This window comes from Bradyrhizobium sp. MI1.7, from assembly GCF_055811795.1.
Map to the genome: position 1 here is coordinate 57,672 of NZ_JBVVPO010000017.1, position 47,826 is coordinate 105,497.

Annotated in this window: 43 protein-coding genes (1 of these 43 cut by a window edge); 28 read left to right on the forward strand and 15 right to left on the reverse strand. The window is 64.2% G+C overall.

Annotated elements, in window-relative coordinates; genetic code table 11:
* Positions 1 to 761, forward strand: partial view of a helix-turn-helix transcriptional regulator gene (locus tag AC0L3X_RS17890; RefSeq protein WP_231144511.1) — the 3' portion only. Its footprint begins 133 nt before the window's first position; only the last 761 of its 894 coding nucleotides appear in the window; its start codon lies beyond the left edge, outside the window; its stop codon occupies positions 759 to 761.
* Between the two features lie 302 nt (positions 762 to 1,063).
* Here AC0L3X_RS17890 and AC0L3X_RS17895 read toward each other — a convergent pair whose 3' ends face one another.
* The 3 genes from AC0L3X_RS17895 to AC0L3X_RS17905 all read right to left on the reverse strand — a co-directional run bounded on the left by AC0L3X_RS17895 (position 1,064) and on the right by AC0L3X_RS17905 (position 3,321).
* Positions 1,064 to 1,297, reverse strand: a complete 234-nt coding sequence (locus AC0L3X_RS17895; protein ID WP_063984302.1) for a hypothetical protein — start codon at positions 1,295 to 1,297, stop codon at positions 1,064 to 1,066.
* 153 nt (positions 1,298 to 1,450) lie between these two features.
* A complete protein-coding gene (locus tag AC0L3X_RS17900; RefSeq protein WP_063984301.1) occupies positions 1,451 to 2,722 on the reverse strand; it encodes an ABC transporter substrate-binding protein in 1,272 nt (423 codons plus the stop codon).
* 356 nt (positions 2,723 to 3,078) lie between these two features.
* Positions 3,079 to 3,321, reverse strand: coding sequence for a hypothetical protein (locus AC0L3X_RS17905; RefSeq protein WP_063984300.1), 243 nt, complete (start codon positions 3,319 to 3,321; stop codon positions 3,079 to 3,081).
* A 313-nt stretch (positions 3,322 to 3,634) separates the two neighbouring features.
* Between AC0L3X_RS17905 and AC0L3X_RS17910 the strand changes: the two genes are divergently transcribed.
* Positions 3,635 to 3,916 (forward strand): hypothetical protein, encoded by a 282-nt coding sequence (locus AC0L3X_RS17910; RefSeq protein WP_028153535.1) that lies wholly within the window; start codon positions 3,635 to 3,637, stop codon positions 3,914 to 3,916.
* A gap of 124 nt (positions 3,917 to 4,040) precedes the next feature.
* On the forward strand, positions 4,041 to 6,896 hold the full coding sequence (locus AC0L3X_RS17915) for an ATP-binding protein (RefSeq protein WP_231144512.1): 2,856 nt from the start codon (positions 4,041 to 4,043) through the stop codon (positions 6,894 to 6,896).
* A 293-nt stretch (positions 6,897 to 7,189) separates the two neighbouring features.
* On the opposite strand, the gene AC0L3X_RS17920 is transcribed toward AC0L3X_RS17915, so the two are convergent.
* Complete coding sequence (locus AC0L3X_RS17920) at positions 7,190 to 10,093, reverse strand: ATP-binding protein (protein WP_084795223.1); 2,904 nt, start codon at positions 10,091 to 10,093, stop codon at positions 7,190 to 7,192.
* Positions 10,094 to 10,323: 230 nt separating this feature from the next.
* Complete coding sequence (locus tag AC0L3X_RS17925) at positions 10,324 to 11,217, reverse strand: SDR family NAD(P)-dependent oxidoreductase (protein WP_063984298.1); 894 nt, start codon at positions 11,215 to 11,217, stop codon at positions 10,324 to 10,326.
* A 357-nt stretch (positions 11,218 to 11,574) separates the two neighbouring features.
* On the opposite strand from AC0L3X_RS17925, the gene AC0L3X_RS17930 reads away from it, so the two are divergent.
* The 13 genes from AC0L3X_RS17930 (at position 11,575) to cydB (ending at position 23,174) form a co-directional block, all read left to right on the forward strand.
* Complete coding sequence (locus AC0L3X_RS17930; protein ID WP_063984297.1) at positions 11,575 to 12,627, forward strand: catalase family peroxidase; 1,053 nt, start codon at positions 11,575 to 11,577, stop codon at positions 12,625 to 12,627.
* Positions 12,624 to 13,187 (forward strand): cytochrome b, encoded by a 564-nt coding sequence (locus tag AC0L3X_RS17935; protein WP_063984296.1) that lies wholly within the window; start codon positions 12,624 to 12,626, stop codon positions 13,185 to 13,187. Before AC0L3X_RS17930 ends, AC0L3X_RS17935 begins: the two co-directional genes overlap by 4 nt.
* A gap of 124 nt (positions 13,188 to 13,311) precedes the next feature.
* Positions 13,312 to 13,812, forward strand: a complete 501-nt coding sequence (locus AC0L3X_RS17940) for a Dps family protein (protein ID WP_283018590.1) — start codon at positions 13,312 to 13,314, stop codon at positions 13,810 to 13,812.
* A gap of 38 nt (positions 13,813 to 13,850) precedes the next feature.
* Positions 13,851 to 14,474, forward strand: coding sequence for a histidine kinase dimerization/phosphoacceptor domain -containing protein (locus tag AC0L3X_RS17945; RefSeq protein WP_063984295.1), 624 nt, complete (start codon positions 13,851 to 13,853; stop codon positions 14,472 to 14,474).
* A 137-nt stretch (positions 14,475 to 14,611) separates the two neighbouring features.
* Positions 14,612 to 15,211, forward strand: a complete 600-nt coding sequence (locus AC0L3X_RS17950) for an HdeD family acid-resistance protein (protein WP_063984294.1) — start codon at positions 14,612 to 14,614, stop codon at positions 15,209 to 15,211.
* A gap of 3 nt (positions 15,212 to 15,214) precedes the next feature.
* A complete protein-coding gene (fdhD, locus tag AC0L3X_RS17955; protein WP_063984293.1) occupies positions 15,215 to 16,051 on the forward strand; it encodes a formate dehydrogenase accessory sulfurtransferase FdhD in 837 nt (278 codons plus the stop codon).
* An 18-nt stretch (positions 16,052 to 16,069) separates the two neighbouring features.
* The gene (locus AC0L3X_RS17960) at positions 16,070 to 16,735 is read left to right on the forward strand and encodes a YoaK family protein (protein ID WP_063984292.1); all 666 of its coding nucleotides are present in this window, start codon (positions 16,070 to 16,072) and stop codon (positions 16,733 to 16,735) included.
* Between the two features lie 164 nt (positions 16,736 to 16,899).
* Positions 16,900 to 18,336 carry a class II fumarate hydratase gene (gene fumC / locus AC0L3X_RS17965; RefSeq protein WP_231144513.1) on the forward strand — a complete coding sequence of 479 codons (1,437 nt, stop codon included), beginning with the start codon at positions 16,900 to 16,902 and terminating at the stop codon, positions 18,334 to 18,336.
* A 13-nt stretch (positions 18,337 to 18,349) separates the two neighbouring features.
* On the forward strand, positions 18,350 to 18,775 hold the full coding sequence (locus AC0L3X_RS17970) for a cupin domain-containing protein (RefSeq protein WP_063984290.1): 426 nt from the start codon (positions 18,350 to 18,352) through the stop codon (positions 18,773 to 18,775).
* Entirely contained in the window at positions 18,772 to 19,176 is a 405-nt protein-coding gene (locus AC0L3X_RS17975) for a cupin domain-containing protein (protein WP_063984289.1), read from the forward strand. The genes AC0L3X_RS17970 and AC0L3X_RS17975 overlap by 4 nt, the downstream gene beginning before the upstream one ends.
* Positions 19,177 to 19,218: 42 nt before the next feature.
* Positions 19,219 to 20,757, forward strand: coding sequence for a malate dehydrogenase (quinone) (gene mqo / locus AC0L3X_RS17980; protein WP_063984288.1), 1,539 nt, complete (start codon positions 19,219 to 19,221; stop codon positions 20,755 to 20,757).
* 18 nt (positions 20,758 to 20,775) lie between these two features.
* Positions 20,776 to 22,185 (forward strand): cytochrome ubiquinol oxidase subunit I, encoded by a 1,410-nt coding sequence (locus tag AC0L3X_RS17985; protein ID WP_063984287.1) that lies wholly within the window; start codon positions 20,776 to 20,778, stop codon positions 22,183 to 22,185.
* A 2-nt stretch (positions 22,186 to 22,187) separates the two neighbouring features.
* Positions 22,188 to 23,174, forward strand: a complete 987-nt coding sequence (gene cydB / locus AC0L3X_RS17990) for a cytochrome d ubiquinol oxidase subunit II (RefSeq protein ID WP_063984286.1) — start codon at positions 22,188 to 22,190, stop codon at positions 23,172 to 23,174.
* A 95-nt stretch (positions 23,175 to 23,269) separates the two neighbouring features.
* Here cydB and AC0L3X_RS17995 read toward each other — a convergent pair whose 3' ends face one another.
* Complete coding sequence (locus AC0L3X_RS17995; RefSeq protein ID WP_473316569.1) at positions 23,270 to 24,517, reverse strand: oxalate decarboxylase family bicupin; 1,248 nt, start codon at positions 24,515 to 24,517, stop codon at positions 23,270 to 23,272.
* Positions 24,518 to 24,757: 240 nt separating this feature from the next.
* Here AC0L3X_RS17995 and AC0L3X_RS18000 point away from each other — a divergent pair, with 240 nt between their 5' ends.
* A complete protein-coding gene (locus AC0L3X_RS18000) occupies positions 24,758 to 27,049 on the forward strand; it encodes an FdhF/YdeP family oxidoreductase (protein WP_063984284.1) in 2,292 nt (763 codons plus the stop codon).
* 11 nt (positions 27,050 to 27,060) lie between these two features.
* On the opposite strand, the gene AC0L3X_RS18005 is transcribed toward AC0L3X_RS18000, so the two are convergent.
* From AC0L3X_RS18005 to AC0L3X_RS18020, 4 genes are all read right to left on the reverse strand, one after another.
* Positions 27,061 to 28,833 (reverse strand): PAS domain-containing sensor histidine kinase, encoded by a 1,773-nt coding sequence (locus tag AC0L3X_RS18005; protein WP_245328457.1) that lies wholly within the window; start codon positions 28,831 to 28,833, stop codon positions 27,061 to 27,063.
* A 345-nt stretch (positions 28,834 to 29,178) separates the two neighbouring features.
* Positions 29,179 to 29,595, reverse strand: coding sequence for a thioesterase family protein (locus AC0L3X_RS18010; RefSeq protein ID WP_063984283.1), 417 nt, complete (start codon positions 29,593 to 29,595; stop codon positions 29,179 to 29,181).
* Positions 29,582 to 32,725 carry an efflux RND transporter permease subunit gene (locus tag AC0L3X_RS18015; RefSeq protein WP_354131508.1) on the reverse strand — a complete coding sequence of 1,048 codons (3,144 nt, stop codon included), beginning with the start codon at positions 32,723 to 32,725 and terminating at the stop codon, positions 29,582 to 29,584. The genes AC0L3X_RS18010 and AC0L3X_RS18015 overlap by 14 nt, the downstream gene beginning before the upstream one ends.
* Positions 32,722 to 33,894: an efflux RND transporter periplasmic adaptor subunit gene (locus AC0L3X_RS18020; RefSeq protein WP_063984281.1), complete on the reverse strand. Its 1,173-nt coding sequence runs from the start codon at positions 33,892 to 33,894 to the stop codon at positions 32,722 to 32,724. The genes AC0L3X_RS18015 and AC0L3X_RS18020 overlap by 4 nt, the downstream gene beginning before the upstream one ends.
* A gap of 23 nt (positions 33,895 to 33,917) precedes the next feature.
* Here AC0L3X_RS18020 and AC0L3X_RS18025 point away from each other — a divergent pair, with 23 nt between their 5' ends.
* On the forward strand, positions 33,918 to 34,322 hold the full coding sequence (locus AC0L3X_RS18025) for a hypothetical protein (RefSeq protein WP_063984280.1): 405 nt from the start codon (positions 33,918 to 33,920) through the stop codon (positions 34,320 to 34,322).
* Positions 34,323 to 34,655: 333 nt separating this feature from the next.
* Here AC0L3X_RS18025 and AC0L3X_RS18030 read toward each other — a convergent pair whose 3' ends face one another.
* On the reverse strand, positions 34,656 to 34,997 hold the full coding sequence (locus AC0L3X_RS18030; RefSeq protein WP_063984279.1) for a hypothetical protein: 342 nt from the start codon (positions 34,995 to 34,997) through the stop codon (positions 34,656 to 34,658).
* Between the two features lie 305 nt (positions 34,998 to 35,302).
* Here AC0L3X_RS18030 and AC0L3X_RS18035 point away from each other — a divergent pair, with 305 nt between their 5' ends.
* From AC0L3X_RS18035 to AC0L3X_RS18080, 10 genes are all read left to right on the forward strand, one after another.
* Positions 35,303 to 36,088: an alpha/beta hydrolase gene (locus tag AC0L3X_RS18035; protein ID WP_063984278.1), complete on the forward strand. Its 786-nt coding sequence runs from the start codon at positions 35,303 to 35,305 to the stop codon at positions 36,086 to 36,088.
* 94 nt (positions 36,089 to 36,182) lie between these two features.
* Positions 36,183 to 37,055 carry an MBL fold metallo-hydrolase gene (locus AC0L3X_RS18040; RefSeq protein ID WP_231144515.1) on the forward strand — a complete coding sequence of 291 codons (873 nt, stop codon included), beginning with the start codon at positions 36,183 to 36,185 and terminating at the stop codon, positions 37,053 to 37,055.
* A complete protein-coding gene (gene mdcA / locus AC0L3X_RS18045; protein WP_063984276.1) occupies positions 37,052 to 38,698 on the forward strand; it encodes a malonate decarboxylase subunit alpha in 1,647 nt (548 codons plus the stop codon). The genes AC0L3X_RS18040 and mdcA overlap by 4 nt, the downstream gene beginning before the upstream one ends.
* Positions 38,699 to 38,707: 9 nt before the next feature.
* Complete coding sequence (gene mdcC / locus AC0L3X_RS18050; protein WP_063984275.1) at positions 38,708 to 39,025, forward strand: malonate decarboxylase acyl carrier protein; 318 nt, start codon at positions 38,708 to 38,710, stop codon at positions 39,023 to 39,025.
* Entirely contained in the window at positions 39,022 to 39,960 is a 939-nt protein-coding gene (locus AC0L3X_RS18055) for a biotin-independent malonate decarboxylase subunit beta (RefSeq protein WP_063984274.1), read from the forward strand. Before mdcC ends, AC0L3X_RS18055 begins: the two co-directional genes overlap by 4 nt.
* Complete coding sequence (gene mdcE, locus AC0L3X_RS18060) at positions 39,947 to 40,669, forward strand: biotin-independent malonate decarboxylase subunit gamma (protein ID WP_063984273.1); 723 nt, start codon at positions 39,947 to 39,949, stop codon at positions 40,667 to 40,669. The genes AC0L3X_RS18055 and mdcE overlap by 14 nt, the downstream gene beginning before the upstream one ends.
* Positions 40,644 to 41,324 carry a malonate decarboxylase holo-[acyl-carrier-protein] synthase gene (mdcG, locus tag AC0L3X_RS18065; protein ID WP_063984272.1) on the forward strand — a complete coding sequence of 227 codons (681 nt, stop codon included), beginning with the start codon at positions 40,644 to 40,646 and terminating at the stop codon, positions 41,322 to 41,324. Before mdcE ends, mdcG begins: the two co-directional genes overlap by 26 nt.
* On the forward strand, positions 41,321 to 42,202 hold the full coding sequence (mdcB, locus tag AC0L3X_RS18070; RefSeq protein ID WP_063984271.1) for a triphosphoribosyl-dephospho-CoA synthase MdcB: 882 nt from the start codon (positions 41,321 to 41,323) through the stop codon (positions 42,200 to 42,202). The genes mdcG and mdcB overlap by 4 nt, the downstream gene beginning before the upstream one ends.
* On the forward strand, positions 42,199 to 43,149 hold the full coding sequence (locus AC0L3X_RS18075; RefSeq protein ID WP_208086004.1) for an AEC family transporter: 951 nt from the start codon (positions 42,199 to 42,201) through the stop codon (positions 43,147 to 43,149). Before mdcB ends, AC0L3X_RS18075 begins: the two co-directional genes overlap by 4 nt.
* Positions 43,150 to 43,158: 9 nt before the next feature.
* Positions 43,159 to 44,097 carry an ACP S-malonyltransferase gene (locus tag AC0L3X_RS18080; RefSeq protein ID WP_063984269.1) on the forward strand — a complete coding sequence of 313 codons (939 nt, stop codon included), beginning with the start codon at positions 43,159 to 43,161 and terminating at the stop codon, positions 44,095 to 44,097.
* A 195-nt stretch (positions 44,098 to 44,292) separates the two neighbouring features.
* Here AC0L3X_RS18080 and AC0L3X_RS18085 read toward each other — a convergent pair whose 3' ends face one another.
* The 4 genes from AC0L3X_RS18085 to AC0L3X_RS18100 form a co-directional block, all read right to left on the reverse strand.
* Positions 44,293 to 45,339 (reverse strand): helix-turn-helix domain-containing protein, encoded by a 1,047-nt coding sequence (locus tag AC0L3X_RS18085; RefSeq protein ID WP_063986513.1) that lies wholly within the window; start codon positions 45,337 to 45,339, stop codon positions 44,293 to 44,295.
* Positions 45,340 to 45,595: 256 nt separating this feature from the next.
* Positions 45,596 to 46,894, reverse strand: coding sequence for an HlyD family secretion protein (locus tag AC0L3X_RS18090; protein ID WP_063984268.1), 1,299 nt, complete (start codon positions 46,892 to 46,894; stop codon positions 45,596 to 45,598).
* 10 nt (positions 46,895 to 46,904) lie between these two features.
* Complete coding sequence (locus AC0L3X_RS18095; RefSeq protein ID WP_028155834.1) at positions 46,905 to 47,108, reverse strand: DUF1656 domain-containing protein; 204 nt, start codon at positions 47,106 to 47,108, stop codon at positions 46,905 to 46,907.
* Complete coding sequence (locus AC0L3X_RS18100) at positions 47,105 to 47,695, reverse strand: hypothetical protein (RefSeq protein ID WP_473316570.1); 591 nt, start codon at positions 47,693 to 47,695, stop codon at positions 47,105 to 47,107. The genes AC0L3X_RS18095 and AC0L3X_RS18100 overlap by 4 nt, the downstream gene beginning before the upstream one ends.
* Positions 47,696 to 47,826: the final 131 nt, after the last annotated feature.

Consider the following 47,826-nt stretch of genomic DNA (forward strand, 5'->3'; position numbering starts at 1 on the left):
CTACCACCGTTTCGCGCAGAGACGATCTGTCCCCCCTTGACGCAACGACGATTGCCTTCGAGCGGCTTGGTCTGGTCATTGCGATCGAAGGGCAGCCACGGCGCAGCTCCAGCATATCCCCGTGTAATCCGGCGCGCGACACCGGCTGGCTGCGCGTCGAAATCCCGTGGCAACGCGCGGCCATGACTGCACCTAGCTCTCTGACAACGGCGTCCATTTGTGACGACGATCCGGTAGTTCAGCGCCTGTCCGAAGCTCTCGTCGCGATGGAGCGATTGAAGGCCACCGATAGCGCCCTTTGCGTCGACGCCCTGCGATTTGCCGTCATTGCCCGGCTCCTCGCCTTGCGGTCCGAGGCGGAGCCGAGGTTCGACGAGCGAACCCGCGTCGGCCAATGCACTTCTGAAAGGCCGGTCCACGGATTGCAGAAGTGGCGGCTCAAGCGGGTGCTCGACTATATCGAGACTCACTTCCGCAAGAAAATCGTGCTGGCGGATCTTGCCGCGGCCGCGGGCCTGAGCCGGATGCATTTCGCCGCCCAGTTCCGCGCCGCGACGGGTTGCAGGCCTCACGAATATATCTTGCGGCACCGGATACAGCGTTCCAAGGATCTGCTGCGGGACTGCGAGATGCCGATTGTTGAGGTCGCGCTCACAGTGGGTTTTCAGAGCCAGGCCCACTTCACGACGACGTTCAGGCGCTTCGCGGGTGACACGCCGAGTCGATGGCGAGATGCCGCTGCGGCTGGATTCGATCTTTGATGCCCTTGCCTCGAGCGAGTAGGCCTCGCCCCCGCGGGGCCTGAGACTGCAGTGGCGAGGTTGGTGAATTCCGCGATGGAGCTGGTATCGCTCTCGGATCCGCTGCAGATGCCGGGCCGCGGCGTTGGTAGGGATCAATGCGTCTCAGACATGGCCGGTCGGAAGAACGGGGCTTCATAGGGCCGCCATTCTTCCTCCAGTCACGTCCGCGAGATGGAAGCCCCCGAAGCGCCGAGATGAACCTCTTCAAGTCCGCGCTGACGATTGCCTTGCGGCAAGGGGGCGCGCTCCGGTTGGCGTGCTCAATAGCCCGACTTGGGCTCGCACGGAGGCCGACGCCAGGGGTCGCTCGCATACGCACCGACGTCGGGAGCGCGAACACAGTTGCGCTTGGACGTCACCGGAACGCGCTGAACCGACGCATAGGCGTCGTCATTGGTCCGGCGCGCCTGGTTGTTGCCTTCGCGAGCCATCGCGGGGGAGGCGATCATGGCCGAAACCATCAGTCCGGCCGACAAGAGCTTCAGTGTAGTCATTGCACGTCTCCTTGACAAAGCGACGCCGGGAACGCCTCGGCTCGCCTGCCAGACATGTGTACGCATGTGTCGGATGAGCAGTATCAATTGAACGATCATTTTCGCCTTTGCACGAAGTCGGCGCCCGCGCTTCATCTCGAAAGCGATTGCTCGCTAGTCGGGCGAAAGCGTTATCTGGTCCGAATGGCCATTCATGAGCGGACCGAACCATTCCCACTTCTCGCCGGTGAAACGCATCATTTGGAGATGCTCGATCGGGCGAAAGTCCGTCGGCGATGTCTTGACCCGGACGCCGGGAATATAGGCCGCCCCCTCGATGTCGAGATTCGTCGCCACCTGCATGATCCTCTCGCGCGTAAGATCGTCGCCACAGCGCCTAAGCACCTCAACGAGCGCGCTCGACATATTGAATGCTACCAGCGGGCCGCTTTCGGATCGATCTGCGTCCGGATAGTATTTCGCCATGAACGCGCGAAAATGCTGCATGCCCGGGTATGAGTCCCACTGCGGGTCGGTCACGTCCATCTGGTACCCGGCACTCAGGACTCCCTTCGCGTTGTCCAGTCCTGCGAGCTTCAACACTGAGCCAACCGAAACCGAGACGTTCGTCATGATGTGGACGGGATGCCAGTCCAGCTCGGCGAGCTTCCTGATCGCCTGAGCCGCGAATTTTGGCGTGGCGACATTGATGAAAATGTCGGGGGCGGCCGCCTTGATCGCCACGATCTGCGAGTCGATTGTCGGCTCGCTGATTTCATATGGCAGGCTCGCAACCACCATTTGCGCGTACCTGTCTTGCAGCACCTCCTTCAGGCCAGCCAGATAATCGCGTCCGAAGTCGTCGTTCTGGTAGAGGATGCCGATCCTGGCGCCAGGGTAATGCGTCAGGACATAGTCCGCGTAGATGCGTGCCTCGGTTCGGTAGCTCGGTAGCCAGCCGATCGTCCACGGAAAGTGGACGGGATCAGCCCAGCGAGATGCTCCCGAAATGGCGAACAATTGCGGCACGTGGCGATTATTCATGTACCTTTGAATGGCGGCGTTGCTCGCGGTGCCGAAGGGGGCGAAGATCGCGAGCACTTCGTCGGCCTCGACGAGCCGCCGTGCCTGCTCGACCGCTCGGGACGGATTGTAGCCATCGTCGTAGGAGATGAACTCGACTGTCCGGCCGTTGATGCCGCCATTGTCGTTGACCATGCGAAAATACGCACTCATCGTCCTGCCGATGATGCCGTAAGCCGATGCCGGGCCGCTATAGGGCATGATGTTGCCGATCCTGATCTCGGTGTCGCTCGCACCGGGATCGTATCGCTGTTGCGCAGAGGCGCTGGCTGCGCCGGCCGCAAATATGACAGTGACGACCGCTAGTTTTCGCAGGCGCCTCGCAATGTCCGGACTCAAATGGCCACTTCCACCGGTGATCAAGCGATGCCTCCATAGCGCTGCTGGTCATCGTGCCTGCCGGGCGGCGGTATGGCGCCAATGGAGGGCCTGCTCGTCCAACAGTCGATAGCCGGAGTGTAGCGCGGGACCCGCCGCGAGCCGGATTACAGAAGCTGAAGAACTGTGAAGTTTTACAATGGTGTGCGTAGAATTGGCCCGTCACCGGCGCCCGATCTGGGGGAGCGTTCTACGCCGTCGTCGCGAACAAACGTCCGGAGCCGATGATATCGATCGAGGCTCCGGACCCGCGGGGTGCGCCGCATGGCGCGGTCGCACTCCGAGCGAGGTCACAGACAGGCATGGTGACGCGGCAATTTGCCTTTGCGTGTTGCCGCCGCTCACCGATGCCCGTGGCGGTTGTAGATGTGGCCCGCTCCGAACACCGGAGCCGCGCCACCGGACCGCTCGAGACCCATTCGCCCTGCCGGCGTCAATGCGCCGCCATTCAGCACGTCGCGATTGGGATACATTGATGCAAATGCGGCGGGCTCCTGATCGGCAAAGGACCAAGCCGCGGAGGCGGATGATATCGTTGCCGTTGAGAGCAGCACTGCGGCGATCAGGGTTTTGAATGCACTCATAGCGAATCTCCATTGTTCGTGACGTGCGGAGAGTCGCTTGGCGATGATCGCTGCTCGGCTGATGGCGTTTCCGGAATTGCTTTCTATACCGGGCTATATAGGCAGTCCGGCCAAAAAACCCCGATTGCTGTGCATCACTCTTGCGAGAAGATGACGGGAATATCAGGCAGAGCGCGCGGTTACGAAGGTCTGATGCGTCTTCGAAGCCGAACTCTGTCACAATTGTCATAGTTGCTCGCGCGATCGTGCATGGTCGAATCGTGTGCGACGCCCAGTTCAAGGTGCAGGTCATACAACATGAGGAGTGTGAGCCATGAGACTGCTCTGGTTTCTCTGCGTCGTTGCCAGCCTTGCGCTCTCGGGCGTTGCATCTGCCCGCGGCGGCATGGGATCTCACATGTCGATGGAGAGCGGCGGCGCGCTCGGTACCAGCGCTGCTGCGCCGGGAACGAACTCGCTCGGCACCGCGCTCCCGTCATCGGAGGGGGTTGGTCATCCGACGAAGGGACCGCTGCTCGGCTCGGATGCGACCATCGACAAGGAGGACGCACGGGTCGAGAAGATGCTGGAAGGATCCATCTGTCGCGGCTGCTGACGTGCGAGCATTGCGATATTTGCGGCGAGTGTCTGGCGGCCTTGGTCGCCGGACAGATTGTGTATTTTGAAAGCGTTGGTGATACGCTGGGCGCAAGATCAAACAACCGCCTGGGGCTATGCCGATGATGGCCGAGCCAAACCAGCGCCCCGTCTACGCTTGCGCTGAATGGGAGATCGATCTTGCCAGACGCGAACTGCGCTCGATGGGAGAGTCCGTTCCTCTGGGCGGTCGTGCCTTTGAGATTCTTGCGGAATTGGCTCAGGCCGAAGGCGGGCTGGTCACCAAGAATGACCTGACAGAGCGTGTCTGGCGCGGCGTCTTCGTCGAGGAGAGTGCACTTCGGGTCCATATCGCGGCGATCCGGAAGGCCTTTGGTTCGGATCGTGACATGCTGGCGACAACGGTCGGCCGGGGCTATCGCCTGCTGGGTTCATGGCGGACCCGGCAGATGGATGCCCCGCTACAATCTGCCGCACCCCAGCCACTGCCGTCGACCAACATTCCCAATGCATCATTCGTTCTCATCGGCCGCACCACCGCGGTCGCGCGTTTGTGGGAGCTTCTGTCGGCTTATCGCGTCGTGAGCCTCGTCGGGCCTGGCGGGATCGGCAAGACGGCCCTTGCACTACAAGCTGCCAGGACGCCGCCAGCCGGTTTTGCGGCCGACCGGTTGCTGGTCGAATTGGCCTCGCTGCCCGATCCCAAGCTCGTGTGCTCGGCCGTCGCCAGCACGCTCGGTATCAAGCTCGAAGGGGAGGAGATCACCCCGGGCTCCATAGCGCGCGCGATTGGCGCCAGGCAGTTGTTGCTCATTCTCGACAATTGCGAGCACGTCGTTGATACCGTGGCCCAACTGGCCGAGACGATCGTCAGCCAGTGTTCCGGAACGATCGTCCTGGCGACAAGTCGCGAAGCGCTGCGCATTGACGGCGAACATGTCTATCGCGTTCCGCCCCTGGGGGTGCCGCCCGAAGTCCGGCTCGGGTCTGACGCCGCATCGGCCTACACGGCGGTAGAATTGTTCACGACCAGAGCGAAAGCGCTGGGCTCCAGCTTCGCGCTCGACGAAGAGAACCTCGATGCCGTCGCAGCCATCTGCCGCCGGCTGGATGGCATTCCGCTCGCGATCGAGTTCGCGGCGGCACGCGCCGTGATGCTCAGTCCGCCGAAGATCGCGGCACTTCTCGACGATAGGTTCAAATTTCTGACGACCGGCCGGCGTACTGCGTTGCCCAGGCAGCAAACGCTTCGTGCGACGCTCGACTGGAGCTACGATCTACTGCCGGACGCCGAGGCGCGGGTCCTGCGGCGGCTCGGCGTGTTTGCCGGAGAGTTTCTGCTCGATGCCGTGATCGCGGTCGCGAGCGAAGGGATGGGCGACGTCACCGCGGAGCTTGCCAACCTGGTGGCAAAGTCGCTCGTCCTTGCGGATATTCGCGGCGAGCGCCCGTACTATCGCCTGCTGGACACCACGCGCGCCTATGCGCTGGAAAAGCTTCACGCCAGCGGCGAATTTCCCGGCGTCGCGCGCCGCCAGGCCGGATACTATGGCGGGTTCTTTGCGAATGCGGAAGCTGACAGCGAAGTGAAGCCGCAGGCGGAGTGGCTCGGCTTCTATGGCCAGCACATCGACAACGTAAGATCCAGCCTCGATTGGGCTTTCTCGCCCGACGGAGATGCGCAGATCGGAGTGGCGCTGACCGCAGGGGCCGTCCCGTTATGGGTACAATTGTCGCTCCTCGCCGAGTGCCGCGAGCGGACCGAACTGGCGTTGGCCAGCCTCGACGGCAGCGCCGCGGGCGCTTTGCGGCTCCGCATGCAATTATCGGCCGCGCTTGGCTGGTCACTGATGTACGGCGTTGGCAGGGCCCGAGAGGCCGGTCCGGCTTGGGCGGCGACCCTGCAGCTGGCCGAGCAGCTCGGCGACAGCGACTATCTCCTGCGCGCGCTTTGGGGGCTGTGCATCGATCAATTCAACAACGGCGAGTTCCGCAAGGCGTTGGAATTCGCGCACCGCTTCGCGGATATCGTGGCCGATTCCCAAAATTCGGTCGACCGGATGATGGGCGATCGGCTGCTTGCCACCACGCTGCACTACCTCGGTGACCAGCGGTTGGCGCATCATCACATTGGGCGGACCTTGTCTCGCCTTTCCGATCTGGCGGCGAAGCCGCAGGTGATCCGTTTCAGGTTCGACCTGCGTGCCTCGGCACGCTATTTCCAGGCGCGCATCCTGTGGCTTCTCGGGTTGGCGGATCAGGCACTGAGCGTCGTCGAGCGCAATGTCGAGGAGGGCCGAGCGAGTGGTCATGCTCTGACCTTCTGCAGCGTGCTTGGCCAGGGCGCCTGTCCGATTGCTTTCCTGGCCGGCGATCTCGATGCTGCGGAAGGCTATTGCACCATGCTGCTCGAGCACACCGAACGTCATCCGATCCGTCTATGGAACGTATGGGCGCGCGCCTTCAGGGGCATGGTCATGGCGCGGCGTGGCGATGTCGCCGCCGGACTGACGTTGCTGCGCAAGGCGCTCGAGCTTGCGGGCGAGGCGCGTTTCCTGCCGCGCTTCCTGCTTCCTCTCGGCGAACTGGCGGCATGTCTCGGAGAGGTCGGCGAAGTATCGCTGGGGCTTGCGACAGCGGATGAGGCGCTCGCGCGCTGCGAGGCGAGGGATGAGCGGTGGTACGCGGCCGAGCTCTGGCGCATCAAGGGCGAGTTGCTCCGGCATCCCGGCGAGCGTCGCTCGGCTATCGCTGCCGAGCAGTGCTTCGACAAGGCGTTCGAAGTGGCGCGCGGCCAAGGTGCGCTGTTCTGGGAGCTGAGGGCGGCCATCAGCCTGGCACGGTTGAGGACGAGTCAGGGCCGTCCCGCCGATGCGCACCAAATCCTGGCTTTTGTGTACGGCAAATTCACCGAAGGTTTCGAGACCGCGGATCTCAGGCTCGCGAGAGCGATGATGACGGAGTTTTCGACCTCATAGGGCTGACGCGCGGTACTACAGGATGCCCCGGGGGCGGCGTCCGATACATGTCATCGGACGCAGGTGCGGCCTCGGCGAGCGCCGCATCCCCCGTGCTCCAGAACGTTGGCTTCGAAGTCCTATTGCCGGACCAAGAATGCGCCGGCCCCTCGACGCGGTCTTTCCACGCCGCGCGCTTCTATCCGGATTGCACGGCATCGCCGCCAGCCGCACGACCTGACCCACAGGAGTTGCGATCACGCCTGATGTCGCTGCGGATTCGCGCACTCCCAGGCGCGCCCGTTGCGGAGCCATCAACTCGCGGCGAGCGAGCCCGAAGGCGGAGACGCCAATTCGGCCAGCAATTCGCTGGCCGCTTTCAGGACGGGCGTATTGAACCCCTCGGTGAATCGTCCATAGATGGGCGCGAGCACGTCTTGCGCTTCACTGCGGCGGCCCCGCCGCTGCAATAGCCCTGCAAGACCGATTGCCGTGCGCAACTCAAAACCGAGCGCCCCCTGATGTCGGGCAAGGTCAAGTGACTGCGCCAGGCTCCGCTCCGCCTCCAGGAAGTCGGGATTGTCCTTGCGGATCAGCACTTCTGCCCTTGCCCGCAACATGTCCGGCATCTCCACCATGAAGTTGCGACGCCGGCCCCGGGCAATCGCCTGATCGAGGATGTCGAGTGCTTCATCTCCACGACCTGTCGCCGCCAGAGCTTCCGCGAGCGGCACGCAAAGTCCGGCCGCCGCGCCGTAGCGCTGGCTCTGCAGCTTCTTGACGGAGGCGTTCAGCATGGCCAGCCCGATATCACTCTCGCCGCGCGCCAACAGCGCAATCCCTTTCATGGCGTCGCCGACCGTCTGGAGGGTGGCGAGATTATGCTTGCGGGTCTCCACGAGGAGCCTGTCAATGTGCTCTTCGCACACGCCCACATCCCCGTTCCAAAGGAAAACACCGAATGCCCAGGGCAGCGCTATGCACAATATGGTCGGATGGTTGATGGCGATCACATCGGAGATGGCTTGGCGCGCCGTCGCCGTGGCCTGATCGGGATGTCCCTCGAGCCACAAGATGCGGGCGAGGGTGATTTGAGGACGCTTCGGGTAATCGGACGTCAGGCCGCCACGGGAGTCGCCTTCCAGTCCCGGATGGGACAGCGCCGCTTCGACGTACGAGCGAGACGCGGCAACCTCGCCCAGATAGTGGCACGACGTTCCGAGCAACATGCGCATGCGCGCCACTCCGACGGAATCGTTGCTGGCGAGGGCAATCGCTTCGCCGCGCTTAGCGGTGGCCAGCGCATCGTCAAAATTGCCGACCAGCAATTGGAGCAGATGCAGTCGGCCAATCAGGCGGATTTGGCCGGCGACATCGCCAATTGTCTCCGCCAACCGGACCGCTCTGTCGAGATAGCCGACGCCCAATTCGTCGATTTGTCCCGTCAGCATCCGCGCCGACGCCAGCGCGGCATGAAGTGCGAGGTCGTGCCTGACACTTCCGCCCGTCTCACGAAGCGCTTCGATTGCGCGCGTGACCCAGAGCTGGCATTCGGTGAAGAGCGACAGCTTGAAGAACAGGGGGATCGCTGCGGCAGCGAGGCCGACGCCGGTTCTGCGGTCGCCTCGATCCGAGAAGCACCACGCCAGCGCGCTGCGTATGTCGCCGAATTGATCGGCCATCGACGACAGGCCTTCATTCGGCTCGTCGGCCGTCTCTTCAAGCAAATCTCGAAAGTAGGAGGCGTGGCGTAGCGGCACGATCTCGGCGTCGGTGCTGGCGGCGAGCTTCTCCTGCGCGTAGGCCCGCGTCGCGTCCGCGAGCCTGTAGCGAATCGATTGCGAGTCCTGGTTCGGGGCAAGCATCGACTTGGCCACGAGGTTGTCGAGCGCAGCCATGGTCGTGTCGTCGCTGGTCGCATCGCTGCCGGCGATCGCTCGGGCCGCATCGGCGGTGAAGCTGCCGACGAACACGGATAGCTGGCTGAGAACCACCCGTTCGGGCCCGGATAGAAGATCGTAGCTCCACTCGATGGTTGCGCGAAGCGTGCGGTGCCGGGGCAGCGCCGTGCGTCGTCCTTCCCACAGCAGATTGAAGTGCTTGTCGAGGAGTTGGACCATGGCCTTGACGCCGTAGGCGGTCACATGGCCGGCGGTGAGCTCGATCGCGAGCGGGATGCCATTGAGCCGACGGCAGACGTTGCCGACGTCCGACGCGTTCGCATCCGTCAATCCGAACCCACCTCCAGCTGCGGCCGCGCGTTCCACGAAGAGCTTTACGGAGGGGTAGGCAATCGCGCTCTCGGCCGTCAGAACGGCGTTTTCCGGCGGGCTTGTCAGAGGCGAGAGGCGATATGTGTGCTCGCCTTCGACCCGCAGCAGCTCCCGGCTCGTGGCCATGATGTGCAGCTGCGGTGCCTCCTGGTAGAGCCGTTCGGCCAGCGCCGCCGCGGCGTCGACGACATGCTCGCAGCAATCCAGAATGAGCAGCATCCGCCGGTCGCGCAGGAATGCAACAAGACTGTTTGAGGGATCGTCCGATCGCGCCCGCAGTCCGAGCGAAGATGCTGCAATGGCCGGCACCAGAGCGGCATCGCGGGTCTCGCCGAGACTGACGAAGTGAACCTGGCCGGCGAATTCCGCGAGAAGGGCGTGGCCCGCGGAAACAGCGACCGTCGTCTTGCCGATGCCGCCCGGGCCGACGACCGTGATGAAACGCTGGGCTTTGAGCCTTTCCGATATATCCTGGATGGTTTGCTCGCGGCCCACCATCTGCCAGGGATGTGCCGGCAGGTTGTGCGCGCGAACAGGCTTGGTCGGTGCAGGTTGATTCTGCTCCGGTGTCGCGGCCGAACCGACGAAACAATAACCCTGTCCCGAGACCGTGCTCAGATATTTGGCGCCGGCATTGCCGTCCCCGAGCGCCTTGCGGAGTGCTGCGATATGGACGCGCAGGCTGTTGTCATCGACGCTGGAGCCTGGCCATGTCCTGGCTATCAGATCGCCCTTGCTGACGACTTCGCCCGCATGCCGGATCAGTGTCAGCAGCAGGTCAAATGCGCGAGCCGACAGTTGGACCGGATTGCCATCCTTCTCGATCCGTCTCTGCGAAGCGTCCAGACGAAACGGCCCAAAGACGAAAATCTCTTGAGCGGAGCTCTCCTGGAGAGAGGGTCCGGTCGTGGCTGTTGTGGCGTTGCTCTGCCAGCGGTGGACCATTTGGAAATATCAAATCCGACGACCAACTCGTCGTACTCTATGACTTGAACTCGGGCCGAAACGTGTGACCGCGGTGGCAGCTTCAAACGTAACATCCAGCAGTATCGCGGTAAAGGATCACCGATGGATGTCGCTGATCACTTTCGTCCGGAGGGCAGGGAACTCCGGGGAGAGTCCTGATTTTTTGGGAAACGACCGTCGATTGGGGAAATCTCCGCCGATGGGCGATCTCATCGGATCAACACCGGCTTGAGAAGATCCTCCAGGCCGATCCGGCCGAACAGTTCCGTGCGTGCGCGGTCGGCGACGGCGTCGACAGCTGCCGCCCCATCGTCATCCGGGCCGAAATGAACTTTCAGCGGACGTTGTCCGAACGGCATGTTCACGACATTCGCAACTGTGCTTGCGACATCTTGTGGGGCCGTATCCTTCGGCGAAAGCTGCGCGAGTCCCGCAAGCGCGATTTCACTCACGTCGGCGGTCGGACCATCCGCGTATTCTTCCGCCCGAACAGTATCCTGCGGCCGGCCGGATCGGACATAGTGGCCGGGTCCGAGAGCACTGGGAACGATGATGGTCGTCTCGACGCCCCAACGTGCGAGCTCGCCGGCGTAACTGAGTGCCAGCGAATCCAGGGCGGCTTCCGTTGAAGCACAGGCGCCGAGGAACGGAACCGAGCTGCCCCGTGCGCTGCTTGACGTGATCCATATCAGCAAGCCCTGACCTTGCTTGCGCAATTGTGGCAACGCCGCGCGATTGAGGCGCTGTGCGATCAGGACGTTGGTATCGTAGAGCTCGGCGAGCTGCTCCGGCGTGAAGGCTTCTGCGGGTCCGTAAACGACTTGCCGGGCATTGTGCACGACCACGTCGAGGCGGCTGTTTTCGGCGATGATGGTCTCAACGGCCGAGGTCACTGAGGAGTCCGAAGAGACGTCGAACTCGATCGTGCGGAGATCGGCGCCGGGCTGGCCGGGATTTGATCCAGCCTCCTCGATCCCTTGCGCAATAGGGCCACTCATTTCCCGGCTTGAAACGTAGACCGTGTGGCCTGCCTGCATCAGTTGCCGGCAGGTGGTTCGTCCGATGCTGTTTGCAGCACCCGTGACGATGATCACTTTGCTCATTCGATTCCCAATCGCATTCCAGCCTCTGCGGCGCTGGCGGCCCCGTCGCGACACGGTCCATCGTTCGGGAGTCGACCGCCGCCATCGTGCGAAGCGCATCTGGAATAGGGCGGGGCGCAGGGTGGGTCTTTTCGGGCATCACGATCGATTGTCAAATTGCACGAAAAATTTCGAGAATGCCCGAAGCCGGATCCGGTCCGGCGAACGCCGAAGACAGTTCAGGCGTGCCTTCGCGAAATTGGCGGTGGGTTCGAAAAGATCGGGCCTTGGCCGCCGGCTACAAGGAGGCTGCTTCGCTCGAAAGAGCGCCGCGCGCACCCGATCGCCAGGCGGTCTGCGCATCGCAAAGGAGACCGGATGAATCAAGGCAAGCTACCACGTTCGGGGCTTGGGTCCCTCGTCCTGATTGCGGCCGTGGTCGGCGGCGGCGCGGCTGCCTTCGCATACACTGCGGGATGGTTCTCGCCGGGGCGTCTGACGCCGGAACGGATGATCGCGGCGCTGACGCCTCCGAGCGGCCCGCCGCTCGGGCACCGGCGAAATCATGCCAAGGGAATCTGCTTCACCGGGACATTCGAGGCGAATGGAAACGGTGCGGAGCTCTCCCGGGCCAGGGTCTTCGCGCAGGGGCACTATCCGGCCTTGGGCCGTTTCAATCTCGGCACGGCCGATCCGAACGCGGTTGATGCGACCGTGCGCGTCCGCGGCCTCGGATTGCTGATCACGACGGCAGACGGCGAAGAGTGGCGCATGGCGATGATCAACCCGCCGTTCTTTGCGGTTTCCACGCCGCAGGCATTTCACGACCTGCTGATCGCATCCGGCAAGAAGGATCCGGAGGCGATGAAGGCGTTCATTCAGGCCAACCCGGAATTCGGCCCCTTCGCGGCCTGGGCCAAGACGGCGCCCTGGACCGGCAGTTATGCGGAGGAGCCCTATAACGGCCTCAACAGCTTCGTCTTCACGGACGCCGGAGGCGGCGACCACACCGTGCGATGGTCGCTGTTGCCCTCGGCGCAACCCATTCCGATCTCGCAGGCCGACCTCGAAAAGCGCGGGCCGGATTATCTCGAGCAGGAGATCACCGAACGGGTCCGGACCGCCGGTCCACTGCGATGGACCATGGTCACGACCGTCGCCGATCCGGGCGACCCGACCGCGGATCCGAGCAAGGCCTGGCCGGAGAACCGTCGCAAAGTGGAGGTCGGAACGCTGATCGTGCAGCGGATCGAGCCGGAGCGCGATGGACCGTGCCGCGACATCAATTTCGATCCGGCGGTCCTGCCACAGGGAATCCGGGTGTCGGACGATCCGTTCCCGGCTGCACGCTCATCGGTCTACCGCAAATCCTACGATCTGCGCGCGGCCGAAGCCAGGGACTATCCGCGAACCGGGACCGCCAAGCCATGACCAGCGCTCCTCATCGTTTTGCCCTGATCCAGCGGGTTCTGCACTGGCTGATGGCGGTCTGCATCCTCGCCATGCTGTTCATTGGCGTCGGCATGGTCTCCACGGTCGCGCCGAAATATCTGCCGCTCATCCTGGTCCACAAGACGATCGGCGTCATCCTGCTGGTCCTCGTGCTGATCAGGCTGGCGTTGCGGCTGCATTACGGTGCGCCGCCATTGCCGGCCGATCTTTCGAGACCTATGAGGTTTGGAGCAAAATTGTCGCATCAGCTCCTGTATGGCCTCATGATCGTCATGCCGTTGCTCGGTCTCGGCATGCTCTGGGCCGCGGCCTATCCGGTCGTCCTGTATGGCGGGATCCAAATTCCCGCACTGCTGCCGCAGAGCGACCTGATGCACACGCTGCTCTGGAATGCCCACGTCTATCTGGGTTTCGCGTTCTTTGCCCTCGTGCTGCTGCATCTGGCGGCGGGGCTATTCCACGCATTGATCCGTCGCGATGGCGTATTCGAATCGATGTCGCTTCTGCCGCTGCGGGACAGGGTGACACAAGCGAAATGAACCCGCTGCGCGCCGGCGGGCGCCCCTCGCAGGCGTGCGATCCCAAAAGGATCTTTCGCGCCGGAAAGATTCCTCGCGCACCGCGCGGTTAGATGTTTCCAACCTCCAGCAAAGGATGCCGACCATGACCAAAGCTGACCTCCAAAGCCCGACGGATCTCGGAGCGAATGCGAACCGGGACGTTCCAGCCGCGCTGAGAGCGCTGCTCGCCGACGTTTTCGCTCTCTACCTGAAGACCAAGAACTTCCACTGGCACGTGTCGGGCAGCCACTTTCGCGACTACCACCTTATGCTCGACGAGCAGGCCGACCAAATCTTGGCCATGACTGACGACATCGCCGAACGCGCACGCAAGATCGGCGGCACGACGCTACGCTCGATCGGCCACATCGCGCGCGAGCAGCGCATTCTCGACAACGATGCCGACTATGTCGATCCGCAGGACATGCTCGCCGAGCTGCGCAGCGACAACCAGCAGCTAACGCGGGAAATGCGCCGGGTCCACGAGCTCTGCGACGAATACGGCGATGTCGCCACCGCGAGCGTCCTGGAAAACTGGATCGACGAAACGGAACGGCGCATCTGGTTCCTCTACGAGACCGGCCGAAGCGGCCAGAACCCGTAAGTGCAAAGCACGCCGTTGGGCCGGGAGGCGGGTGAAGGATGAGCAGCCTCTCGGAACTCCTGACGGATGGCGGCGTCAAGGCGGAGCGCCTGCTGCTGCGTGAGCTCGCGCACCGGATCGACGACGAGCTCGCCTCGGCGATTGATCTGGTGGCGCAGGCGGCCGATCGTTGCGACGGCATCGAAGCGAGGGCGACCCTCGCTTCCGTGCAGGACCGGCTGGAAGGTCATGCACAACTTCACCACGCGCTGCAAATGCCGCAGTTCACCACCACCGTCGATCTGGCGGCCTATCTTCAGCAATTGTGCCGGTCGATCAGCCGCTCGAGTCTCGAAGACAAGGGTATTGCGCTCTCGCTGCTGCTGCATCCGCTGCAGATGAGTTCTGAGCGCTGCTGGCTGCTGGGGATGATCGTCTTCGAACTGATCACCGGTGCGGTGCGCCACGTATCCCACTGCGGAGCAGGCGCCATTCGTCTCGAAGTATGGCTCACGGCGACGTCGGTTGCGTGCAGCGTCATGGACAACGGCTCGTCCGACGAAAGTCGGTACCGGGAAGAGGACCGCTCCATCGTCGAGACGCTTGCGGCGCGTCTGCACGGGACCGTCGACGTCCGCGGCGGCCCCGACGGATTCAGGACCGTCGTGACCATCCCGCGTTAGTCGCGACGCTCGCGCAACGATCCGTATCGTGCGGATCAAATAATATCGCTGCGTCCTCGAAAGATGACTTGGGACAGATCTCGATACGCTTGCCCTATTCATGATCTGCGGATCGTCGTGCGAACAAGGGTCAAGCCATGACGGACATGTCGAACTCGAAGGCCTCGCTCGGATGGGCGATCCACGCCATCACCGGAAAATGGGGCTGGTTCGTTGCGCTGGGTGTCGGCGAACTGATCCTCGGCGGTGTTGCATCTGCCAATCTTATGGCGGCGAACCTCGCGTCCGTACTGGTCATCGGCGCCACCATGGCGGTCGCCGGCATTTTCCAGATCGTGCAAGCGTTTTCAGTGCGCGGCTTGCGGGGATTCCTGCTTTGGCTACTGGCCGGGATCGTCTATGCGGCCGCCGGGGCCATCATACTCTACGATCCGATCCTCGCTTCGTTCACGCTGTCTCTCGCAGTGTGCGCCTTCCTGGTCGTAGCCGGGGTGATAAGGATCTGGGCCGGGTTCCATATCCGGCCGGCCGCGGGCTGGCGTTGGATCGTGGCTGCGGGCGTCCTGACCTTCTGCGTCGGTGTCATGCTGGTTGCGGCTTGGCCCGCCATCGGTTTGTGGCTGCTTGGTGTGATGCTGGTCGTCGACCTGATCTTCCAGGGATGGGGATTCATCGCATTCGGGGTCGCGCTCAAGAGCCGCGCGTCCCGCCATTCGTCCCAGCCGGCGACGGTATGAGTCATGGCGAAAGGCTCGACATTCACCCGGCATTGGGAGATTGCCTGGCGCGGCGGTCAGACGAGGTCGACCTCGCGGCTGGTTGCCGAGGAGACCGCGATTGCGCTCACCTATAACGGCTCGACCCAGGCGGTGATGATGGGCACGCCGGGAGATCTGGAGGATTTCGGTATCGGCTTCAGCCTCACCGAGGCCATCGTCGAACGTGCGAGCGAGATCAGCAGCATCGAGCTGATCCCGAACGATCTCGGCGTCGAGGTTCGGATGTGGCTCGATGGTGACCGCGCGGCATCCCTGGCTGCACGGCGCCGAACCATCAGCGGCCCCGTTGGCTGCGGGCTATGCGGCATCGAGAGCCTCGAACAGGCTCGCCGCGCGCCGGCGCGGGTGAAGGGCCGGGGCATCGTTTTTCACGCGCGCGACTTGCTGGGCGCCATGCAGGCCCTTTCTCCGCACCAAATCCTCAATCAGCAAACGCGGGCCGTCCACGCGGCGGCCTTCTGGCATCCGCGGGCCGGCATCGGCCTGGTCAGAGAGGACGTCGGCCGGCACAATGCGCTCGACAAGCTCGCCGGCGCGATCGTACGCGAGGGGAGATCGGCGTGCGATGGCGCGGTACTGCTGACCAGCCGCGTTTCGGTCGAGATGGTGCAGAAAGCGGCGATGCTCGGCGCACCGGTCATCGTGGCCGTATCCGCACCCACCGCACTCGCGATCAAGACCGCGGATGAAGCGGGGATCACGCTGCTCGCGATCGCTCGCGATGACGGATACGGCGTATTCACGCACCCGCGTCGCGTTCTGCTGCCGGATGAGGCCGCAACGCACGCCGGCTGCTGACCTCGCGGGCCGACGCACATGGCGATGCAAGCCGTATCTCCGGAACCGGTCGCCGAGACCGGAAGCGTCGTCCATGCTCCGGAGCGATCGGTTCTCGTGGCGTCTCTTCTGAGCATGACGGGCGGCTTTCTCGACGCCTTTACGTGGCTCTCGCTCGGCGGCGTGTTTGCAAGCTCGCAAACCGGCAATGTTATCTTCCTCGGCATCGACGCCATGTCCGGGCAATGGCGGCAGGCAACCCATCATCTTCTTCCGCTTGCCGCCTTTCTGCTCGGCGCATCGCTGGCAATCCGCCTCAAGTCGCCGCTGCTCTGCCTCGCCGGAGAGATCGTCTGCCTGGTAGCGGTGATGCTGTTGTATCATCGGATTCCGGACATGATCACGATCCTCGGAATCTCCTTCGGCGCCGCGCTGCAGTCGGCCAGCTTCAGGCAGGTCGAACGCTGGAAATATCTCACCGTCACCGTCACCGGCAATATGCTCCGTGCCATCGATCAATCAGTTGCGTCCGATCGCGATGCGGCGCGCGGCACCGCAGTCATGCTTCTGGTCTGCCTGATGTTCCTGTCGGGGGCCGCCATCGGGGCCTGCGTGACGAAATGGCTGCACGCCTGGAGCCTTGTCCTGCCGATCGCATCGTCGGTGTGCGTTCTTTGGCTCTGCCGGCCGCAACTGCGAAGCTGAACCGTCGATCCAAGTCTCGTGATTTCGCTCGTTGACGGTGCGGAGCGCGCACCATGCCATTCGGCAAAAGGACGTTCATTCAAGGAAGCGTGCGCGTCATGCGGTGCGTACACTTTCCAACAGCGCCGAGATGGCCTTTCGACGTCAACTGCCAAGAGGCACGGATGAACGACCTTCGCAAAGAGACGGACAGCCTGGGTGAAGTGGACGTTGCCGCGGACAAGCTCTGGGGGGCGCAGACGCAGCGTTCGCTCGAGCATTTCAGCATCGGCAAGGACCTGATGCCGCGCGAAATGATCCAGTCCTACGCGATCCTGAAGAAGGCGGCCGCGAACGCCAATTGCGCCGGCGGCCGTCTCGACGGCAAGGTCCACAAGCTGATCGCGCATGTCTGCGACGAGATCCTCTCCGGCCAACATCAGGACATGTTTCCGCTTCACGTCTGGATGACCGGCAGCGGAACGCAATTCAACATGAACGTGAACGAGGTGATCTCGAACCGATGCTGCCAGCTCGCGGGCACGCCGCTCGGGAGCAAGCATCCGGTTCACCCGAACGATCACGTCAATATGTCGCAATCCTCGAACGACAGCTTTCCCTCGGCCATGTACATCGCGGCCGCGATGAACGTGACCGAGCGGCTCGTTCCGGCGGTCGAGGCGTTGCACGACGCAATCGCGGCAAAATCGAGCCAGTGGGACGACGTCGTCAAGATCGGCAGAACCCACATGCAGGACGCGACCCCCCTGACGCTCGGGCAGGAATGGTCCGGCTATGCCGGCATGCTCGCCGACGATCTGGCCCGCATCGACGACGCGCTCAAGGGCGTCTTCCGGCTCGCCCTGGGCGGCACGGCCGTCGGCACCGGCATCAATGCCGCGCCGGGCTTCGCCGAGGCCGTCGCCGCGGAAATCGCGCGGCTGACGGGGCTGCCCTTCGTCAGCGCACCGAACAAGTTTGCCGTCCAGGGTGCGCATGACGCGCTGGTGCAGCTATCCGGCACGCTCCGCACGCTCGCGGGGTCGCTCTACAAGATCGCGAACGACATCCGTCTGATGTCCTGCGGCCCGCGCGCGGGCTTTGCCGAATTGCTGATCCCCGAGAACGAGCCGGGTTCGTCGATCATGCCGGGCAAGGTCAACCCGACGCAGGCCGAAGCGCTGACGATGATCGCCGTGCAGGTGATGGCGAACGACGTCGCCGTCGGGTTCGGCGGAGCCGGCGGCTATCTGGAAATGAATGTCTACAAGCCGCTGATCATCCACAACATCGCGCAGTCCGTCACCATCCTGACCGATGGTTGCACCAATTTCCGCACCTTCCTCGTCGAGGGCACCGAGCCGAACCACAGGAAGATCAAGGAGTATGTCGAGAGATCGCTGATGCTCGTGACGGCGCTGGCGCCCGTAATCGGCTACGACAAGGCGTCGCGGATCGCGCACTATGCGATGGACAACGATCTCACGCTGAAGTCGGCGGCGCTCAAGCTCGGTTTCGTGACCGAGCCGGAGTTCGACCGCATCGTGGATCCCGCCAAGATGGTCAAGCCCTATGTGGCCGAGATCAAGGTGCCGCTCGCAATCGGCGCGAAGGCCGGCTGAAGGGGCGGCGGCAATGATCCGGTGCGTCAGACTCTGGACGGGTGCGGATGGCAAGTCGCACTTCGAGGATGGCGTCGTCGAGCTCGCGCGCGGGGCGAGGGGCGATGCGCTCAGCGCAAAGCTTCGGATCGATGCCGCTTCGTTCCACGAAACGGATGCAGATCCGAAACTCGGCTGGCATCCCGACGCAGCGCGCCAGCTCGTCATGTCCCTGAGCGGGACGCTACGGTTCGAAACTGCGGATGGAAGCTTCACGCTGCGCCCGGGCGATGTCCTGTTCACGGAAGATACCGGTGGGACGGGCCACAATTGGACCATGACGGACGAGGCGCCGTGGCGGCGCCTCTACACGGTTCTCGAGCCGGACGCCGAGGTGCCGTTCCGGTCCGAACGACGCCGCGCAGGCGGCGCAACCACAATGCAAGGAGAGACACGATGATCCGCTGTGTGCGCCTATGGACCGGAGAGGACAACAACTCGCATTTCGAGGAAGGCTTCCTCGAGCTGGAGCCGGGACAGCGCGGCGACTTCCTGACCGGAAAGATCGATGCCGCCAGCGTCTCCTTTCAGGAAACGGAATCGGGCGGAGCTTTCGCCTGGCACACCGCGCCGATCCGGCAGCTGGTGATCACGCTCAGCGGATCGCTCGATTTCCAGACGCGTGACGGCCACCACTTCCTGCTCCACCCCGGCAACATCCTGCTGGCGGAGGACACCGCCGGCTCGGGGCATAGCTGGAAATTGACCGACGATTCATCCTGGCGCCGTGCCTACGTGATCCTGCGCCCGGGAGCGGACGTGCCGTTCCGCGCCAAGGTGCGGCAATCGGTGCGGGCCTGATCGAGCCATCCAAAGCAGCAACACCCGACGAAGGAAATAGCCATGTCAGCAGCTTCCGACCGCGAAACTGATGTCGTCCTCATTGGCGCCGGCATCATGAGCGCGACCCTCGGCGTCTTTCTCAAGGAGCTCGAGCCCTCTCTGTCGATCCAGATGTGCGAGATTCTCGGGGATTGCGCGCAGGAAAGCTCCGACTCCTGGAACAATGCCGGTACCGGCCACGCGGCGAACTGCGAGATGAACTATACGCCGCAGCGGCCCGACGGCAGCATCGACATCTCCAAGGCGCTCCAGGTCAATGTCGAGTTCGATCTGTCCCGGCAGTTCTGGTCCTACCTGATCGGGCGCGGAGAGATCGCGGATCCGCAAGCGTTCATCCATCCGGTCCCGCATATGAGCTTCGTGCACGGCGCGGAGAACGTCGAATTTCTCGGAAAGCGGTTCAAGGCGATGTCGGCCCATCATTGCTATGAGGGGATGGAGCATACCGAGGATCCCAGGCAGATTGCCGAATGGGCGCCGCTGGTGATGGACGGACGGACTGGCGACGAGCCGGTTGCCGCAACACGGATCATCACCGGCACCGACGTCGACTACGGCTCGTTGACGCATCTGCTGGTCAAGCATCTGGTCAACCAGCCGGGCTGCGCCGTCCACTACAACAGCTGTGTCACCGGTCTTGACCGGGAGCAGGGCGGCCGGTGGCGCGTCGAAGTGCGCGACACCGCGAGCGGCGAGACGCGATCGGTGCGCGCAAAGTTCGTCTTCATCGGTGCCGGCGGCGGCGCGCTGCCGTTGCTGGAGAAATCCGGTATCCCGGAGGGGCGCGGCTATGGTGGTTTCCCGGTCAGCGGGATCTGGCTGCGCTGCGATGATCCCGAGATCAACAAGCGTCACCATGCCAAGGTCTACGGCAAGGCCGCGGTCGGCTCCCCGCCGATGTCGGTGCCGCATCTCGATACACGGGTGATCGGCGGCCAGCACTCGTTGCTGTTCGGTCCCTATGCCGGCTTCTCGAGCAAATTCCTCAAACACGGCTCGCTGCTCGATCTCTTCGAGTCCATTCGTCCCGCCAACGTCAAGCCGCTGCTTTCGGTGGCGCGCGACAATTTCGATCTCACCGAATACCTGGTCGGGCAGGTGCTGCAATCCGAGGGACACCGGCTCGCGGCGCTCGACGAATATTTCCCGAAGGCCGACCCGAAGGACTGGAGGCTGCAGGTTGCGGGCCAGCGGGTCCAGATCATCAAGCCCAATGTCAAGCGTGGTGGGTTGCTCGAGTTCGGGACCGAGCTCGTCGGCGCGGACGATCATTCGCTGGTGGCCCTGCTCGGTGCTTCACCGGGGGCGTCCACTGCCGCGTTCATCGCCATCAGCGTGCTCGAGAAGTGCTTCGCCGGCGAGCTGACGGCAAGCGCCTGGCTGCCCAAGCTGAAGCAGATCATCCCGTCCTATGGCGTGTCGCTGATCGACGATGCGGATTTCTGTCGCCAGATTCGTGCAGCGACCGCCGCGGTCCTCAAGGTCGACAACATTCCGCAGCCGGCCGCACGCGCGCCGGCGGCCGCGAAACGGGCGTGAACCAACGGAGAATGTTCGATGGACCCGACGGCGCTCCTTCTGTCGCGGCTGCAATTCGCTTTCACCATCTCGTTCCACATCATCTTCCCGGCGTTCACGATCGGGCTTGCCGCCTGGCTCACCGTGCTCGAAGCGATGCACCAGTACAGTGGCAAGCCCGTCTACCGGACCCTGTTCGCGTTCTGGCTGAAGATCTTCGGCGTGGCGTTCGGCATGGGCGTCGTATCGGGCGTGGTGATGGCGTTCCAGTTCGGAACGAACTGGAGCGTGCTCTCGAAGATGTCGGGCCCGATCCAGGGGCCGCTGCTCTCCTACGAGACGTTCACCGCCTTCATGCTGGAGGCGGCCTTCTTCGGCATCCTCATCTTCGGTCGCCCCCGGGTGCCGCCGTGGTTCTACCTGTTCTCGACGGCGATGGTCGCGCTCGGGACGACGCTTTCGGCGTTCTGGATCATGGTCAACAACAGCTGGATGCAGGTGCCGACCGGCTACGTCCTGCAGAACGACCAGTTCGTGCCTGATGACTGGACGCAGATCATCTTCAATCGCGTGGTCTGGGTCCGGTTTCCGCATATGTTGCTCGCGTCCTACCTGACTGGCGCGTTCTGCGTGGCGGCAACCGGCGCGTGGTATTTGCTGCGGCGGACCTATCGCCCCGAGGCTCATGTCATGCTGCGGATGGGCCTCGCACTTGCGGCGGTGCTGCTGCCGGTCCAGCTCTTCATCGGGCATCTCGTCGGCGACTATGTCCACGATTACCAGCCGGCCAAGTTCGCCGCGATCGAGGCGCGCTGGCATGACGAGCAACCGGCCTCCGAGGTGCTGATCGCGATCCCGGATTCGAGCACCGAATCGAACAAGTACGCGATATCGATTCCCGTGCTCGGGAGCATCATCGGCAGCATGAGCCTGACGTCGAAAGAGGTCGGCCTCACCAGCTTCGCGCCGCAGGACCGGCCGCCGGTGCTGATCCCGTTCTTTGCCTTCCGCATCATGGTCGGCTGCGGCTTCGTGATGCTCGGGCTGGCCTGGCTCGGGACCTGGCTCGGCCTCAAGCATCGGCTCGATCGGAACCGCCTCTTGCTGTGGGGCATCTTCCTCAGCTTCCCGCTGCCGTGGGTCGCGATCCTCACCGGCTGGTACACCGCGGAAGTGGGGCGCCAGCCATGGACGGTCTATGGCGTGTTGCGGACTGCGGACGCCGTGACGCCGTTCCTGACCGCGTCGGCTGCGATGACCTCTTTGATCCTGTTCGTCGCGGTCTACGCCTTCATCTTCTCGTTCGGGACGTATTACATCTATCGGCTGCTGCGCGCCGGCCCGGCGGGACTCGGCGGCAGGCCGCTCCACGTTCCCGTGCCCAATCGGCCGATGTCGCTCGCCGATCAGGTGCCGGCCGCGCGCAGCTATCTCGGGGCGGGAGAATAGCCATGGTGATGTACTGGGTTGCCCTTCTTGCCATCAGCATCCTGATCTATCTCCTCCTCGACGGCTTCGATCTTGGCGTCGGCATGCTGTTCAGCGTGGCCGGCGGCGAGTCGCAGCGGGATGCCATGCTGAGCACTGTCGCTCCGGTCTGGGACGGCAATGAAACCTGGCTGATCGTCACGGGCGTGATCATGTGGGGCTCGTTTCCCGTGGTCTACGCCATGGTGATGTCGGCCTTCTATATCCCTGTTCTCGTGATGCTGCTCGGATTGATCCTGCGCGGCGTAGCGTTCGAGTTTCGCGGCAAGGCGCTCAGTTCGCGCTGGGTCTGGGACGTCAGCTTCGTCGTGGGCTCGTTTGCCGCCAGCTTCATGCAGGGCGCGATGGTCGGCGCTCTCGTCGAAGGACTCCAGTTCTCCAACGGCGATTATACCGGCGGAACGCTCGGCTGGCTGACCGCCTTTTCCGCGCTGTGCGGGATCGGGCTCTGCTTCGGCTATTCGCTGCTCGGCGCCTGCTGGCTGGTGCGGAAGTGCGACGGTCCCGTTCGGGATACCGCACGGCGCCAGATCCCGCCGCTGGCGATCGGCGTCCTGGTCTTCCTGGTCGTCGTCTTTGCGTATGCGCTTGTCGAACATCTTCCGATTCTACTACGCTGGACCGACCGGCCCTATCTGTTCGTGTTTCCCGTGATCGGTGCCGGTGCGGCCGCGATGCTGGCCAAGAGCATCCTGCGCCATGACGACTATTGGCCGTTCCATATGGTCGCCCTGATCTTCGTCGCGGCCTTCGCCACGCTCGCCCTGTCGTTCTGGCCCTACATGATTCCGTTCGTCGTCACGATCGACGAGGCCGCGGCGCCTCATGCAAGTCTCGCATTCATGTTCTGGGGCGCCGGCCTGTTCGTATTCCCGCTGATGCTGCTCTATGTGGCGATCGGCTATCGCGTCTTCCGCGGCAAGTCGGCCCCTGCTGCCGATCACTACTGACGGCTGCACGCGCGAAGTTGCCGTGAGCTGTCACGGATAAAAAGAAAGGCGCCGGTTTCGGCGCCTTTCTCGTTCAGAACTGTTGCGAGGCTGGTTCAGGATTTGGGCATGACGCCGGGGCTGTTGTCCGGCCATTGGGCGATCAGCTTCTCATCGATGTTGAAGTGCTGGGCGACCAGCTTGGGTGGCGTGTGCGTCAGCCAGTAGGAGAGCGACACCTCCTCGTAGCGAGGGGCTCGAAACACGCCGACGAACTGCAGCTCGGTGTCGCCGACGTTCTCGACATAGTGGCCGAGATTGCGCCGGACATAGCCGATGTCGCCGGCCCCGAAGTCCGTCGTCAGCGCATTGGGGCCGGTGTCGAACACCGTCATCCGCGCCTTGCCCTTGATATAGTACTGCCACTCGTCGGCATTCGGATGCCAGTGCATCTCCCTGATAGCCCCCGGCGGCATCGACACCAGCGCCGCAGCGACGGTGGTGGCAACCTTGAAGGTGGTGCTGTCGGCGACGCGGATGCTGCCGGCGGAGCTCTCCTTGACCGGGGCCGAGCCGCCGAGCGAGTGGACGAAGGGGTAGGGAGGCGCTTCGGCGTGCTTTGCAACGGCTGCGCGATCGGCGGCGAGATCGCCGGGCACGGTCCCCTGGAAGATCCAGCGGTTGTGCAGCGGGATCTTTGCGAACGCGTCGGCCGGAACACCGAAGTTCTTCGCCAGCACCTCGGGCGGCGTGTGGGCGAACCAGTCGGTCACCAGGAGCGTGTTGAATTCATTGGCGTGGCCGTCGTCGAAACAGATCACGAACTCGCAACCATCGGGGCCCAAGCCCTGCAGCGAATGCGGCGCGCCCGGCGGAAAATACCAGAGGTCGCCGACTTTGAGGTCGCCGACATAGGGGCGCCCCTGCGTGTCGAGCACGGTGACGCGGCAGGAGCCGTAGGTCAGGATCGCCCATTCGGCAGCCTGGTGCCAATGCAGCTCGCGGATTCCGCCGGCAGCCAGCCGCATATTGACGCCGGAGATCTCCTTCGAGATGGCGAAATCCTCGACCGTGACCTGACGGGCCCAGCCGCCATTCTGGATGCGCCTCGGCGCATTGTTGAACGAGGCCCAATCCATCGGCAGGCCGCCGACGTCCGTCGGGGGCGGGGTTTGGGCTGAGGGGAAGTGCTTGGCAAGGTCTGGATCTTGAGGACCGGGATCGGACAGGCTTCCCGGGCTCTTGGCGTTCACGGCGCCTTGCGGCGGCTCGTCCGGATTGCCGAAAGTTGCGGCCTGCGCGCTGGAGCCGACCATCGCGGCGCCTGCCGCGGACATGGCCAGCAAATCACGTCTTGAGAACATCTTGGGTCGCTCCTGAAAAATGTCGAAAGCCCTCCGTAGCGACGGGGCTCCAACTGACAAACCTAGTTTCCGGTCGCCGTTTCAGCTTCCGTGAACGCGCTCTTTTTGCCGGAATGCACTGGCTGCTGCGGCCGGCTCCGAACATGTGCAATTGCGAAATTCGGCTTCGTTTTGAAAAGACGGCTCTGCCCGCACGATCCTTAACTGGCCCGGAGAATTGCCATATCGCGAGATATCGAGATGACAACGAAATCGGTTCGTCCCTACCGTGAACCCGCCGGCGGCTGGGGCGCACTCAAGGCGCTCAGCGAGGCGCTTCTGGTGCAGCGGGCGCCGCTGAAGGGCGCAGCCACGCTCAGCAGGATGAATCAGCCGGAGGGTTTTGATTGCCCCGGCTGCGCCTGGCCCGATCCGAAGCACACCTCGTCATTCGAATTCTGCGAGAACGGCGGCAAGGCGGTCGCCTGGGAGACGACATCGAAGCGCTGCACGCCCGAATTCTTTGCCGAGCATACCGTCACGGAGCTCGCGAGCTGGAACGATTACGATCTCGAAATGGTCGGTCGGCTCGCCCATCCGATGGCCTATGACGCCGCATCCGACCGCTATCTCCCGGTGCAGTGGGGCGATGCGTTCGCCATGATCGGCCGCGAGCTGAATGCGCTGCCGGATCCGAACATGGCGGAGTTCTATACGTCCGGGCGAACCTCGAACGAAGCCGCCTTCCTCTATCAGCTGTTCGTGCGCGAGTACGGCACCAACAACTTTCCCGACTGCTCGAACATGTGCCACGAGGCGACCAGCGTCGGCCTGCCGGAATCGCTCGGCGTCGGCAAGGGCACCGTGCTGCTGGAGGATTTCGACAAGGCCGATTGCATCTTCATCTTCGGCCAGAATCCAGGCACCAACAGCCCGCGCATGATGACCAGCCTGCGCAACGCGGCCCGCCGAGGGGCCTCGATCATCTCGTTCAATCCGTTCCGCGAGCGGGCGCTGGAGCGCTTCCAGGCGCCGCAGAGCCCGGTTGAGATGATCACGCTGTCGTCGACGACGATCAGCTCGAAGCTTTTCCAGGTGCGTGTCGGTGGCGACGTCGCCGTCCTCAAGGGGATCATGAAGCTCCTCGTCGAAGCGGACGAGGCTGCCCGTGCGGCCGAGCAGCCCGAGATCCTGGACTGGGATTTCATTCGCGGGCACACCGCCGGCATCGAAGCGCTGATCGGCGATCTCAAGCGAACGCAATGGCCCGACATCGAACGCCAGTCCGGCCTAACGCGCGAGGACCTGGAATATGCCGCCGGCGCCTATATGAAGGCGGAGCGCGCCATCCTTGTCTACGGCATGGGCATTACCCAGCACCAGCGTGGTGCGCACAACGTGCAGCAGATCGCCAACCTTGCGCTCTTGCGCGGCAATGTAGGACGCGACGGCGCCGGCGTTTGTCCGGTTCGCGGTCATTCCAACGTGCAGGGCGACCGAACCGTGGGGATCACGGAGATCCCCAAGGCGGATTTTCTCGAGCGCCTCGAGCACCGCTTCGGCTTCAAACCGCCGAGCGCGCCGGGACACAACGTCGTGACGGCGTTGGAGGCGATGATCCGCGGTGAGGTGAAGGTCTTTTTCGCGATGGGCGGCAACTTTGCCGCGGCCATACCCGACTGGCAGGCGACGCAGGCCGCGCTGCGCAAACTCGATCTGACCGTCCACGTCTCCACCAAGCTCAACCGCAGCCATCTGATCCATGGCCGCGCCGCCCTGATCCTGCCGTGCCTCGGGCGAACCGAGATCGACATTCAGGAATCGGGGCCGCAGTCGATCACGGTCGAGGATTCGATGTCGATGGTCCACGCCTCGGGCGGTCGCAACAAGCCGGCATCGGAGCATCTTCTCAGCGAGGTCGCGATCATCGCAGGCCTCGCCAAGGCGACGCTCGGCGAGCGCACGGTGGTCGATTGGGACGGCTTTGTGGGCGACTACGATCGCATCCGGGATGCGATCGAGGCCGTCTTCCCTATCTTCGAGAGCTACAATGCCCGTATCCGCATTCCCGGCGGCTTCCATCTGACCTCGACCGCGCGGGAGCGCATCTGGGCAACGCCGTCCGGCAAGGCCAATTTCCTGGTGTTTGACGGCTGCGGCGAGGACCCACCGCAGGCCGATCCGGATTTCCTGTGGCTCAGCACGATACGCAGCCACGACCAGTACAACACGACGCTCTACTCGCTGTCGGACCGCTATCGCGGCGTCTTCGGCCAGCGCGACGTGGTCTTCCTCAACGAATATGAACTGAAGAAGCGCGGGCTCGCGGACGGCGATCGCGTCGACCTGATCACGGAGTCGACCGACGGCGCCGAGCGTATCGTGCGCAACTTCCGCGTGGTTGCGTATTCGTTTCCGACCGGCTGCTGTGCCGCGTACTATCCGGAGACCAATCCGCTGGTGCCGCTCTATGCCCGTGATCCCCTCAGCTTCACGCCGTCATTCAAGGGCATCCCGATCCGCCTGGTGCGCTCTACCGCCCCGGCGCAATAGAGCAGGCGGGGTCAGGCGTCGGCGTCCCGACCGGATGGCGGCGATGACGCCGGCGTCGCGATCGGCAGCGTAAACCAGAACCGGGCGCCGCGATCGGCGCCAAGGCCTTCGGCGCCAAGGCCTTCGGCGTCGATGCGGCCGCCATGCGCTTCGACGATGGACCTGCAGATCGGCAGTCCCATGCCCATGCCGGACTCCTTGGTCGTGAAAAAGCTTTCGAACAGCCGGCCGGCATGTTCGGCGGAGATGCCGGGACCGTTGTCCTCCACGGAGCAGCACAGGGTCGTCGCGTCCTGCGCGGCGGTGGTGATGACGATCCTGCCATGGTCGCGTCCCGCCTGCGTCATCGCCTGCACGGCGTTGATGGCCAGATTGACGATCACCTGCTGGAGCTGGGTGCGGTCGCCGAGCACGAGTGCAGATTCCGCGTCGGGCCGGTGCAGGATCGTTACGCCGCGGGATTCCATCTCGTGGCGCAGGAACAGAAGCGCCTCGCGAATGACATCGTCAAGCGACAGAACGGCGCGCTCCGGCGCCTTGCGCGAAGCCATCCCGTGAACACGCGCCACGATGTCCGCGGCCCGCCTCGTATCCGTGGCCATATTTTCGATTGTACTGCGGACCTCGGCCATATCGGGAATCGGCCTGTTCAGCCAGCGCAGACCGGCAGCGGCGTTGGTCGCGATGGCGGCCAAAGGCTGGTTGACTTCGTGCGCGATGGAGGCGGTGAGCTCGCCGAGCATCGAGACGCGTGCCGCATGCGCGAACTCCGCCTGCACCTGCCGAAGCCTCTCCTGGGCGCGGACGCGTTGCGAGATGTCGATCGTGGCGACCAGGCTTATTTCGAGATCATTGATTGGGCCGACGCGGGCCGTTGTGAACAGAACGTCGACGACGCGGCCGTCCCAGGTCACCATCTTGGTCTCTTCCTCGAAGTTCGTTTCACCGCGAAAGCGGGACTCCATGGCCCGCCGAAACGTATCCGGGCGTGCCTTCCAGGTGTCGGACATGGAACGCCCGACATAGCCGTCGACGCCTCCTCCGAACATCTGGATGGCTCGTTCGTTGGCTTCCTGAAACGAGAGCGCGTCCATGCAGGTCCGGAGAAAGTCGGGATGGCTGTCGAAATGGCTGCCGAGGTCCTTGATGCCCTCGGCTCGCAGTTTTCGGAACAGCACCACCAATCTGCTGGCGTCGAGCTGACGGAGGGCGATCGGCATGCGACCGAACAGGTGGCGGTACCGCTGCTCGCTCCGCTCCAGCTCGGTGTGGTCCTTCTTCTGGGCGGTGATATCCATGACCGCGCCGATGAACCGAAATTGTCCGCGATCTTCCGACATTCCACGGGCGACCACGCGAATGTGCCTGATCGAGCCATCGCTCAGGATCAGCCGATGCTCCAGGGAAAAGTCGTTCCTGTCGTTCGCGGCGCGATCGAGCGCCTCGCGTACGGCATTGAGATCGTCGGGATGCGTACGCTTCAGGATAGTGTCGAGCGACGGCGGTAAGGTTGGCTCGAGATCGAAGATCCTGAACGTCTCTTCGGACCAGAACAGCTCGCCGCTGGCGACGTTCCAGCCAAAGCTGCCGGTGTGGCTGAGCTTCTGGGCCTCGGCGAGATGGGCGACCTGACGCCGCCGCAAGACGTCCTCTCGCTCGAGCCGGTGCTGCCGCCTGACCAAGCCGGCGATCGCAAGCAACGACAACACGACAATGACGACCAGCAGGGCGAGGGCGCTAGTGGTGAGGTCGATCCCGAGCAGGAAGCAAGCGAATGACAACACGCCGAGCGCAACGCCTCCCAGGACCCAAAGGACGGGATGAGCGTAGCGCGAATGGTCGGGCCACGATGCGCGACAGTCCGTCCTCGTGTGGCGGGCCGTCGCGGGTTCCTTGCCTTCGTGAGCGAGTCCGGGCTGGGCCAGCAGATTGAAGAGGTCCAAGAGATACTCGCCGGGCATGAGACCAATTCCCGAGCCCGGATGTCCGGACGCGGGATGCAAGCCATGTACCGCACCGTGAAAAACCGGTCTTTTGCGTTTTCGCGGACCCTTTGTCAAAACGCACGGCGTCACCATGCGAGCCTGCGCGCAGATCCGGGATGTTGCCGCGGGAAGGATTCCGCAACGTTAAGCCAACGCCGCGGTGGGCCTCGTCACCCCGAAACGCCTCTCGAACTCGGCGACATCGACAACGCCGCGCCGATGGGTCCCGTCGCCGATCTTGCGGCCGCCGTCCCAGGCCTCGACTTCGAACAGGACGCTCCTGGCTTCGACGGCGACGACCCGTGCGACCGCGCGCACGGTGCGGCCTACCGGCGTCGCCGCCAGATGACGGACGTCGACCATCATCCCGACGCTGACATAGCCAGTCGGCAGGGACGGCTGGATCGCCCATCCCGCCGCCATCTCCATGTGCAGGATCATCATCGGCGTGCCGTAGACTTCAGGCATTCCCGGGACCACGTGGCCGACCGTCATCTCCGCCGTGACGGTCACCAGCTTTTCCGCCGTCATGCCGACGCTCACCTGATCAAGCGGACTCATGGCCCAATCCGGCATCTGCTTCACTCGTGGAGGGGGCGGGTGTCTCGACCGCATGTGGCTTGCGGTTGGTGAACCAATTGCCGAGCCGGTCGAGATAGAGATAGACCACGGGCGTGGTGTAGAGCGTCAGGATCTGCGAGAGCATCAAGCCGCCGACGATCGTGTAGCCGAGCGGCTGGCGCAGTTCGGCGCCGGTGCCGTTGCCGAGCATCAGAGGCACACCGCCGAGCAGCGCGGCCATGGTCGTCATCAGGATCGGACGAAAGCGGAGCGTGCAGGCCTGGTAGATCGCTTCCTCAGGGCTCAGCCCTTGATTGCGCTCCACCTCCAGGGCGAAGTCGACCAGCATGATGCCATTCTTCTTGACGATGCCGATCAGCAGGATGATGCCGATGATGGCGATGACGCTGAGATCCATGTGGACTGCCAGCAGCAGCAGCAGCGCGCCGATGCCGGCTGAAGGCAGCGTCGACAGGATCGTGATCGGATGGATCAGGCTCTCATAGAGGACGCCGAGGATGATGTAGATCACGATCAGCGCCGCCCCGATCAGCAACGGCGTGCCGGACAGGGACGACTGGAAGGCTTGCGCGTTGCCCTGGAACGAGGTCGACAGCGAGGCGGGCTTGCCGGTGTCCTTCTCGATCTTCTGGATCGCCGTCACCGCATCGCCCAGCGCTACGCCCGGTCGCAGGTTGAACGAGATCGTCACCGAGGGAAACAGGCCCTGGTGATTGATCAGAATCGGCGCCGGCATGATGACGCTGTGGACCAGCGTGCTCAGAGGGACCTGTTGGCCGGTGGCCGAGTTCAGGTAGATATCCTTGAGCGCGTCAGGCCCATACTGGAAGGCTGGATCGACCTCCATGACCACGTGGTATTGGTTCAGCGAGGTGAACATGGTGGAGACGATGCGCTGACCGAAGGCGTCGTCGAGGGTGTTGTCGATCGTCGTGGGCAGGATGCCGAAGCTCGAGGCGACTTCGCGATTGACGGTGACCTGCAGCCTCGGGCCGGCATTGGCCTGGTCGCTCGCGACGTCGGCGACGACGTCGAGCGCGCGGATCTTCTCCAGGAAGATCGCCGACCAGTGGTTGAGTTCGTTGGAATCGGCGTCCGTCAGCGTGTACTGATACTGCGTCTTCGACAGGCGCGCGCCGATCGTGATGTCCTGGGCCGACTGCATGTAAAGCTTGATGCCCTGGATATGGGCGAGCTGGGGTTCCAGCCGCGCGATCACCTGGTCGGCGCTGGCCTTGCGTTCGGGCTTCGGCTTCAGGACGATGAAGATGCGCCCCTGGTTGAGGGTCGCGGTCGGGCCGCCCGGACCGATATAGCTCGCCACCGACTGGATCGCCGGATCCTTTGACAGGATGTCGACGACCGCCTGCTGGCGTTCGGACATGGCGGGGAAGGAGATGTCCTGGGCAGCCTCGGTGATGCCGACGATCTGTCCGGTATCCTGTTGCGGGAAGAAGCCTTTCGGGATGATCACGTAGAGATAGCCGGTCAGCGCGATGGTCGAGAGCATCACGAGCAGCGTCACGAAGCGATGGCGCAGCACGACGCGCAGGCCGCGCGCGTACAGCGCAAGCAGGCCATCGAAGCCGCGCTCGAACAGGAGATAGAGCCGGCCATGCTTCCTGCGCGATTCGTCCTTCAGGAGGCGCGCGCACATCATCGGCGTCAAGGTGAGCGAGATCACCAGCGACAGCAGCAGCGATGCGGTGATCGTGACGGCGAACTCCTGGAACAGCTTTCCGACGTAGCCGCCCATCAGGAACAGCGGGATGAACACCGCGATCAGCGACAGGGTGATGGAGACGATCGTGAAGCCGATTTCGCTGGAGCCTTTGAGCGCAGCCTCCATGGGCGTCATGCCCTGCTCGAGATGGCGCACGATGTTCTCGATGACCACCACGGCGTCGTCGACCACGAATCCCACCGCGATCGACAGCGCCATCAGCGAGAGGTTGTCGAGACTGTAGCCGAGTACGTAGAGGACCGCGAAGGTGCCGATCAGCGCCAGCGGAACCGTGATCGCCGGGATGATGGTGGCCCAGAAATTCCTCAGGAATAGGAATATGACCATCACCACCAAGGCAACGGTCAACAGCAGCGTGAATTGCACATCGGTAACCGCGGCGCGAATCGTGGCGGTGCGGTCGGCGGCGATCGTCACCTTGATCGCCGGCGGAACGGAGGCCTGCAGCTGCGGCAGCAGTTTCTTGATGCGATCGACGGTTTCGATGACGTTGGCGCCGGGGACGCGCTGGACGGCGAGGATGACGGCGGGGTCCTTGCCGTACCAGCCGGCCAGCAGATCGTTTTCGGGCCCCTCGATCGCCGAGCCGATGTCGCGCAGCCGCACCGGCGAGCCGTTGCGATAGGCGATGATGAGGGCTTCATAGGCGGAGGGCTTCAGCAACTGGTCGTTGGTATTGAGCGTATAAGTGACGCGCGGGCTGTTGAGCGTGCCCTTGGGCAGGTCGACATTGGCGCCGGCGATCACGGTGCGGACGTCTTCGAGGCCGATGCCGCGGGCGGCGAGCGCCCGCGGATTGACGCGGATGCGGATGGCGGGCTTCTGCTGGCCGCCGATCCCGACGAGGCCCACGCCCGGCACCTGGGAAATCTTGGGCAGCAGGATGTTTTCCGCGTAGGCATCGACCGTGGTCTGCGGCATCGACTCTGACGTCAGCGCGATCAGCATGATCGGCGTTTCCGCCGGATTCACCTTCCTGATCGTCGGCGGGTAGGGGATGTTCTGCGGCAGGTACGGGCTCGCGGCATTGATCGCGGAGAGCACGTCGACCGCCGCGCTGTCCACCGTGCGCGACAGCTCGAACTGAACCGTGAGCTGGGCGACGCCGAGTGCGCTGGACGAGGTGAGCTGCGTGACGCCGGGGATCTGGCTGAGCTGCTGTTCGAGTGGCGTCGCGACCGACGAGGCGATGGTTCCGGGGTCGGCGCCGGGCAGTTGCGCCGAGATCTGGATCGTCGGGTAGTTGACGTTCGGCAGCGCGCCGACCGGCAACAGGGGGTAGGCCGCGAGGCCGCACAGCAGCAGGCCCGCCATCAGCAGAGCGGTTGCAATCGGCCGCAGGATGAAGGGCGCGGACAAGTTCATGGGAGCGCGTCCTGCACGGAGCTTTGCAGGTCGGCTTCGCGCGCGGCCTTGCCGTGCAGTTCCCGAACCTGGCTTCCTTCCGTCAGCCGATACTGACCGTCGACGACGACGGTATCGCCTGATTTCAGTCCCTGGTCGATCAGGGCCTGCCCCTCGCTGATCTGCGCGACGTGAACAGGACGCAAGGAAGCGGTCTGGTTGGGAGCGACGACATAGACATAGGTGCCGTTCGGGCCCTGCTGGACTGCGGAGCCGGCGACCGTCAGCGCATCCTTCTGAATCTTCAGCAGCAGCCGGGCATTCACCAGCTGTCCCGGCCACAGCCGGTGCTCGTGATTGGCGAATGTGGCCTTGAGCTGGACGGTGCCGGTCGTCCCTGCGATCTCGTTGTTGACGAGCAGCAGCGTGCCTTCGCCGAGCTTCATCTTGTTGTCCTGGCTGTAGGCGATGACCTTCAACTGGCCTTTTGCTTCGTGTTCCTGGATCACGGGCAGATCCGTCTGCGGAAGGGTGAACAGCAGCGAAATCGGCTCGATCTGGGTGACGACGACGAGACCGTTCGGGTCGGTCGGATGAATCACGTTGCCGACATCGATCTGGCGGACGCCGGTGATGCCGGGAATGGCCGATGTCAGGCGCGTGTAGCTGAGTTGGACGTTGGCCTCGTCGATCTGCGCCTGGTCCGCTTTCACGGCGGCCTTGAGTTGGGCCACCTGCGCGGTCTGCGTCTCGATCAGCTGCGGGGTCGCATAACCCTTGTCACCGAGTTTACTGTAGCGGGAGAGATTGGCTTCGGCATTGGTGAGTTGGGCCTGATCTCGGTCGCGATTGGCCGTCAATTGCTCGATCTGGGCCTCGTAGGGACGCGGGTCGATCTGGGCGAGCAGATCTCCGGCCTTGACGGTCTGTCCCTCAGTGAAGGCGATCTTGACGATCTGTCCCTGAATCTGGCTGCGCACGACATCGGTGTTGTAGGCGATCACGGTGCCGATGCCGCGCAGATAGATCGGAACGTCCTTGCCGGTGACGGCGGCGGTGACCACCGGTACGGCCGCGGGCACTGGCGCGGCGGCGACGACCGGCTTCCGGTCCGCGGCGAAGAACCAGAGGCCGGCTCCGACGAGAATCGCGGCGAGAGCGACAAGCGCGATGGCGAGATTTCGTTTCATGAGATCGTCCTGGATGTCAGGGATTGCTTGAGCCGCTGATCGAAGTCGTGCTGTCGGTTGCGGCAGGGCCTTGCACCGGAACGGACGGACTGATTCCGGCGCCGCCGAGCTCGGTGGCTCCGAGCGGTATCCCGACGCGTCCGACCGTCGATGCTGAAGGCAGCGGAGGCGCCGCCGTGATGCTGCCGTTGCACGTGACGGATGAGCCCCCGGACAGTCCGCCGCCGTCGAACAAGGCTCCGGACGAGGCGGTATTGCCGGATCCGGCACAACCCGCCGTGCTTTGCGCCGGATTGAGCGGCGAAATGCCGGGTGTTGCGATCTCGGTCGATCCCAGCGGAACGCCGACGGGCCGCGTGGATTGCGGGTTGAGCGGCGACGTCGCCAGCATGCCGGTGGAAGGCTGCATTCCCGGCATGGTCGTTTGAGCGGACGTCGCAGCCGGGACGAGCCACAGCATGCCGGCCGTGAGTGCCACGGCGGGCTGTATCAGGGTGAACCGGTGCGATCCGGATCTTCCCGAGCCGACGTCGTTCGATGGGTGCTGCTCTCGCATGGAAAATGCTCCGGCTGAATGCTGTCGAGCACTAGAGAGGTGCGGAACGGCGGGGTATTTCCAGAACGCACGTCCCGCTACCCGGCAGCACGACGACAACGGGCATTCGACGCATCGTAAGTGGGCCGTCTTCGTTCGGCCGCGTCGCCGAGTTGCCTCGCCGATGACAGCGCCGCTGGCCGGCTTTGGCTTCGGCTCGCTTTCGCTATTTCAGAATGGCCCGCACATGCGCGAGTTCCCGGCTGCATGTGCCTGTGTCGCCGTTTTGTTCGGCGGTACGCGCGCGATCAAGCGAATCCAGCGCGTCCGTGAAAACCGCTCCGCGGCCGCCTTCGGCCTCTGCAATCGAGCGAGGCGTCGGTTGATGACTGCGCAGCGCGCTGAGGCTTTCCCGCTGCCAGCCGTGGGCGCCAGCGTCTTTTTCGATGGCCTGATCCAGCTGGATCTGGGTTTGCGCGATGTCATCCTTACAAGTGCCTGCACGCGCGGGCGAAGCTGCGCACAACAGGATGAGAAGCGCGATCTGGAGATTTGCCGTGGATGTCATGTGTCCGATCCCATGCATGGAGTTCAATCAGCATCAGATGCGACCTCTTGAATGACAAAGTCGATCGTTCGTCTTTCGCGTATGAACGCCGGCCGTTCACAGTAATGAGAGGTCTGTACGCCTGACATATGCGCTGCGCTTTGAAGTGCGCGCCCTAGCTAGGCAGTGTCCCGAGGATGCGCGAGGAGCCGCTGTCTCGATCGGCATGTCCCGACGTGCGAAGTGGCAAGGGCCGTTGTTTGCCGAAATACGCGGGCAAGCGTCGACACTACTGTCGCACCATTCCAACCCGGAGTGATCCCGACATGAAACACCTCAACGCTGGCCTCGCCTTCGCTGCCACTCTCTCCCTGTTCGCGACCGTCGCCCCGGCGCGCGCTGAACCCCCGAAGAACATCGTCCTGGTGCACGGCGCCTGGGTCGATGCGTCCGGCTGGAAGCCGGTCTACGAGATCCTGGTCAAGGAAGGCTTCCGCGTCAGCATGCTGCAGGAGCCCGAGACGTCGTTTGGCGATGATGTCACGGCGGCGAAGCGGCTGCTCGATCTCCAGAATGGCCCGACGCTTCTGGTCGGCCACAGCTATGGCGGCTCGATCATCACCGAGGCGGGTGTTCATCCCAACGTGGTCGGCCTGGTCTACGTCGCGGCGCATGCGCCCGACGTCGGAGAGGACGAAGCGGCGCTGGGCAAGAAGACGCCGAGCGTACTTGGAAAGACCGAAGGCGCCATCAAGGTCACGCCCGACAAATTCACCTATCTCGATCCTGTGCAATTCCCCAAGCTGTTCGCCCCCGATCTGCCGCGCGAGCAGGCGGAGTTCGAATCACGCTCCCAGGTTCTGGCCGCGACGCAGGTGTTCAGCACGCCGCTGACGGCGGCTGCGTGGAAGACCAAACCGAGCTGGGGCATCGTTGCCGGCAACGACCAGATCATCAATCCGGATCTCGAGCGCTGGTATTACGAGCGCGCCAAGAGCCACACCACCGTGATCCCGGGTGCAAGCCACTCGGTCTACGAGTCGCATCCGAAGGAAGTGGCGGAGATCATCACCCGTGCCGCTCGCAGCATCGATCAACCGGCCACCCGCTGACGCGTTTTGCCGGTCCTGACGCACGGCCGGCAGAAGGAAGGGCGGCGGGAGAGACAGCACTCCCGCCGGCCCGACTGCCCCTCCGGAGAATTCCATGAGCATGATCGAGACGACCGGCACGATCCTGGACTGGGACGTGACGACGGTGAAGCGGGCTGGACTGAGCCGCGATCTGCCCTCCGGCAATCCGGACCTGATGTGGGTCGCGAATTCGTCGACGCTGATCTACGGCGAGCGGGATGCCATCCTCGTCGACACGTTCCTGACCGCCGGGCAGTCGAAGACGTTGCTGGATTGGGTCGTGTCGCGGGAGCGAAATCTGACCGCGATCTACGTCACGCATGGCCACGGTGATCATTTCTTCGGCCTCGCGCCGCTGCTCGATCGCTTTCCGCGGGCAAGCGCCGTTGCCGTTCCCGAGGTTGTCGACGAGATGAAGACGCAGCTTTCGCCGGCATCGCTCGACGGTTTCTGGCGCAAGCGCTTTCCGGGCGAGATCGCACAGCGCTTGGTCGCTGCAGAGCCTCTCGAAGGCGAGCTCACGCTCGAGGGACACAAGCTCGTCGTCATCGACATGGGACCAACCGACACGGCGCGCTCCACCGCCCTTCATGTCCCGTCTCTCGATCTGATCGTCGCCGGCGACACCGTGTACAACGGCATTCATCCTTATCTCGATCTCGCCGAAACCGACACGCAGAGCCGGCTCGAATGGATCGCCGCGCTCGATCGGCTCGAAGCGTTGAAGCCGCGCTTCGTGGTGGCCGGACACAAGAAGCCGGAGAACGATGACGATCCGCGCAACATCGCGGAGACCCGGCAATATCTGCTCGATTTCAACCGCCTCGACCAGGCGACGATTTCTCCGCGCGAGCTCTACGAGGCGATGCTCGCGCTTCATCCCGACCGTGCCAATCCGGGATCGCTCTGGAGCGGAGCCAACGCCGCAAAGGGGCCAAGGTCATGACGAGCTGGCAGAACAACCGCGCCGCGCGCGATGCCCGCATTGCGGCCGGTGCCGGCCTGGCCCACGGCAAGGTCGTGGAAGCATCCGACGCAACGCGCCTGCTGGAGGCCGTGATCCGGCCGGGCGACCGGGTTTGCCTCGAAGGCGACAACCAGAAGCAGGCGGATCTCTTGAGCCGCGCGCTGCTGGCGGTCGATCTGTCCAAGGTCAACGATCTGCACATGGTGCAGTCGGGCGTCGTTCTGCCCGAACATCTGGACCTGTTCGACCGCGGGGTCGCGAAGCGGCTCGACTATGCCTATTCCGGGCCGCAATCGGCGCGCATCGCGCGCATGCTGTTCGGCGGCAAGATCGAGCTGGGAGCAATTCACACCTATCTCGAACTGTTCGCGCGCTACTTCATCGATCTCACCCCGCACGTCGCCCTGATCGCCGCCGTCAGCGCCGACCGTGACGGCAACCTCTACACCGGCCCGAACACCGAGGACACGCCCACCGTGGTGGAGGCAACGGCGTTCAAGGACGGCGTCGTGATCGCCCAGGTCAACGAGATCGTCGAGACGGTTCCGCGGGTCGATATCCCGGCGGACCGCGTCCATTTCGTCGTCAAGTCCGACAAGCCGTTCTTCGTCGAGCCACTATTCACGCGCGATCCCGCGGCGATCACCGAGGGGCAGATCCTGACCGCGATGCTCGCGATCAAGGGCATCTACGGGCCCTATGGCGTGCAGCGGATCAATCACGGGATCGGCTTCAGCACGGCCGCGATCGAGCTCCTGCTGCCGACGTTCGGCGAGAGGCTGGGCCTGAAGGGCAGGATCGCAACCCACTTCGCCTTGAATCCGCATCCCGCGCTCATTCCCGCGATCGAGTCCGGTTGGGTCCGGCAAATCCACTCGTTCGGCTCGGAGGTCGGGATGGACGAGTACATCCGGGCGCGATCCGACATCTATTTCACCGGTCCCGACGGCTCGCTGCGCTCCAACCGCGCCTTTTGTCAGACCGCCGGGCTCTATGCCTGCGACATGTTCATCGGCTCCACGCTGCAGATCGATCTCCAGGGAAATTCCTCGACCATCACCACCTCGCGCATCGCCGGGTTCGGCGGCGCGCCGAACATGGGCGCGGATGCACGCGGGCGCAGGCATCCGAGCGAGCCCTGGCTGAAGGCCGGAGCGGAGGCCGATCCGGACAGCCCGGCGCCGTTGCGCCGGGGCCGCAAGCTGGTGGTGCAGATTGGCGAGACCTTCGGCGACAAGAACGTCCCGTTGTTCGTCGACAAGCTCGATGCGATCGAGCTCGCCGAGAAGCTCAACCTCGAGCTCGCGCCGGTGATGATCTACGGCGACGACGTCACGCACATCGTTACCGAGGAGGGCGTGGCAAACCTCCTGTTGTGCCGTACGGCGCAAGAACGCGAGCAGGCGATCCGCGGCGTCGCCGGATACACCGATGTCGGTCGCGGGCGGGATCGCAGCATGGTCGCGCAGCTGCGCGAGCGCGGCGTGATCCGGCGGCCGGAAGATATCGGCATCAATCCGCTCGATGCGGATCGCAACATGCTGGCGGCGCGCTCGATCAAGGATCTCGTGCGCTGGTCGGGCGGGCTCTACGCGCCACCGTCGAAATTCAGGAACTGGTGAGGACAGGCCATGGAAGATCTCAGCTTTCATCACCCGGTTCGCGAGCGTGCGGGCGGTATCAGGCAGAGCGCGATCGTGGGCGTGGTCGCCTCGGGCAATCTGGAAGTCCTGGTCGAGCGCGTCCTGCCGGATGCGGAATGCGCGGTGGAGATCAAAACCGCGGCGATGGGCTTCGGCGAAGTCTGGAGCGCCGTCATTGGAGATTTCGTCGAGCGCTATTCGCCTGGCGGGCTGAAATTCTCCATCAATGACGGCGGCGCGCGCCCCGACACGGTCTCGCTTCGGCTGGCGCAGGCGGTGCGATTGATCGCGGGGAGCGAGCAATGACCGCGCCGCTCCCGCACATCGCCCCGGCCGAACGAGCCCGCAGCACGAGCTTCAACGAGGCATCGGCGCGGACGAGGCTTGATCTGCTGCTTGATGCCGGCAGCCTGGTCGAGTTCATCGGGCCGGAACAGCGCGAGGTCAGTCCGCATCTGGAGATATTCGGCCTTCCCGAGCAGTTCGATGACGGCATCGTCGTCGGCCATGGCCGGCTCGGCGGCGCGCCGGTATTCGTCGCCGCGCAGGAAGGACGTTTCATGGGCGGCGCCTTCGGCGAGGTGCACGGCGCCAAACTGCTGGGTCTGCTCCGCGCAGCGCGCGAGATCGGATCGATCCCCGTTCTGATCCTGCTCGATACCGGCGGCGTCCGTCTGCAGGAGGCCAATGCCGGTGAGCTCGCCATCGCCGAGATCATGCGTGCGGTGATGGAGGCGCGCAGTGCTGGCGTGAAGGTCATCGGCCTGATCGGCGGGCGCTCCGGCTGCTATGGCGGCGGCGGTCTGATCGCAGGCTGTTGCTCCGCGCTCGCCGTGTCGGAGGCGGGACGGATCGCGGTTTCGGGCCCCGAGGTGATCGAGACCAATCGCGGCGTCGAGGAGTTCGACTCCCGTGACCGTGCCCTGGTCTGGCGCACCATGGGCGGCAAGCACCGGCGGCTGCTCGGCGCAACCGACGTCTTCGCCGATGACACCGTGCAGGATTTTCGCGAGGCCGCACTCGAGCTGATCGGGTTGATTGGCCCCTTCGGCCTCGACCAGCTCAGGGCGGAGCAGGGACGTCTCGCCGACAGGTTGCGCCGCTTCGGCGCTTGCCAGGACGCCGTCGATATCTGGACCGTGGAAGGTGTTGCGCATGCGGAAACGGTTCCGGAATTGCCGGCCGACCAGTTCATTGCGCTCGCTAGCAGGATCGGGAGGAGCAGTCGTGACGCTCGATGACATTCTCGCCTCGCTGTTTCCCGACGGCCATGAGGTCAGGAACGACAATGGCGTCATTGCCGGCGCCGCGACGCTGCGGTCCGGTGGCAGGATACTCGTGATTGGTGTTGCGGATCGGACTGCGCTCGGCGTCGACGAGGCGATCAGACTTTCCGCGCATGTCCTGGAGTCGATCGACCGGGGGAGCGGACCGATCCTGGTGCTCGTCGACAGCGACAGCCAGCGCATGAGCAAGCGTGACGAGCTGCTCGGGCTCAACGAATTCCTCGCGCATCTGGCGAAAGTGCTGATCCACGCGGACATGCACGGCCGCCCGACCATCGGTCTTCTCTACGGCCACTCGGCGGCGGGGGCCCTGCTTGCGACGGGCCTTGCGACGCGCGTGCTGGTCGGATTGCCCGGCGCCTCTCCCGCGGTGATGGATCTGCCGTCGATGGCGAAGGTCACCAAATTGTCGATGACCGCTCTTGAGGAGAAAGCCAAATCGACGCCGGTTTTCGCGCCGGGGCTCTCCAATCTCGAGCAGATGGGTGCCGTTCATATGACATGGAGCGACGCCACCTCACTCGCAGACCAGCTGGAGGCGCTGCTCGCCGACATGCCGGCTGCGCGGGATCGAAGAGATGCGCTCGGCAAGGAGCGCGGTGGCCGGCCGAAGGCCGCCGATATCGCGGAGCGCGTTCGTGACCTTGCCCTGCAAACCCGCTGAACCGCCGGTCGGTCGCCACGACCTCGTCTTTGTCAGCCCGCAGGGTTGGCGCGCGATGATCGGGATGCGCGGCGATCTCGCAGCCGACCCGCTGGTTTCGCGTTGGTCCGAAATGGGATGGCCGACGATCAGGCGGCGCGCTCTGCCTAGCGAAGCGACCGGCCTTGCACTCGGCCTGCCGTTGCCGCCCTCCGCCGGCAAGAAACGGCTGTCGTTTCTCGCGGATATCGACCACGTCACCTCGGTCGCGAGGCCGCCCGCGCTGCGGCAGGTGCGCGGCTCGGCGCCGCGCAACTGGTGGCCGACGCTCGATCGGCTCGACGGGCTCGCGCTTCGTCATTCGGTGGACGTGCGCGTGTTCGGCAGCCTCGCATGGCAATCGCTGACCGGGCTCGATTACGTGACCGCTCGTTCCGACCTCGATATCCTGTTCGCGTTCCCCCGCGAAACCGATCTGGATCGGCTCGCCGCCGACGTGGCTGCGATCGAGACCGATGCGCCGATGCGGCTCGATGGTGAATTGATGCGCGCGGATGGTGCAGCGGTGAACTGGCGCGAATTCCATGCCGGCACGGACCAGCTTCTGGTCAAGACCATCGGGTGCGTGGCCCTGCTCGACAGGGATCGATTCATTTCGGGAGCGATGGGATCATGACCACAGCGGCCGCGCGAAGTATCGAACCGCTTGTTTCCAGCCGGAGGCAGATGCCGTCCGGTATCTGGGCCATCGGCGGCTTCGCTGCCGATTGCCTCGCCATGGAGCTGGAAACCTGGCCCAAGCCGGGGCTCGTGAGCCATGTCGACAATGGCAGTCACGTCGACATGGATGCCGGCACGTTTCGTCGCAGCGCTGCGGCCATCAGGCCTTACCTTCAAAGCCTTGCCGAAGCGGGCGCGCTCGGTTGCGGCATGGGAGTGCTGCGGGTCATCGGCCTGGAGGCCGAACGGGCGATGCTCGAGGCGACCGCGGGCGTCAATACGCATCGCGGCGCGATCTTCGGTCTTGGCCTGTTGTGCGCGGCGGCCGGTGCGAGGGCCGGCGGGCTGGTCGATTCGGCACTTCCGCTCGGCGACGTCGTGGCACGCCTCTGGGGCGCCAGCATACTCGACGGTCCGGTGTTGCTGCACAGCCATGGCAGCGCTGCTCGCCGCCGCTTTCGCGCAGGCGGAGCCCGTATCGAGGCGGCGAGCGGGTTTCCCAGCGTCTACCGGATCGGCTTGCCGGCCCTGAGGAGAACAATGCCTGCCACGCCCGAGGATGCGGAAGCGGCTCGGGTCGAAGCGTGCTTTGCCCTGATTGCGTCAGTGGAAGACACGAATCTGCTGCATCGTGGCGGGCTCGAGGGGCTTCGCTTTGCGCGTCGCGCGGCACGTCGCTTCATCGATGCCGGCGGCGTGCGCGCTCCCGGCTGGCGCGTCAGCGCGCGATGGATCCATGAAAGCTTCGTCGCGCGTCGTCTCAGTCCCGGTGGCTCGGCTGACCTGCTTGCGATGTCGCTCTTCGTCGATGCCCACGACGCGCCGGGGCCATGATGTCCAATGCAATCCTGATGGCGCTGGTGCCGGTGTTCTTTGTCCTGCTGCTGGGATACGCCGCCGGAAGGTTTCATGTCGTCGACAATCTCCATGTCGATGCTCTCAACGCACTCGTGATGGATTTCGCCGTGCCGGCGTCGCTGTTCGCCGCGACCGCCTCGGCGTCGCGCAGCGAGATGATCGAGCAGGTTCCGCTGTTTCTGGTGCTCGGCATAACGATGTCGTTGCTCTATGCCGCCTGGTATCTTGCCGCGCGCAGGTTGTTCAAGGTGTCGCGGCCCGATGCGTCGATTCAGGCACTCACGGTTGGCTTTCCAAATCTTGCCGGCGTCGGTCTTCCAATCCTGACATCCGTCGCGGGACAGGCGGGCGCCGTTCCGGTCGCCGTCGCATTGGCAACCGGTTCGGTCCTCATCAGCCCGGTGACCCTGATCATGGCGGAAATGGACGCCGCCAGGTCCCGTGGCGAGGAAATGGCGGCGCGGCAGATGCTGACGGCAGTGGGGCGCGCGATCACCAAGCCGGTCGTGCTCGCGCCCGTGTTCGGCATCCTGTTTTCGGTGTCGGATCTGAGCCTCGACGCGCTCGCTCATGCCTGCCTCGCGCTGATCGGGAGTTCGGCCGCCGGCGTCGCGCTGTTCCTGACCGGAGCCATCCTGTCGGCACAGTCGTTCCGCCTGAACTGGAAGATCGCGGCCGCAACCGTGGCCGCGGACGTGGTTCGGCCGCTCGCAGCCGTTGCAATCACTCACGTCTTTCCAATCGCTCCCGACACAGCGAGGACGGCCATTCTCCTCGCCGCGGTGCCTTCCGGCTTTTTCGGCATCCTGTTTGCGGTCAACTACCGGCTGGACTCCGCAGCGGTCGGCTCGATGGTCATTTCGAGCACCGGATTCAGCGTCGCGACCATGGCGGTCGCGATCGCCGTGCTCTTTCCGCACTAGGCGGCGATCATGACACTTGCGATCCTGTGCTCGGGACAAGGCGGACAGCATCGGGACATGTTCGCCCTGACGGGCGATGCGCCGGAAGCGACGCACCTGTTTGCACACGCGGCAACGTTGCTGGGCGGCAGGGATCCGCGCGATTTCGTGCGCAGCGAATCTGACGAGGCTCTGCATCGCAACCGGTCCGGCCAGATTCTATGCACGTTGCAGGCACTGGCCGCCGCTGCCGGGCTCGAGGACATCATTCCACATGGCGCCATCATCGCAGGCTATAGCGTCGGTGAGGTGGCGGCATGGGGCGTGGGAGATCTGTTCGAACCGGTCCTCACGCTCGACCTCGCAGTGCGCCGCGCGGAAGCAATGGACGCCGCCACCTGCGCCGGTGACGGGCTGATCTTTGTCCGCGGTCTTTCACATGACGATATTAAGCGCCTTTGCGAGCGCCACGGTGCGGCGATCGCCATCGTCAATCCAGGCGATGCCTTCGTGATCGGCGGTGGCCGGGCGGCATTGAACGGAATTGCCGGAGAGGCGAGGGCGATGCGTGCCACAAGGATCGTCGATCTGCCGGTTCGGGTTGCCTCCCACACCGGACGGCTCGCCGAGGCGTCGGTCGTGTTTCGCGAAGTCTTGCGGTTGGCGCCGGTGGCGTTCCCGTCGGCCGCCGGTGCGCGCATCCTGAGCGGCATCGATGGCGGTTCGGTCGTCTCCGCCGAGACGGGCCACGACAAGCTCGCCGCGCAGATCTCGCAAACCGTGCAGTGGGGAAATTGCCTGCAAAGCTGTCTCGAAGCGGGTGCCACGGCATTTCTCGAATTTGGACCTGGACATGCACTGAGCCGGATGGTTGCGAGCATCGAGCCCGGCCTTCCGGTGCGGTCGCTGGACGATTTCAGGAGTCTTCAGGGCGTGCGCAACTGGCTTGCGCGGCATCTCAGCGACTGAAATGGCGACAGCATCGTTCCGGAATCGGACGGACGGCGCGCTCCGGATCGACGTGCGGCGAGGCAAAAAAAAGGGGCCGTCCTTGTGGGAAGGACGGCCCAATGCTCGCATGCCTGGGAGGAGAAGGCTCGAGCCGTGACTTGGGGTCTCAGTCACTAACACTGCCAGCATCGCCGATCCGGCGTGCAAAGTATTTCACGTCCCCACGCTGTTTCTCATTTCGCATGATTCACGAAGGTCCGCCGGCAGGACATGAGACACCGGCTCGCGTGACGGAACCGGGTCGCATTCAGCGAGCCTGGGTGACGCCAATGCGTTCCGGCTGGTGCATCGCCAACGTGCCGGCGTGTCGCCTGTCAGACGTTTGAAGACCGTCGAGAAATGCGCCTGCGTGCAGAAACCGACGGCCAGCGCCGCCTCGACCAGCGGCGTCTCGGTATTCGACAGGAGAGATTTTGCATGTTCGATGCGCTGTTGCAGGAGATACTCGCGCGGCCGGTATCCAGTCGCGGCGCGAAACTGCGCTGCGAAGTGCATCCGGGACAATCCCGCGACGCCGGCGAGGTCGGATAGGCTGATGGAGTGGTCGAAGCGCGCCCTGACATACTCCTCGACGCGTCGGAGCCGCCATTTCGGCAAGGCGTTGACTTTCGTACGCGGGGGCTCGCGCCGAGCGACGTGCATCACCAGCGTCTGGGCGATGCAGCACGCAAATTCGCGATCGGCCGAATGGCCTTGTTCGGTCAGCGCCTTTGCGAGCTGCTCGGCGAACGGGTCGCGCAACAGAAGGAGATCGTTCAGGCATTCGGGCGCGAGCGGCTCCGTTCCCTGCTGTGGAGATGGAAAGCAATTAGCCGAGATGTGGAAGTGCAGGAAATCGCACGGCGCAAGAAACTGCGCGCGGAGCGGCTTCGACGGCGCGCCGACATAGAGCGTGCCTGCCGGCATGGCGCCGTCGAAAATGGTCTGACTGCCTCTGGTCAGCTTGAGACGTGTGCTCTTCAGGGCGATCGAGAAGAAGTACCGGTCGGGAGGCGTCGTTGCATCCTCGCGCCTGACGGCCGTCTGGGCATAGGTAAAGCGCGAGATCGTGATGTCCTCGCGCGCGACGCCCGCGCGTTGCTCGGGCTGGCGCCATTTTCGTTCGTGGGGGAATGCGCGTGCCCCCTGAGAGAAATCCGGTTCGCGGGCGCCGGGTTGATGTGTCAATCGGGCGCCGGCCGCTTGCATATCGGTGAGCATCGTTCGTCCCGTCTTTTGGATTCCGCTGCCGCCGTGACGGCTGCTGAATGCCATTGGTTGACGCTCGAACGATATGTCTGATGCCGCCACAAGGCCCGTTAGCGTTGCTGAAATCGTGTTAGATTTTGCGAAAGCTGCAGGTGCGTCGGAACGTCGCGAAATTCCGAATTAAGCAAGAAGAATCAAAGGCCTGCGCTGTGAGTTCCGATGTTGCGGCGCGATGCAGCTCTCTTCAGGTCGGGCGATCTGACCGGATTCAGGGAAGGCGTGGCGAGGCATCGATGCCGGGGGTGAGTCCGGGCGCGATCTTCTCCGCCGGCGGAATTGCGGGCACCCGCGCGTAGGGAAGCGCCGTCACCTCGGGAGGCTGCTGGGATGGGGATTGGAGGCAGTTGGGGCGCGGCGGATCTCCTGCGCCGAACACATCAAACATTGGGTCCACGAAGGTCGTGCGGAGCCGATGAGGCCAGGTCTGGCGATCGACCGCATTGGGCTGCCGGATCGTCACCGTGGCCGTCATGCCGGAGACCAACGGCACGCCCGGCGGCACCGTGTCGATGGCGACCCGAACCGGTATGCGCTGTGCAAGCCGCACCCAGGTGTAGATCGGGTCCACGTTGGGCAGACCTTGCGTGCCCGCCGCGGCGTTTGACGGGCTGATGCCGCGGGTCACGGTTTTCACATGTCCCAGGATCGGCTTGGAGTAACCGATGAGCTGTGCCTCGACGCGATCGCCGACGCAGACATGCGCCATCTTGGTTTCCTCGAAATAACCGTCGATCCAGAAGCTGTTGGAATCGATGATGGAGACGTTGGTGACGCCGGTCAGCGCATAGTCGCCGACGCGTAGCAGGAGATTGGTGACATAGCCGTCGACGGGGCTGAGCACATTGGTGCGCTTCAAGTTCAATTCCGCCTGTGCAAGCTGGTGAGCGGCCGCTGCGTAGGCGGCCTTCGCCTGCGAGGCGTTGCCGGCGAAGATCTGCTGCTCCTCTGGCGTCGTCGCGAGGTCGGACAGACGCCGGCGCCGGTCGGACTCGGCCTGCTTCACCTCCAGGTCCGCCGCCCGCTGGTCGACGAGGGCCTTGCCGATGCGGACGGCTACGTCGAAGTCGAAGGGATCGATGACGTAAAGCACGTCACCCTTGTGGACGAACTGGTTGTCGGCCACCCGCAGCTCCACGATTTTGCCTGCGATCTGCGGCGCGACATTGGCGACCTGCACGCGCACGCTGCCATTGCGCGTCCAGGGCGCGGTGACATAGTGCTGCCAGGTTGCAACCGATATCAGGATGGCGACCAGGGCGATGGCAAGGGTGGCAAAATGCTTGCCGACGCCGGCCATGGAACGCCCGGCGGCCTTGCGCAGCGAGCGCGTCAATAGCGTCGCCTGACGGGAAGCTTCGCCATCGTTCGCGGCGCGGTCGCTGGTCGCGTGCGCCGCGGCCTCCGTCGGGCTGGAACACGCGACGGCGTCGGCTGCGTCCGCCCATGCTTCGGCTGAAGATTCGGGGTGGGGCGGAAAGGCCGCATCTCGAGGCAGAGCCGCGTCCATGACTTTCTCCCTAGCAAAAGAGCGCGAGCAGGCCGAAGATCGACACGTAGAGGCAGAGCTCGGCCAGCGACGGGTTGCTGAAGATTCTTGTAAATCCCACGAAGCGCAGCACCGGGCGGAGCAGCAGGAATGCGAGCAGCGCCGTGGCCGCATAGGACACGATCGGGGCGATCAGCACGCCGCCCACGACGAGTTCACGATAAGTATTCGTCACGGATGCGTCCCCTGGCCGGAACCGGCGAAACTCCGCCATGGTTCGAGGACGATGCTGGCCGGAACGAGCGCGGCGAGCACCGGCTCGACGGACAGGTTGCTTTGGGCAGCCGTCTGGCGCAGCGCCTCGGCGGCAGTCAGGATTGCGCCTCCATCGCGTAGGGTGAGCGCGGCTCGCGCGGCGCGCACCGCGTTGCCGAGTGAGGTCTCGGCCAGGCGGTCCAGTTCGGCATGGCACCGTCGCAGCACCACGGCCTCGTCGAAGCAGCGCAGCGCTTCCGCGACGACCCGAGGGGGAGGTGCCGTGGCGCCGTTCGTCGTCAGGATCTGCTCGATCCGGGCGGCATCGCGAAACGCGGCTTCCTCCGGCGCGAGATGCCGGGCTCGCCCGGAATCGAGGCGGCTCAGCTCGCGATGGGCCTCGTCCAGCAGCAGCCGGATCCTTCGTTCGCCGGACAAGGACGGCAGCAGGAGCTGCGCCGCGAAGACCAGAACCGAGGAAAGCTGGGCAAACAGACACGTCACAAGGAATACGTCGGGGTCGTAGCTCTGCGGATTGCTCGGTGCGAGAATGACAAGCGTGAACACGAGGGAGAGCCGGGGGGGGGGGGGGGGGGGGGGGGGGGGGGCGCGCCGGGCGGGGGGGGGGGGGCGGGGGGCGGCGGGGGCGGGGGGCGGGGGGCCGGGGCGGGGGGGGGGGGCGGCGCGGGGGCGCGGGG

Bases quoted from the DNA above. Each gene is read 5' to 3' on its own strand.
- AC0L3X_RS17895 (WP_063984302.1), bottom strand. From the start codon at position 1,297: ATGACTACACTGAAGCTCTTGTCGGCCGGACTGATGGTTTCGGCCATG.
- AC0L3X_RS17905 (WP_063984300.1), bottom strand. From the start codon at position 3,321: ATGAGTGCATTCAAAACCCTGATCGCCGCAGTGCTGCTCTCAACGGCA.
- AC0L3X_RS17910 (WP_028153535.1), top strand. From the start codon at position 3,635: ATGAGACTGCTCTGGTTTCTCTGCGTCGTTGCCAGCCTTGCGCTCTCG.
- AC0L3X_RS17915 (WP_231144512.1), top strand. From the start codon at position 4,041: ATGATGGCCGAGCCAAACCAGCGCCCCGTCTACGCTTGCGCTGAATGG.
- AC0L3X_RS17920 (WP_084795223.1), bottom strand. From the start codon at position 10,093: ATGGTCCACCGCTGGCAGAGCAACGCCACAACAGCCACGACCGGACCC.
- AC0L3X_RS17925 (WP_063984298.1), bottom strand. From the start codon at position 11,217: ATGAGCAAAGTGATCATCGTCACGGGTGCTGCAAACAGCATCGGACGA.
- AC0L3X_RS17930 (WP_063984297.1), top strand. From the start codon at position 11,575: ATGAATCAAGGCAAGCTACCACGTTCGGGGCTTGGGTCCCTCGTCCTG.
- AC0L3X_RS17935 (WP_063984296.1), top strand. From the start codon at position 12,624: ATGACCAGCGCTCCTCATCGTTTTGCCCTGATCCAGCGGGTTCTGCAC.
- AC0L3X_RS17940 (WP_283018590.1), top strand. From the start codon at position 13,312: ATGACCAAAGCTGACCTCCAAAGCCCGACGGATCTCGGAGCGAATGCG.
- AC0L3X_RS17945 (WP_063984295.1), top strand. From the start codon at position 13,851: ATGAGCAGCCTCTCGGAACTCCTGACGGATGGCGGCGTCAAGGCGGAG.
- AC0L3X_RS17950 (WP_063984294.1), top strand. From the start codon at position 14,612: ATGACGGACATGTCGAACTCGAAGGCCTCGCTCGGATGGGCGATCCAC.
- fdhD (WP_063984293.1), top strand. From the start codon at position 15,215: ATGGCGAAAGGCTCGACATTCACCCGGCATTGGGAGATTGCCTGGCGC.
- AC0L3X_RS17960 (WP_063984292.1), top strand. From the start codon at position 16,070: ATGGCGATGCAAGCCGTATCTCCGGAACCGGTCGCCGAGACCGGAAGC.
- fumC (WP_231144513.1), top strand. From the start codon at position 16,900: ATGAACGACCTTCGCAAAGAGACGGACAGCCTGGGTGAAGTGGACGTT.
- AC0L3X_RS17970 (WP_063984290.1), top strand. From the start codon at position 18,350: ATGATCCGGTGCGTCAGACTCTGGACGGGTGCGGATGGCAAGTCGCAC.
- AC0L3X_RS17975 (WP_063984289.1), top strand. From the start codon at position 18,772: ATGATCCGCTGTGTGCGCCTATGGACCGGAGAGGACAACAACTCGCAT.
- mqo (WP_063984288.1), top strand. From the start codon at position 19,219: ATGTCAGCAGCTTCCGACCGCGAAACTGATGTCGTCCTCATTGGCGCC.
- AC0L3X_RS17985 (WP_063984287.1), top strand. From the start codon at position 20,776: ATGGACCCGACGGCGCTCCTTCTGTCGCGGCTGCAATTCGCTTTCACC.
- cydB (WP_063984286.1), top strand. From the start codon at position 22,188: ATGGTGATGTACTGGGTTGCCCTTCTTGCCATCAGCATCCTGATCTAT.
- AC0L3X_RS17995 (WP_473316569.1), bottom strand. From the start codon at position 24,517: ATGTTCTCAAGACGTGATTTGCTGGCCATGTCCGCGGCAGGCGCCGCG.
- AC0L3X_RS18000 (WP_063984284.1), top strand. From the start codon at position 24,758: ATGACAACGAAATCGGTTCGTCCCTACCGTGAACCCGCCGGCGGCTGG.
- AC0L3X_RS18010 (WP_063984283.1), bottom strand. From the start codon at position 29,595: ATGAGTCCGCTTGATCAGGTGAGCGTCGGCATGACGGCGGAAAAGCTG.
- AC0L3X_RS18015 (WP_354131508.1), bottom strand. From the start codon at position 32,725: ATGAACTTGTCCGCGCCCTTCATCCTGCGGCCGATTGCAACCGCTCTG.
- AC0L3X_RS18020 (WP_063984281.1), bottom strand. From the start codon at position 33,894: ATGAAACGAAATCTCGCCATCGCGCTTGTCGCTCTCGCCGCGATTCTC.
- AC0L3X_RS18030 (WP_063984279.1), bottom strand. From the start codon at position 34,997: ATGACATCCACGGCAAATCTCCAGATCGCGCTTCTCATCCTGTTGTGC.
- AC0L3X_RS18035 (WP_063984278.1), top strand. From the start codon at position 35,303: ATGAAACACCTCAACGCTGGCCTCGCCTTCGCTGCCACTCTCTCCCTG.
- AC0L3X_RS18040 (WP_231144515.1), top strand. From the start codon at position 36,183: ATGAGCATGATCGAGACGACCGGCACGATCCTGGACTGGGACGTGACG.
- mdcA (WP_063984276.1), top strand. From the start codon at position 37,052: ATGACGAGCTGGCAGAACAACCGCGCCGCGCGCGATGCCCGCATTGCG.
- mdcC (WP_063984275.1), top strand. From the start codon at position 38,708: ATGGAAGATCTCAGCTTTCATCACCCGGTTCGCGAGCGTGCGGGCGGT.
- AC0L3X_RS18055 (WP_063984274.1), top strand. From the start codon at position 39,022: ATGACCGCGCCGCTCCCGCACATCGCCCCGGCCGAACGAGCCCGCAGC.
- mdcB (WP_063984271.1), top strand. From the start codon at position 41,321: ATGACCACAGCGGCCGCGCGAAGTATCGAACCGCTTGTTTCCAGCCGG.
- AC0L3X_RS18075 (WP_208086004.1), top strand. From the start codon at position 42,199: ATGATGTCCAATGCAATCCTGATGGCGCTGGTGCCGGTGTTCTTTGTC.
- AC0L3X_RS18080 (WP_063984269.1), top strand. From the start codon at position 43,159: ATGACACTTGCGATCCTGTGCTCGGGACAAGGCGGACAGCATCGGGAC.
- AC0L3X_RS18085 (WP_063986513.1), bottom strand. From the start codon at position 45,339: ATGCTCACCGATATGCAAGCGGCCGGCGCCCGATTGACACATCAACCC.
- AC0L3X_RS18090 (WP_063984268.1), bottom strand. From the start codon at position 46,894: ATGGACGCGGCTCTGCCTCGAGATGCGGCCTTTCCGCCCCACCCCGAA.